The following is a 57,029-nucleotide window of genomic DNA, read 5'->3' on the forward strand; positions in this document are numbered from 1 at the left end:
GACGGCTCATGAAGGTATGCGTTTCTTCTCCCCATTGGTCGGAGATTTCACGAAGGATAATATAACGTCCCTGAACCTCCACCGTCATCATGTTCCACTTGTCTGTTTTGTATATTTCATGTTTTTTGATCATTATCATTACCACCCTGGCGATTTTTGGCTTTTGGGTCAATGATAACGCACCGGAGAAGGGAAAAGCAAATTAAATCATGAAATCAGGGAAAAGATGGATTGCTTTACAAGTATAGAAAGAGTATAATGTAAGCATACGCCATATATGGCGGTATTTTTAGGAGGTTGTTCATTTGAAAGGTACAGTAAAATGGTTTAACGCAGAAAAAGGTTATGGTTTCCTTCAAGTTGAAGGCGGCGAAGATGTATTCGTTCACTTCTCAGCGATTCAAGGCGACGGATTCAAGACTTTGGACGAAGGCCAAGCGGTAGAATTCGATGTTACTGACGGTAACCGTGGTCCACAGGCAGCGAACGTAGTTAAATTATAAAATACGGCCAAGGCAGAGCTTCTGTCAGCCGCAATATATATATTTGATCTAGCACGCACTGGCATAAGTAGCATCAGGCAGCTTGAGCAGCACAGTTCCTTCGGGGGCTGTGTTTTTTTATTGGTTAGGAAATTATGATTTACGTCCGATGTGGATAAGTTACGCATCAAGTTAATAGGAATGACTTCGCTGATTTCAGCGAACAGCAGGATATGGTCGAAAAACCGACCATATTCGGTGCGGAAGAGGCGAGTGGGCGGGATATGGTCGGAAAACCGACCACAATGGGGATGCCGGAGCATTTTGTTATGCTGCGGCGTGCCTGGTGGTGCTATATCCTTCCCCGCCCATAATCAGTCAGAGCGGGGTCTTGTTCCTTAGCGGGCGGTCCGTGCCGCCCCCGAGGTCCATCAGATGCTTGGACAGGAAGCCGATGAAGGCCAGAACCGAGAAGCCGGTAGCAACCAGATAGAATACAATCCGGCCGGCATCCTGGTAGATCAGTCCGCCGAAGGTGCCGCTGAGCAGACCTGCGCCGCTGGACCATACGACGGTGAAGAGTGCCATTCCGGTTGCCCGCAGGTGATCAGGGATGATCCGTGTGATGTAGCGGACCGCAGTTACATAATAAATGCCGAACGAAATGCTATGCATGGCCTGAATGGCAACCACGGTACCCGGCTCCCGGGCCAGCGACATGAACAGAAAGCGCAGCGTGAACATCAGGCTGGCAAAAGCAAGCAGCGGCAGCTCCTTGAACTTGTCGCCATATCTGCTGAGCAGGAAGAAGATGGGGATCTCACTGAGCGCTGAAGCCAGCAGCGCCCAGCCGACAACTTCATCTCCTGCATTCATGCCCTTGAGGCTGATCGTCAGGAAGGCCTCGTTCATCCGGTAGCCGATGGCGAGCAGGAATACAGAACCGAAGAACCACAGCACTTCCTTTTGCAGGAGAATCTCGCGGAGTCCGGCGCCCTTCAGCGTTCTGTCCGTAGACTCCTTGTCTACAGAGAGCGGAGCCGCCTCGGTTCGCTTCACATCCTTCAGCCCAATCGTAATCAGCAGCGCGGTTACGACAATCACAATACAAATCGCTACGCTGTACTGAGGTCCCAGCGTTCTGAGTACATAGCCGATTGTAAGGGCGAAGAAGGAGTATCCGAGCGAGCCGAATACACGGATGGCAATGAAATTCCGCCCGTGACGCTGGGCAATTTTAATTGCCATCGTATCTGCCAGTGGAAAGACAGGGTAATAGAAGAAATAGAAAAAGGATAAAATAAGCATGACACTCGAGAAATCGGTGGCTCTGGCCAGAATAATGGCGGTGATCAGCTGACCTCCAAGCAGGAGAGCCATAATCTTACGGACGGTACCCAGCCGGTCGCTCATCATACTCCAGAACAGATTAGAGAGAATCGAGATCAACGGGCCTACCGAGTAGAGCAGACCCATTTGCGGACTGCTGAAGCCTAAGTGGGCATAAAATAACGGGAAATAAGAAACAACCAGCACACTGGTGCCGTACAGCGTAAACATAAAGGATCGCAGCCAGTTTTGATCACTGTATTGGCCGCCGCTCCGCCTCGCATTCATGATTGTGCACTCCTTCGGGATATAGAAAAGTATAGTATAGCATAAAGCGGAGAGGCCGGGGGATTCGTATAATATCGATTTTCTGAATCTTTCAAGAGTTTGCGAAAGTGATTTTGTTGTTTGTACAAATCCGCTCTGCATATTATAATAATCATGATTTGGATAAGGAGACAACAATGTGGAGGCACTGTCATTGAATGAATTTGAGCAAGGCCGTAACCGTAGTCCGCGCGGTCCTATTGGACTCATGAAGAGGGTCTATAAGTACGTGCTGCCGGAAGTGCGATCATGTCTCGATTCCTGGCGCAAGGATGCAGAAGGAATTCCCGATCCCGAGCTCCGTAAGCAAGCGCTTGCCAGCATTGAAACGAAGCAGTTTCATTGCGAAGGCGGCGGAATCTATGCCGCCGGCAATTTGTCGATGAGACATATACTGATTCCGCTAATTGTTGCTTATCAGACGATCAGTGATTATTTGGACAACCTGTGTGACCGCAGTACTTCGCTTGATCCGGCCGATTTCCGGTTGCTGCATAAGTCCATGCTGGATGCTGTTACCCCCGGCGCGGAGCCTGTGAACTATTACGCGCTGCGCACGGAACAGAATGACGGCGGATACCTGCACAGACTGGTCCGCAAATGCCAGGAGATGACCTCCCGGCTACCCGGCTACGGTGCTGCTGCTGAAGAGGTCTATAATCTGGCTGTATTGTACACTGATCTTCAGGTCTATAAGCACATTCACCCGGAGCTTAGAGAAGCTGCCCTCAAGGAATGGTGGGAGAAGGAGGGGGAACGCGCGCCTCATCTCCAGTGGAATGAATTTGCTGCCGCAACCGGTTCAACCCTGGGCGTATTCATGCTTTTTCTGGCGTCCTGTGATCCTAAGCTAAGCACAGTGGCATCATCATCCATTCGTGCTGCTTATTTTCCGCATGTGTGCGGTCTGCATATCATGCTGGATTATCTGATTGACCAGGATGAAGACCGGGCCGGCGGTGATCTCAATTTCTGCAATTATTATGAGAATACGGATATGATGCTGAACCGGATCGCTTCCATTGTGGAGTGGGCCCGTAAGGATGTCCGGAGTCTTCCTGAGAACTCCATGCACCGTATGATCATCGAAGGACTGCTGGCCCTGTATTTATCCGATCCCAAGGTTAGTGAGCAACGCGAGGTCCGCTCGGTATCCCGGAGGCTGATGAAGAATAGTCCGCTGACCAGACTCTTCTTCTTCGTCAACAGCCGCTGGATACGCAAACACATGTATTAGATGCTGCCGGATCTTCTCCGGGTAAGGGGAGAAACTGGCACAAATTTAAGGAGGAACTAACAGAATGTCAAACGTAAAAAAAATCGCAGTATTAACCAGTGGAGGAGACTCCCAGGGGATGAACGCCGCAGTGCGTGCGGTTGTCCGCAGCGCGATCTACTTCGGAATTGAAGTATTCGGCATTCAGCGCGGGTATCAGGGCCTGCTGAACCGCGACATTTTCCCGATGGATCTGCGCAGTGTCGGAGATATCATCCAGCGCGGAGGTACGGTTCTGCAGTCTGCACGCTGTCTGGAGTTCATGAAGCCGGAAGGCCAGCAGAAAGGTGCTGACATTCTGAATGAGCTCGGCATCGACGGTCTGGTTGTTATCGGCGGAGACGGCTCTTACCATGGCGCCAACAAGCTCAGCAAGCTTGGAATCAAGACGATGGCTCTGCCGGGTACCATTGATAATGATATATCGTTCACAGACTACACTATCGGATTCGATACTGCCGTTGGCGTGGTAGTGGATGCGATCAATAAATTGCGCGACACCATGTCATCCCATGAGCGTTCCTCCATCGTAGAGGTTATGGGGCGTCACTGCGGAGATATCGCTCTGCATGCAGGCCTTGCTTCCGGGGCGGAGACGATTCTGGTGCCGGAAATGCCTTATGACCTGAATGAGGTAGCTGACCGGATGAAGGATAATTTCGCACGCGGCAAACGTCACAGTATCGTCATTGTAGCTGAAGGCGTCGGCAAGGGTGAGGATGTTGCTCAGGCACTCAAAGACCGCCATGCTTCCCTGGATGCCCGTGTTACGGTACTGGGACACATTCAGCGCGGAGGTACTCCAACACCAGGAGACCGTAACCTCGCCAGCCGTCTGGCTGATTTCGCGGTCCGTAAGCTGATCGAAGGCGAATCGGACAAGGCATGCGGAATTATTAAAGGGGAATTGACCCTGACCGATATCGATAAGGTAGTGAATACGAAGAAGGATTTCAATATTGAGCTGTATGAGCTGGCTTCCCGTTTGTCCCAGTAAGAGCAGCAGAATTTATAGGATCTTCAAATTTCACCGGAGCAGCAAGCCTTCCATCACCGGAAGGGGCTGCTCTTTTTTGACTTGACAGTATACCCCCACCCGTATATATTAATACCCATAGGGGTATACAATTAGGAGGGAATAAGCATGAGTAGAACTATAGTCATTATCGGCGGTGTTGCCGGAGGGGCATCCGCTGCGGCACGCCTAAGAAGACTGAACGAAGAAGACAACATTATCATGATTGAGCGGGGAGAGCATGTTTCTTTTGCCAATTGCGGGCTGCCTTATTATATTGGGGAGAGTATTGATTCCCGGGACAAGCTGTTTCTGCAAACACCGGCTGGAATTAGGGCACGCTTCAATATTGATGTGAGAATCTTTACCGAGGCGACAGAGATTGACCGTGAACATAAGCAGGTACACTGCCGCAATGTTACAACAGGCGAGAGACTGCAGATTCCATATGATATCTTAGTACTCTCACCGGGAGCGAAGCCGATAGTTCCTCCGATTCCGGGTATTTCAGAGGCTGAGAACCTGTTTACCTTAAGGAACATTCCTGATACAGATCGTATCAAGGCCTATGTGGACAGCCGTCACCCCCGGCATGCCACTGTAATTGGTGCAGGTTTTATTGGTCTTGAGATGGCGGAGAACCTGCGGGAGCGGGGGCTTGATGTCACTGTGATTGACCGGGGGCAGCAGATTCTGAACCCGCTTGATCTCGAGATGGTTCGTCCGCTGGAAGAGCATATGCGTTTGCACGGGGTGGAACTGCGGATGAATGAGGGTGTAGAGGCTATTGAACAGCAAGGCAGCCTGCTCCGTCTCTCCTCCGGCGGGGAGCTTAGAACAGATATGGTTATCTTGGCGATTGGGGTCAGTCCTGAGAATGACCTGGCACGGAGCTGCGGGCTGGAGCTGGGCATCCGGGGATCGGTTAAGGTCAATGCCTCGCTACAGACCAGTGATCCGGCCATCTATGCCGTAGGGGATGTCATTGAAGTGAAGGACCGCGTTCAAGGGTTCGATACCATGGTCTCCCTGGCCTGGGGAGCGAACCGGCAGGGGCGTCTGGCCGCCGATCATATCAACGGCCGGGAAGCCTCTTACACTGGGGCATTAGGTACTGCGATTATCAAAATTTTCGATATGACTGCTGCGCTGACCGGGAACAACGAGAAGACGCTGAAGTCGCTTGGGGTACCTTATGAAGCTGTGCATATCCATCCGAATTCTCATGCCGGTTACTACCCCGGTGCTGCACCAATAGCGCTTAAGCTGCTGTTCAACCCGCAGACAGGAGAGATTTATGGAGCACAAGCGGCCGGAAGTGCCGGAGTGGACAAAAGAATAGATGTCATTGCCACCGCGATCCGCAGCAGGCTTAAGGCAGATGAGCTGGCCGATCTGGAGCTGGCGTATGCGCCGCCGTATTCCTCGGCCAAAGATCCGGTCAATATGGCGGGCTATGTTGCCTCCAATCTGATGGAGGGACTCGTCCGTAATCTGCAATGGCATGAAGTGGACGAATTCACACGTAGTGGCGGCCTCATCATTGATGTCAGAGACGAAGCAGAGCGTTTAGCCGGGTTCATTCCGGGTTCCATCAACATTCCGCTGGCTGGGCTGAGAGACCGGCTCACAGAGATTCCTGGAGAGCGGGAGATCGCCGTGTCCTGCCAGGTAGGGCTGCGCGGCTACATTGCTGCCCGCATGTTAATCCAATACGGATATGCAGTACGAAATGTTGACGGAGGGTACAAAACATACGCAGCGATGGCAAGGGGGGATAACACTGATGATTCCGGCAAAAGAGAGACGCCGGCTTTAAAAGTGAATGCCCCGTCTCCCGCCAGTATAGTCCATAGCCACGAACAGCTCAGCCCTAAGCCGCAGCTCCTGCTGGATGCTTGCGGATTACAGTGCCCCGGCCCTATACTCAAAGTATATGAGACTATAAGCTTAATGGAGGAAGGCCAGCGGGTTGAGATCACTGCAACGGATTTCGGTTTTGCCGCTGATATCAGGCAGTGGTGCAGCAAGACAGGGAACACACTGGAAGCTGTGGATGTATCCGGGGGCAAGGTTCAGGCGCTGGTACGGAAGGGAGTAGACCCGGCAGACAGAACCGTAGTTCCGGCGGAACAGTCAGCGGTCTCTGAAGGTACAACGATGATTGTTTTCAGCGGTGATCTGGATAAAACTATCGCTTCCTTCATTATTGCAACAGGCGCCGCAGCAATGGGCAAGCAGGTAACCATGTTCTTTACCTTCTGGGGGCTTAATGTTCTGCGCCGGGGGCAGTCTCCGCAGGTGAAGAAGAATGCTCTAGACCGGATGTTTGGCATGATGATGCCGAAGGGAACGCGGAAGCTTCCCTTATCCCGCATGAACATGGGCGGGCTTGGGTCGAAGCTGATCCGCTATACTATGGGCCGCAAGAATGTGGAATCCCTGGAGAATCTGATGCAAGGCGCACTGAATGCCGGGGTTAAGCTGATGGCCTGCACGATGAGCATGGACATCATGGGCATCAAGCAGGAGGAATTAATTGAAGGTGTAGACTTCGGCGGTGTTGCCAGCTATCTTGGAGCTGCCGAGGATTCCGGCGTGAACTTATTCATCTAGAGGGGGCCAAGGGACAGTGGAGTATGATAAAGCTATTAGCAACCGGTTGAAGCGTATCGAAGGTCAGGTGAGGGGAGTACTCGGGATGCTGGAGGAAGGCAAAGATTGCCGCGAGATTGTGACTCAGCTGACAGCGATCCGAACAGCCGTAGACCGCTCTATTGGTGCAGTGATCGGAGACAATCTGGAGCACTGTATTCAGGAAGAGCTTGCGAAGGGGAACTCCCCTGATCAAGTGATTAAGGAAGCAGTAGATTTGCTTGTAAAGAGCCGTTAATGAAGAACAGCCACAGACGAAGGGTGAAATCTCCCGGATGTCTGTGGCTGTTTTTGTTATAAGACAAGAACTTTTTTGTGGAGCTCCGTGCTATTTCATGCCTTCTCCGGGGCGAATCTGCGCTGCACCCTGACGAGCCGGCCCAGGAGCAGAATTGCGCCGATTCCAAGGCCGGTAATGAGTCCGATCCAGTAGCCGTAAGCCCCAAGCTCAGTATAAGTGGCGAGCAGGTAGCCGACGGGCAGGCCGATCACCCAATAGGCTATGAAGCAGATGACGAACGCAGGATTAACATCCTTATATCCCCGCAGCACACCTTGAGTCGGGGTTGCGATGGCATCGGAGATCTGGAAGAAGATCGCGTAGATCAGGAAATGCTGGATCAGCGAGATCACTTCTTGGTCATCCGAATACAGTCCGGCGACATGATTCCCGGCGAAGAGCAGCACCAGCGCTGTGAGCAGGGAGAGGACAGCCGCCGTACCAATGCCCATAATGCCATACTGGCGCGCATCCCTCAGCCGGCCGGAGCCGCTCTCGAAGCCGACGAGAATCGTCAGACTCATGCAGATGCTCAGCGGAATCATATAAAGGGTGGAAGCGAAGTTAATGGCGGCCTGATGGGCAGCGATTGTAATGGTATCGAAGCGGCTCATCAGCAGGGTTACAGCCGAGAACACCGCCGTCTCGAAAAAGATCGAAAAGCCGATAGGCACACCAATCTTCAGCAGCTCCTTGAGACTTACCAGGGACACCGCGTGAAATTTACGGAAAATCTGCAGATTGCGGAAAGGCTCAGCCCGGTAGACGAAGATTAGGGCAATCAGAAAAATGACCCAATACGTGATCGCAGAGGCTACGCCTGCGCCTACTCCGCCAAGGCGGGGGAAGCCGAAGTTACCGAAGATCAGCAGATAGTTAAGCCCCACATTGACCGGCAGGGCAATCAGGGTGATGAACATGGAGACACGGGTCTGACCCAGGGCATCAATACAGCTGCGGACAACGGTATAGCCGAACAGCGGGATAATGCCGAAGGAAATAGCACCGAGGAAGCGGAAGGCAATATCTCGTACCGCAGGCTCTAGATTCATGAAATTCAGGATCGGTGTGAGAGCGAGGCTGCCAAGAATCAGCACGAGCACGGATACGATCAGGGAGAGCCAAATGCCCTGCATCACCTGGTTAGCCACATCCTTACCCCGCTTGCTGCCGAGGAGATGAGACACAATGGGTGTAATCCCCATAAGAATACCGCTAAGGCCTGTCTGGATCGGAATCCACAGGCTTGTGCCGATGGCTACGCCGGCCAGATCATTCGTGCCGAATTTGCCGGACATATTGGTGTCGAAGAAGGTAATGGCCGACAATGCAATCTGAGTAATCAGAATCGGAAGCAATATATGCAGGAATTGCCCGGCCTTTTGTTTAATGGAAGTTGTCTGTTTCATAATGATCAATGCCCCGTTATCTTTATTTTGAATACTTATTTTCCCAGTGTAAATATTCCCAGTAAAAAGCCCGGCAGCTGCCGGGCTCTGGATATCATGCGGCTATGGATACGTCCGGATAATTGCAGAAAGCTTATTGGTCATACTTCACATCGGCGGTGTAGCGGTTGTTGGCATTCCATAGCAGGAATTCGTCAATATTCTGATCCTTCAAGGCACGGATCTGATCTTCGACCTGCTTCTTGCCGTATTTGACATAATGCCCGCTGCCCAGCCAGCTGGCGGTGAAATCCTGAATCCATGGGCGGATGACCGGCTTGTAGCTGCCTAGCGGATTGAGCTTCTTGTGTGTATCGACCATTGAGCCCTTAATGGTAGCATAAGGGTCTTTGTCCGGGTCCTTCACATCGAACCAGCCGGTGGAGTAATGGCTCGGATAGACCATCGGGCTGATAACATCGACATTCTTGGAGATCTTCACGAAGTCCTGTCCGATGCCTTCTGCGGCAGGTACCGAGGCGGCATATCCGAAGATATCTACAGAGATCCGAACTCCCAGCGGAGCGAGCTCAGCTTTGGCATACTTGACAAAGTCGGCGATGATTTCCACGCGCGGTCTGTCACTCTTCGTGTATTTCAGAGTGTCCGCACGCTTCTCGAAGCCTTCAGGGAAGCGTACATAGTCAAACTGGATTTCCTTGAACCCGAGCTTAACGGCCTCCTTGGCAATATCTACGTTATACTTCCACACAGTTTCATTATAAGGATTGACGAAGCTGTCTCCGCCTTTGTTGGCCCAGACAGAGCCGTCTTTGTTCACGAAGGATAATTCCTTGTTCTTTTTGGCGAGCACAGAATCCTTGAATACTACGATACGCGCAATCGGGTAGACATCATGCTCCTTCAGGCGGGTCATCAGCTTGTTGATATCACCTATGAACGGTTGTGGATGTCCCATTTGCTGAAGTTCAGCATTGTCCGTTTTGTAGGTGATGTATCCGGCATCATCTTTAATATCGATAACCATGGAGTTGAGCTCAGTCTTGTCCAGCAGGGCAAGCAGGGTCTCCATCCGTGCACCCCCGGCACTGTAGGCAGTCACGTATATCCCTTTAACCTTGGGAGCATCCGGCTGCGGATCGGCAAGAAGTGCTGTCTCCGGCGATGCGCTTGGTGAAGGTGCAGGAGAGGCAGTGCCGCCTCCGTTCGGTGATGCTGCTGCGTCCGGATTGGTGGTGTGTTCTGCGACGATGGGGGGATTCATGGCGCTCTGCAGGGCTGCTGCCACATCGGCTTCATGTCCTTGATTCGGAACACCTACGCCTCCCAGGGCCATCATCAGTAAAGCCCAGGTGATATTCATTTCTTATTCGCTCCCTTTATGTACATTCCTTATAAAGTATAAGGTAACGGATGCACCCAAAAAGAACAGACTTGTAACAATACCCGTAATTTTTTGAGGTCATATTTCCGCTCTTGTTGTTTATAAACGGGATGTACAGATTTTGAACCGCTGATTATAAAAGTAAATGCCGCCCCGGACTGGCACGAAGGCCAATGACCAGGGCGGCAACTATTACAACTTGCTCTTTAGGGCAGCTTGCTTAATGAAGATACGCAGAATTCTGATGCTCGCAAATGCTGTAATGGATGATATCCATGGCATCTGCCGGTTCCAGAATACTCAGACCGTCACGCAGTACGATTACAGAATTGAGTTCGTCCTGCTTCAGGAACGGTATCATATCCGGATACCACCTCATGACGATTGCTGACAGTTTTACCGTTTCCATTTCCACAAAAATCACCCTTTCCTTTTTCGAATCGAACTGAATCAGAATTCAGGGTCCACCCGGAAAAACGAAGTGCCTGGAAAAAAGAGGGTAAATCACAATCTTCATGAAATTGTTAAGGTCCTGCGTAGCTATAATATAACATAATTTGAACGGATAAGCATTTTCTTATGAATTACCGTTTGCGGAAAGAGCCCATCACACCGACAGTCTCAACGATATTTACAAAAGCCTGCGGGTCGCTTGTTTTAATAATACGTTTCAGTTCTGCAAGCTCATACCGTGTGGTCACTGTCATTAGCATGTCCCGTTCTACATGAGAATAAGCACCTTCTGTCTTAAATTTTGTAACGCCGCGCTGAAGGCCCAGCAATTGCTGCAGCAGCTCGTCAGTCCGGTTGGTGATAATGTACACGGTAACTTTGATGTGGCTGATATGAATCAGGTCGACCACCTTGCCGGTGACGTAAATGGAGACCATCGAAGCCAGCGCCAGATTCCAGTTGTCGTCAAAATAAGCCGCAGCAAGAATGACGAGACCATTGAGACCGACCAGCACACTGCCTACCGGGAAATCCCGGTACCGTGTTATAATGGAGCCCAGAATATCGAAGCCGCCTGAGGAGCCTCCTACACGGAAGGAGATGCCCGCACCGGCACCCACAAGCACCCCGCCGAAAACAGAGGCAAGCAGCATATCCGAGGATACTTGAAAGACCGGTACCACCGTCATCAGCCAGGTGGTAGCACCTACAGAGACCATGCTGAGAATAATAAACCGGCGGCCCAGCTGGAACCATCCTGTAGCAAGCAGCGGGATATTGAAGAGTAAATAGAGTAAGCTGATGTTAAAAGGAGTGAAATAACCGGCCAGCATGGCGAGGCCGGATACGCCTCCGCTGAGCAGTCTGTGGGGGATCAGGAACAGATTAAAGCCGCTTGCGATCATCGCTGAACCGAAGAGGACGGCAAGAAAGCTCCCGAATAATCTTAGTTTAACCAAGCAAATTCACCTCTGAGTGTAGTGTGAGTGTCATGTAAGTAATGAAAGTAAGGAATACACTGGTATTCCTGATTGGGTTTGTGATATAATGTATAGGATATTCTTGAGTAGGACGTTACAATGGTATTTTTGCATTGCTTAGAATGCGAAGCTACAATTGTCAGGTGTATGTAGTGGCCTGATCATAGGACAGTTGTTTGTCCCAATACGCGCTAAACCATGCAGAAAATCCGGCATGATTGGACAGCCTATAAATGTGTTTACCGCTACTTAAGAATACAGACAAGCATGTGGAATGTCCACTGTATAGAAGGAGCATGAATAATTTGAAAACATTCGCAGAATTCGGCTTGGAGCCAAAAGTACTTCAAGCAATCACAGAGCTAGGATTTGAGGAAGCAACACCAATCCAGGAGCAGGCTATCCCGCTTGCTATGGCCGGATCGGATCTTATCGGACAGGCACAGACGGGTACAGGTAAGACCGCAGCCTTCGGGATTCCCCTCATCTCCAAGATCGCAAGAGAAGAAGAGAAGATTCTGGCACTGGTAATGACGCCAACACGTGAGCTGGCCATCCAGGTCGCTGAAGAAATCGGTAAGTTGACCCGCTTCAAAGGACTTCGTTCACTGGCTATCTACGGCGGGCAGGATATCGGCCGCCAGATCCGCGGACTGAAGAGAAAACCACAGATTATTATTGGTACACCAGGACGCCTCCTGGACCATATCAACCGCAAGACCATCCGCCTGGATGATGTTCAGACGATCGTACTGGATGAAGCCGATGAAATGCTAGATATGGGCTTCATGGAGGATATCCAGACCATCCTCAAGCTCGTTCCTGAAGAACGTCAGACCATGCTCTTCTCGGCTACTATGCCTCCTAACATTCAACGCCTTGCCCAGCAGTTCTTGAAGAACCCGCAGCATGTATCCGTAATTCCTAAACAGATTAGCGCACCGCTTATCGACCAGGCTTATGTTGAAGTGCCTGAACGCCAGAAATTCGAAGCGCTTAGCCGCTTGATTGACATGGAATCGCCAGATCTGGCAATTGTATTCGGCCGCACGAAGCGCCGGGTAGACGAGCTTGCAGAAGGCTTGCAGAAGCGCGGATATTCCGCTGACGGCCTGCATGGCGACTTGTCGCAGAACCAGCGGGATGCTGTAATGCGCAAATTCCGCGACGGCAGCATTGATGTACTGGTTGCTACAGACGTAGCTGCACGCGGCCTGGACGTATCCGGCGTAACGCATGTAATCAACTTCGACCTTCCGCAGGACCCGGAGAGCTATGTACACCGTATCGGCCGTACAGGCCGCGCCGGCAAAGAAGGAACAGCCTGGTCCTTCGTAACTCCGCGCGAAATGGATCACCTGCACCTGATCGAACGCGTGACCCGTCACCGCATTACCCGCAAACCGCTTCCTACGATGGCCGAGGCTATTGAAGGCAAACAACGCATTACAGCAGAACGTCTGCTTGCAATGGTTGAGGTTGGCGAACTGAACGAATACAAAGGCATTGCCATTCAATTGCTGGAGCAATATGATTCTGTACAGTTGCTGTCCGCAGCTATGAAGCTTCTTACCGGCGATAACAAGGATGCGCAAATTGAGTTGACTCCTGAAGATCCGATCCGTGCCAAGCGCCGCGGCGGCAAGAACGACATCCGCAGCGGGCGTAAGCCTAACGGCGGCTATGGCGGCAACCGTTCCGGTTCCGGTTCTAGCTCTGGTGGCGGCTATCGCGGCAACCGAGACAATGCAAGCGGCGGCGGCTATCGCGGAAATCGTGACAATGCCAGCAGCGGCGGAAGCACCCGTGGCGGCTACAGCAGCGGCTATGGCGGCAACAGCGGAAGCGGCAGCAGCTACGGCGGCGGCTACAAAGGCAACCGTGATGGAGCGAGCCGTAACACAGACGGAAGACCTTCCTCGCGTCCGAGCAGCACAAGCACCCGCCCGGCCAAGCAGGATTTTGACGCTTAAGCTATAACAGAACACCTTGAAGAAGACGAGCAACCGTTACCGGTTCCCGTCTTCTTTTTTTTGCTGTGGATTCACTTAGATGAAGGTACGGCTGATGATGACCAGCAGGATGAAGAGCACGAGAATTGTTCCGGTGGAAGTCCAGGGATTGCAGCAGCCAGGTGCGGACATGAGGTCAACCTCCTTTGAGCATGGGGGATTTGTTGTGGTTACAATGTAATATATGGACGTATTGCGGAGCTTGCTTAGACACTTACCTAGAACTTGTAAACTTGGGCGCTGGAAAAGTCCTGTACAAACAGGTATAGTTAAGATACGCAGTATGCACAAGATAGACAGGAGGAAGGGAATTGGAGTTTAAAGGAGCAATGGGCGGTATATACCGCATCACGGAATGGATCTCACGCATCGCCTTCAGCAATATTTTATGGGCATTGTGTTCGATACCGTTTCTGTTCGCAGGAATTATGAAGATCCTCATGCTGGGTTCAGGAGCAGGCGGACCGAATGAGCAGATTATGCTGAACTGGGTACTTGGTGTATTCGCGCCATTCACTGTATTTCCGGCTACGTCGGCGTTATTTACAGTGGTGCGCAAATGGGTAATGGGCAATACCGATGTAAGTACATTCCGCACTTTTTTTCAGGGATACAAAGAGAATTATCTGAAAAGCATGCTGGGAGGGCTTATCTACACCCTGCTGTTTGTCGTGATGTACGTTGATGTGACCGTATACATGACGCAAATGCCGAATTTCAAGATTGTCGGTATCTTGATGCTGGTGCTGATGATTATTTTGTTCGTATCGATGTTTAACTTCTTCTCCATCGTGGTTCACTACCAGATGACGTTCAAGGAAGTGGTAACCAATTCGATTCTGCTCACGATCGCCCGGCCGATCCGTGTGTTCTCGACGTTGATTGGTTCAGGCGTTCTTCTTTATATAGGTCTGCGGTATCCGGTGCTCTATGTGCTGTGTATTCCTACGCTGATTGCTATGCTCGCCTTCTTTAATTTCTTCGCTACATACAATAAGCTGCAACTACAAGTGGAGAAGAAGAAGCTGGCTGAAGAACAGGCTGCGCTGGAAGCAGCTGAGAATGAAGGTCTGCCGGCCGATGATGATGACGATGATGACGAAGACGAGGATGAAGACGACAGAGATAAGGACACCGGTAAGGATTTTAAGCGGACTTAACATTTCCGTGATCATCCGGGCAGTAATGTCAACGGAAAATGATCCCGGCGTTAAATAAAGCGCATACAGGTTTACTTTTTCGTCAAAACGCACTATAATGTTTATAAATCCTGCGATGTACGTTATGGTTGCTCGTTGTTTTGAACCAATGATAATGTCTTGGGAGATCTACATGAAGCGCGGCTGAACAGCCCTGTCTATATGACCTGGGGAATTCAAAAACGACTTCTGCGGTCACCCACCTGCTCTAGCAGGTTCAGAAGACACTGCAGCCGGACGGCATAGGCGGGTTTTCTAATGGAATTGACAAGGCATCCTGTTACCTGCTCACTAGCGGGTAGAGGGTGCCTTTTTCAAGGTTAAAGTGAGCAATGCCCTTTTGTTCCGCGGACAAGAGTGTTACACTTAGGGTAGTGAACTTGGGATTTGAAGAGGGGGAAGAATTTTGTCGTTGAAAAGAACCTTGGTCGGTTTATTTCGCAGTCATGACGGAACAAGCGACCGTGCCAAAGATCCGGCATTGAAAACGCGTTATTACAATCTTTCAAGAGACAAGGCGTGGGATGAAGTATCCGCAACGCTGAAGAAAATTCCTGGTTATAAGGTCTTGCATGAAGTGCAGTCTGTAGGGGAGATTACCCTGGAGAAAAGAACGGCGTTAGGCCGCTCGCTGGATATTACCGTATCTGTGTTAAGCACCACGCCCGTACGCTGTGCCGTAGATATATATTCAGCATCCAGAGGGTCGCTTGGCGATCTGGGTGCCAATTACCGTGTCATTCAGCGTTTGTACCAGTCTCTGGATAAGAAGCTGGGCAAATATAAGGTGGATTAAGGACAGCATTCGGGCATGTATTGCCGGGATTGTATGCGGTTTCCGGGAGTGGGACAGTCTGTTCCGGGCACGGCTATTCCTTATTGATCATCATACGCAAAAAGCGGAGAAGGATGACCTTCTGCCGCTTTTTTTCAAAAATGTACATTTATAGTCTTGGATGCTGTATAACATATCAGTGCTGTCCGTTTAAGCCTAGAGCAGAGCTTTAACTGCGGAAATCGCCGCTTCGTAGTCCGGGTGCTCAGCCATTTCACCGAGATACTCGACATAAGCCAAAGTGTCGTTCTTGTCTACAACGAAGATGGAGCGCATGTCGAGGCGGAATTCTTTGATCAGGACGCCATAGGCTTGTCCGAAGGAAGTCTCTTTGTGGTCGGACAGGGTGATTACACTGTCGATGCCTGCGGCGCCGCACCAGCGGGCCTGGGCGAAAGGAAGATCTGTGCTGATGGTGAGAATGACTACATCATCGCCAAGACCGGCAGCCTCACTGTTGAAGCGGCGGGTCTGCGCATCGCACACACCGGTATCCAGGGAAGGTACAACGCTGATCAGCTTGATTTTTCCAGCGTATTCTGTAAGTGTAACATCTTCCAGGAGATTCTTGCTTACCGTGAATTGCGGCGCGGAATCTCCGGCTTTCAGCTGCGGGCCTACCAGAGTAATGGGGTTGCCCTTAAAAGTGGCTACGCCTGTTCTTTCTTGCGTCATGTCCTTGTTTCCTCCTTGAATTGCATTATTGGCATGTACCTGCCAGAATAAATTATAATCTTTTTAGAAGCTGGATGTCGAGCTGGACAACATACATAAAAGGATGGATGTTATGATTTTTATAAGGTATGAGAAGTGGAGAAGCTATCTCCGGTATTATCCTGTAACCTGTGCGCTGATTCTGGCCAATGTGGTTATGTTCATCGTGCTGTCCCTGAATGGCGGCTCCACCAACCTGTATACACTTGTGGAGTACGGGGCTACGGTCAATGTGGGTGCGGAAACGGATGAGTTGTGGCGCTGCGTGACGGCGATGTTCCTTCACAACGGCTTCGCTCATTTGTTCTTCAACACCTTCTCGCTGCTTGTGTTCGCCCCGCCGCTGGAGCGGTTGATGGGCTGGTGGCGTTATGCACTGCTGTATCTGGGCGGCGGCTTCATTGCTAATCTGCTGTGGGTTCTTATAAGCAGCCGAGGGAATGTGGAGATTGGAATTGTCTCTGTAGGGGCCTCGGGGGCGATCTACGCCGTCTATGGCGCATTCCTCTATATTGCGGTGTTCCAAAGGGCAATGATGGATGAGGGCTCGCGCAAGACGCTTTACGGACTTCTGGTGATGGGGATTATCGTATCCTTTGCCGCTCAAAATATCAACTATATAGCTCATATCGGCGGCCTGATCGCCGGATTCTTCATCTATGGGCTAATCATCCGTGTATTCAAACGAAAACGTCGATAAGGAAGGGTGTAATCGTGGAGCTTAGACAGCTGCAGTATTTTCTGAAGGTTGCCCAGAAGGAACATGTCACCAGAGCGGCGGAGGAGCTGCATGTCGCACAATCTGCGGTAAGCCGCCAGATTCATCAGCTGGAGCAGGAGCTGGGAGTGGATCTGTTCATGCAGAAGGGGAGGAATCTGCAGCTTACGCCTGTCGGGCAGCTCTTTTGCAAAAGAGTGGAGTCGGTCCTGAATGAACTCGACCGGTCGGTGGCGGAGGTGCATGAATTCCTTGACCCGGAGCGCGGCGAGATCCGCATCGGCTTCCCGCATAGCCTCGGGACCCATCTGATTCCTTCCATTGTGGCGGAGTTCCGCAGCCATTATCCCCATGTGAAATTCCGCTTCAAGCAGGGAGCCTATCCATCCTTAATCAAGGATGTTATCTCTGGAGAGGTGGATCTGGCATTCATCTCGCCGTTCCCGGAGAATGTAGGGCATGTGGCCGGAGATATCGTAATGACCGAGGAGCTGTTCGCCATTCTGCCGCAGAATCATCCGCTTGCAAGCAGGGAAGTGATCCGGCTGGAACAGCTGCGGGACGAGAAGTTCGTATTGTTCAGCCAAGGCTACTCGTTGCGGCCGATTGTGTGGCAGGCCTGCCTTGCGGCAGGGTTCAAGCCGCAGATTGCTTTTGAAGGCGGGGAGACCGATACAATCCGCGGTCTGGTAGCCGCCGGGATGGGGGTAAGCTTGCTGCCGGAGATGGCGCTCTACCAGACCAACCCGATGCAGCCTGCACAGGTCCGGGTGGTGGAGCCTACGATTACCAGAACCGTCGGGCTGATTCACCGGGCAGAAGGCAAGCTGCCGCTGGTCGCCCAGTCCTTCCGTAACTTTCTGCTTACCTATTTCAAAGACAGGCACACAGACAATACCCCGGTCGGCTCATAGCCTACCGGGGTATTGTCTGTGTAGTAATATAGATCTTAATCGCGGTTACCGAGGAACATCAGGATCAGGCGGATCAGCTCGATCAGAGATACCAGCGCTGCTGCCACATAGGTGAGCGCTGCGGCATTCAGGACCTTGGCTACGCCGCGCTCTTCATCATTACGGATGAAGCCCTGCTGTACCATAATCCGGCGCGCGCGGCTGCTGGCGTTAAATTCAACGGGCAGCGTGACGAGCTGGAAGGCTACTGCGGCAGAGAAGAAGATAATGCCGAGCCCGATAAGGTTGAACGAGCTGAAGATGAAGCCTGCAAGCAGCATGAAGGGAGCGACCCCGGAGGCGAAGTTCACGACCGGGAACATCCGGTGGCGCAGCGCCAGCATCGGATAATGCTCCTTGTGCTGAATCGCATGGCCGATCTCGTGACAAGCGACGGAGACCGCTGCGATGGAGCTTTCATAATATACAGGCTCCGACAGCCGTACAACGCGGTTAATCGGGTCGTAGTGGTCTGTAAGGGTTCCCTGAACCGGTTCAATGGGAACATCGTAGAGTCCGTTGGCATCCAGCATACGCCGGGCAGCTTCATAACCCGTTAAGCCATTCATGTTCGGCACCTTGGCCCATTTCTTGAAATTGCCCTTGACCCTGAACTGGGCCCATACAGAAAAGATAAAAGCGACAGCTAACAACAGATACATTAGTGGCATCATATGTGCTCATTCCTCCATTATAAATTACAAGCTGTTACATTGGCGGCCCTTGCGTCAGCAGAAGCCGGATCGCTTCCATACAGGCGACGCCCTGAGGAATCAGTGCTGCCAGTGCCCGGTTGGCCTGGCCAGGCTTCAAACCGCTTATCACGGGCTCCAGGGCCTTCACTTCCCGTTCTAGCTGCTGCATCTGAAGCTCAAGCTGGACCAGCTTGCCGGAGACCTCAGCCTCAGGTGTGGCTGCATTCCACTTGCCCATCAGGGATTTGATTTCTTCCAATGTATATTTCTCTTGCTTAAGCTGATTAATACGTTGAAGAACGACTAAGGTTTCATGACTGTAGAGCCGGTAATTCTTCATGCTCCTGGATTCCGGTGTAATCAGTCCAAGCTTCGTATAATAATCAATGGTACGTTCACTGATGCCGGCAGCCTTGGCCAGCTCTCCGATCCGGTAAAGGGTCATATCTCCAAGTTATCTCACCTCGCTATTTCCTGCGTAAAATAATCATATCAAATTGGAAACCGTACAGTCAAACGTGACGCTTACTTTAAAGTATATGCTGACTTTTCATAAAGATGCTGGGGAGGCAATCGAAGCGAGAATATTCCTTAGAGGAGAAGAATCCATGTAAAACATGACATGGCGTGTCATATACTTAAGCGCCCAGCTCAGCTGGTAATCATCAGGATCGCGGTGAGCGGGTGATACGGTATGGTGTGATCAAGGGATAATAAAAGGCATGTTTACTAATAGACATTAATAAAAATACAGTATGAAACTTAGGAAAAAGCTCTGTTGACTGTATGCGTTTGCATGATTGGTACGTAAGGAAGCGTGCTAATTGTGCCGGGTTACCGGTAATCGTGCTCGGGAATAGTCCTTAAGTGAAGAAAAGCGCAGCTTCCAAAATTAAATTAAAGCATTCAAAAAAATAGTCTTGTCAATTTACCTGACTTCTGATTATAATGACATTAAGAGTTTCACGCTTTGTTAGAAAATATAACATTGGGGAGTGGGGTACACTATGAAAAAAAAGATGTTGATGATGTTCCTGGGTATGATTACACTAATGATCTATCCGGTCAGCGCCTTCGCGGCTGAGGGTCCGGCAGCACCGGATCTGCAGATTGGACTCGACACTGCATTTACGTTCCTGGCATTTATCCTTGTATTCTTCATGCAATCAGGATTCGCATTACTTGAGGCGGGTTCGGTCCGGATGAAGAATGCCGGCCACGTGGCCGGTAAGACGGTACTGACACTGGCGATTGCCAGCTTGTGCTTCTGGGCACTGGGCTTTGGCCTTGGCTTCGGTAACGGCAACAGCTTCTTCGGAACTACAGGCTTCTTCTACGGTGGAGATTCCACAGCCTCCGCATTTGAATCCCTGGCCTTTTCCGATGTTACACTAAATACGAAATTCCTGTTCCAAATGGCATTTGCGGCAGTCTCCCTGGCGATTGTATCCGGCGGTATGGCTGAACGTGCTAAGCTTAGCGTATATATTATCTTCGGAATTCTCTTCTCGGTTGTGATTTATCCGGTTGTAGCTCACTGGGTATGGGGCGGCGGCTGGCTGGCAGAGCTGAGCATGCAGGATTATGCAGGCTCTACAGTAGTCCATCTTACAGGTGCAACAGCGGCTGTAGTGGCGACCATTCTCCTCAAGCCCCGTCTTGGCAAATTCAACAAAGAAGGCAAGCCGGTTATTATTCCGGGTCATAACCAGGTCTTCACTGTACTTGGTGTTATCATTCTCTGGTTCGGCTGGTTCGGCTTCAACCCCGGCAGCGCGTTGTCCCCTATGGGCGGATTCTTCGGACACGTAGCGCTGACTACGAACATTGCAGCGGCAGCAGGCGGTCTGGCAGCACTGGCAGCTTCCTGGCTGTACTTCGGCAAATCCGATATTCCGGCCATGCTTAACGGCGTACTGGCAGCTCTGGTTGCCATCACCGGTGCCTGTGCCTTTGTAGAGCCTTGGGCAGCCATCATTATCGGTCTCATTGCCGGTGCCTTTACTTTCATGACCTCGCAGTGGCTGGAACGTGCAGGATTGGATGATCCGATCTATGCTTTCTCTGTACATGGTATCGCCGGTATGTGGGGGGCGTTGTCTACAGGCCTCTTCGCAGCACCTGATCTGATTGAACAAGGCGCACTTGTAGGTAAAGCAGGTCTGTTCTACGGCGGCGGCTTCCATCAGCTCGGCGTGCAGGCACTGGGTGTAGTCGGAACCTTCGTGTTCGTAGCTGTGATGTCCTTCGTCATCCTGTATGTAATGAAGATGGTTATGGGTATCCGTGTAACGGAAGAAGAAGAATTGATGGGTCTGGATATCAGTGAGCATGGTACGTACGGTTATCCTGAGCAAATGAAGCTGATTAGTGAATCAGAATCCAAAACCCTCAAACACTAATATTTATACTCAGGCAGGGAGGCGGACCGAGTGGCTTCGATGGAGGCAGCAGATTGGAACGAAGAAGAAAGTTACTTGTCCATCGTAACAGCCGGTTCGCCGGAGGAGCTTAAGGCGAGGCGTACCGCTTGTCAACAAGTGCTGCTGGAGCAGCTGGGCGTGATTCCCGTTCAGGTATGGATGCACCGGGTCAATGCGATGCATGACCAGCTTGCCGGGACGGCGGTACGCATATGTGAGGCGCAGATGAAGGAGGCGGGCTACGGCCTGCCTCCCTGCGCCTATTCCTTTATTGTATTCGGCAGTGCGGGCCGGCAGGAGGCTACGCTGTGGAGCGATCAGGATAACGGCTTAATTGTAGAGGAAGCGCTGGAGGGTGAGCGGAAAAGGTATTTCGAAGCTTTTGGCAGCATGCTGTCGGATGTGCTTGAGGCGATTGGCTATGAGAAATGCGAGGGCAGGGTCATGTGCTCTGAGCCGCTCTGGCGGAAGTCACTGGCAGACTGGAAGCGCCAGCTGTCTGACTGGATGGAGCAGCTCGAATGGGAGCCTGTCCGGTACCTGATTATAGCTTCGGATATGCGCCATGTAGCGGGAAGTGAGGCACTGTCTGCGCAGTGGCGGGAAGCCTTGCATGCCGGATTCACAGATAACAGCAAATTGACGATGGCGGTACTGCGCAATACGGTGCGCCATAAAGCAACGCTGAATCTGCTGGGGCAGGTGCTCACGGAGCGGTTCGGTGATAATGCTGGCGGCTTCGATGTCAAATATGGTCTCTACATTCCGCTTGTCAATATTGTCAGGCATTTGTCGCTGCTGCACGGAATCGAAGCATCTTCGACACTGAAGCGGCTTGATGAGCTGGCTAAGCTGGAGCAGTATCAGCATCTGGAAGAGATCAGGCGCGCTTGTCTGACGGCGCTCAGGATGCGGGTGAACACGCCGTTTACAGTGACGGACGGCCTGCTCGTGAGCAGCGATTATTATGCCGAGAATGATCTGAAGAATAAGCAGCTCCGGGCGGAGCTGCGGGAAAGCCTGCTGCTGATCAGACGCCTGCATAAGGCGCTGCAGCGGCAGCTCCGGTCAGCGGAAAGGAGACAGCTATGAAGGAGCCGAGCAAGGGCGGAGGATTCTGGAATAATCTGCGGCAAGGCGGAATGCCCTCCGCCATCGCTTCCATGAGAGGCGGAGAATCGGCGCAGCAGACAGCCCAGCAAATGGCCTTTATCCGTTCTCTGATGCGTGAGAAACGGCGTCCCGAGGTGCTGCATACTCCGCTGTCTGAACTGGAGACGGTGATATTCGATCTGGAGACTACGGGCTTCTCCCACCAGGGCGGGGATGAGATTATGTCCATCGGGGCGATCCGGGTGGTCGGGGAAGAGATCAAGGCAGAGGAATGCTTCTATACACTGGTGAACTGCGGGGCAACGATTCCGGACAATATTACGAGACTGACCGGAATCTCAGCAGAGATGACCTCCTCTGCTCCGCCGCTGATGGACGGCTTGCATAACTTCATGTCCTTCGTCGGGCAGCGGGTACTGGTGGCGCACGGAAGTGCCCATGATAAGGCGTTCCTGAATGCCGCCCTATGGAAGACCTCCAAGGTCCAGTTAACCCACCGGGTGCTGGATACGATGATGCTGGCCCGCTGGCTGGAGCCGCACCGCAGCAATTATACGCTGGATGAGCTGCTGGCGATTCATGAGATTCCCATCGAGGGCCGCCATCATGCGCTGGAGGATGCCAAGATGACGGCGAAGCTGTGGGTAGCTTACATCCGCCAGATCTTACAAAAGAATCAGGTAGATACGTTAGGCGACTTATACGCCTATCTAAGCAGGACATGAGAGTTATTGGTAAGACTGGCCGGATTGCAGTGCAAAGCGGGGACTGATTAAGGTATATCTGGAAGGCGGCGGGTCAGGCGCTACGTTGCGTATCGGCCTTAGGCCAATACACATGCCACCCGCTGCGGCAGCGCCAGCAGCTGTTCGCAGGTCTCCTGCGGCAGCCGGGCAGCAGAAGCTTCCCCAGCCTCTGCTGTACGGAAGAGTCCGGTCTGAACAGCCGGGGGCTTCCCTGGCCGCTGTCAGCTTTACCCCTCTCTCTTCATGGGATTTCGTCTTTGACGGAATCCTCTTTTTTTATGATAACGTTTGAAACTGGAGCAAGTGGGGGTACAATAGAGAAAAATCCTCCATGTAAAGGATCTGAACTCTATGAAAGCAGTCCATAAACGGAATGTAACGATTCTGGCCTTGATTGTTTTTCTGGCCGTTCTTGCCATAGAACATAAATTGAAATCGGAGCCTAAGGCGGTTGCGGTCCTGCAGCGGACGGCGGAACCGGAGATTGGTGCATCTGCCGGACTCAAAGCGCCTCCTTTTACAGTGCAGGAAGGGGATAAGCAATATGGCGTCGATGGGGCAAGGGAGAAGCCGGTGATTCTTAACTTCTGGGCCTCCTGGTGCGATCCTTGCCGGCAGGAGGCTCCTGAACTGAATAAGCTGGCTATGAAATACAGCAAGGTGCTGGATGTATACGGCATTAACGTAACTAGCCAGGATTACAAGCCTAATGCGGAACGCTTCGTCAAGAAGTATATGCTGACCTTTCCGGTAATGTATGATCTAAAGGGCCAGATCTTCGACAAGTATAACGGGGCGGTGTTCCCGACCAATGTATTGATTGATAAGAACGGGGTCATCAGCGAGATTATTCTGGGGGTCCTGAGCGCAGAGGAACTGGAGAAAAAGATTATTGCGCTGACTGGCTCTTAGCACCGGCGATCAGCCGCATAGTGAAAAGCCCTCCTGCGCGGAGAAAGTTCCGCAGAGGAGGGCTTTTTGGAGTGCATAGAGCGAAGCCAAGGAGGTCAGTGATTCACCAGACCTCTCGGTTCATTGCTGGTCTGGATGCCCTGCTCCAGTGAGATCTGTCCCAGAAGGGCATATCGCATGGAATCGACCAGAGCCTCCCAGCTCGCTTCGATCACGTTGCTGGATACGCCTACTGTGCTCCAGGTGTCGCTATAATCCTTGGATTCAATCAGCACACGTACCTTCGCGGCAGTCTGATCCTGTTCATCCAGCACACGGACCTTATAGTCGGAGAGGTGCATATCTTTAAGCTGAGGGAAGTAGGTCTGCAGCGCCTTACGCAGCGCATTATCCAGCGCGTTGACCGGTCCGTTGCCTTCGGCGGCTGTGTACAGGCTCTCGCCGCCGACCTTCAGCTTGACGAAGGCCTCGGAGACGACAGGGCGGCCGGCGGTCTTCTCAACCAGCATCTTGAACGACTCGAAGGTGAACAGCTCATTCATCTCGCCGGTCGCTTCCCGGAGCAGCAATTCAAGCGAAGCATCTGCGCCTTCGAACTGATATCCCTGGTGTTCAAGATTCTTGATCTTGTCAATCACCTTGCGTGCCTGCTCGCTGCTTGGATCAAGGCTGAGTCCCATCTCCTGCGCCTTGGACAGCACATTGCTCTGTCCGGCAAGCTCAGAGACCAGAACACGCTGCTTATTGCCGACCAGCTCAGGGACGATATGCTCGTACGTGCGTGAATCGCGCAAAATGGCAGATACGTGGATGCCGCCCTTGTGGGCGAATGCGGCTGTGCCGACATAAGGCTGATTCACCGGCATATTCACATTGGCAACCTCGCTGATGAACCGGGCCGTATTGGTTAACTGCGGCAGGGAATCGCCAGGGATGCAGTGATAGCCCATCTTAAGCTGAAGTGTGGGAATGATGGAACACAGATTGGCATTGCCGCAGCGCTCGCCATAGCCGTTAATAGTCCCCTGAACCTGCCGGGCACCGGCACCGATTGCGCTCAGGGTGTTGGCAACCGCAAGCTCACAATCGTTGTGTGTATGAATACCGAGCGATGCTTCCGGGAGCAGCACGCCGATGCTTGTCACAATATCATGAATCTCCTGCGGCAGGGTGCCGCCGTTCGTATCGCACATCACCAGCCAGTCTGCTCCGGCCTCGCGGGCACGGGTGAGAACAGCAGCGGCGTATTCAGGGTTGTTCTTGAAGCCGTCGAAGAAATGCTCTGCATCGAAGATGACCTCAAGCCCCTTGCGCTTCAAATAAGAGATGGAGTCGAAGATCATGGCCAGATTCTCTTCCAGGGTGGTCTGCAGGGCAGTATGAACATGGAAATCCCACGATTTTCCTACCAGGGTAGCCGCCGGAACGCCTGCGGTAATCATCCGCTGCAGTCCCTCGTCCTGCTCGGTTACAGTGTTTTTGCGCCGGGTGCTGCCGAACGCGGTAATCTTGGCATTCAGATGAAGCTCCTGGACTCTTTTGAAAAATTCGATGTCCTTGTTGTTGCTTCCCGGATTGCCGCCTTCGATATAATGGACACCCAGATCGTCGAGTTTCCTGGCAATCTTCAGCTTGTCATCCGCCGACAGACTGATCCCCTCGCCTTGTGTTCCGTCGCGCAGGGTAGTATCGAAGATGGAGATAGACTTAGACATGAGTGTCCTCCTAAAAGTGTTATTAGCCTTCGCATAGGAAATTAATTTTTATATTATAGCATTTTTACGCGGGAAAGTAACAAAGAACTTTTCACCGCGCTGTCACAAGCGGCTCTCTTGGCAAGTTGACCTCCCGCCGGGGTAGAGGTATGCTGACAATAACAATGGAACCCCGAAAGATAAGAAGGTGGATGCCATGCAGAGTGTGGATCAATATTATCCGGCAAGCGGCAGGGTTATTCTACATGTGGACATGAATGCCTTCTACTGCTCTGTGCATGAGGCGGAAGATCCGGAGCAATATAAAGGCAAGGCGACAGCGGTGGCGGGCAGCGTGGAGGCTAGAAGGGGAATTATCGTCACCTGCTCCTACGCCGCGCGCAGGCTGGGCATCTCCACGGGAATGCAGGTGCAGAAGGCGCTGCGGATTTGTCCGTCTTTAATGCTTATTAATCCGGATTTTCATCTATACCGCAAGTACTCCAATGCATTCATGCAGATTGCCTACAGCTATACTCCGCTGCTCGAAGCCGTCTCTATAGACGAATGCTATCTCGATATCACCGGCTCCCGCCAATTCGGAACGCCGCCGGAGATTGCCGAGGCGCTGCAGCGGCGGATTATGGAGGAGCTGGGTCTGCCTTGCTCCATCGGGATTGCCCCCAACAAGCTGCTGGCGAAGATTGCTTCTGATCTGAAGAAGCCCAGCGGCATCTCCGTGCTGCGGCTGCGCGATGTACCGTCCGTGCTGTGGGACAAGCCGTGCAATGAGATGTTCGGCATTGGCGGCAAGACGGCCGAGAAGCTGCGCAAGCTGGGCATCTACAGCATCGGACAGCTGGCAGCCGCGGACGAGGCGATGCTGGTCGGCCATTTCGGTGTCATGGGCGCCTGGCTGAAGCGGGCGGGGAACGGGATTGATCACGGAATCGTCAATCCTGAGCGGGAGCAGAGCAAGTCCATCGGCCATACAACCACGCTGCCGCATGATGTGGTAGGGCTGGCTGAGGCGCGCCCGATTCTGCTGAACCTGAGCGATCAGGTTGCGCGGAGGCTGAGGAAGCAGGGGCTGGTTGCAGCGGGGGTACAGCTGACGATCCGCACGCCGGATATGAAGACGATCACCCGCTCCCGCCAGCTTGAGGCTCCCACCGAGAGCGCCGAGGACATTTATAAGGTAGCATGCGACCAGTTCGCGCGCCACTGGAAGGGCGACAAGCCGGTGCGGCTGCTGGGGGTAACGCTCCAAGGGCTGATGCCCAAAGAGGAGTCGGCTATTCAGCTGGACCTGTTCGACTACGAGCGGCAGCCGAAGAAGGAGTCGCTTAATAAGGCGATGGACATGCTGCGTAACAAGTTCGGCGAGAATGCGGTGCTGACCGCAGGGATGCTGAGCGACAGCCACTCGGCGCGGCTGCGTAACCATAAGGAGCGGGGCACCTCGCTGCAGAAGGACAATCTGGGCGGCGCAGACAAGGAGATAGAGTGAATTAAGGCCCGGGATCAGCTGCTTGGAGCATCCCTGAGAATGAGGCAATAATGTCAACACATTGAAAATTCATTGAAATTGTATCCTATTTATATTAATATGAGAAAAATAACAGGCTGCGACTGCAGGCTGTATAGTTAAGCGGGAGGCAGAGAAAAAAATGGCTAAGTACACTTGGGTCGAGAAGGACACATGCATCGCTTGTGGTGCTTGTGGCGCGACGGCCCCTGATATTTTTGATTATGATGACGAAGGTTTGGCAGAAGTGATCTATGAGAACGACGGCAACCACGGTAATGTTGTGATTCCGGACGACTTGTTCGATGACCTGCAGGATTCAGCTGACGGATGCCCTACAGATTCCATTAAGATTGCAGATGCACCTTTCAACAAAGAGGGCTAAGCTTCTGCCGTCTCCATAAAAGACATCTCAGGACCGCGATAAATGCGGCTTGAGGTGTCTTTTTTTGCATTCCCTGCCGATATACAATAGAAGGTACATACGAATACATAACCATACCACCAATAGTGGAGGCCAACATGAAGAATGCTCAGCATCTAAAAGCCTATGTACAGATGCATCCGGATAATAAGATGGCATGGTACTTGCTTGGTAAGGAATACTATAAGAACGGGCAGTATGGAAAAGCGAATTACTGCTATAATCAGGCCGGGGAAGTGTATGAGGCATTTGAACGCAGCAAGGTGCCCGCGGAAATGCTGCAGCAGTACGAGGAAGGGCTGCTGGAATCGGCCCGGGAACGGCAGACCGCGAGGCTCAGGAAGCGCCGGGTGCTGCTGGCTCTAATGCTGCTGCTGCTCATGCTTATTCCGGCTGCCGTCGCACCGGGGATTCTGCCGGACAGTAAGGGTGCAGCTGCCCCGGTCGAAGCGGTCTCAGCCGTGCTGCCGGAGACAGCCGCAGAGACGCAGGGAAGTCCGCAAGAACCGGCAAGTCTGGATTTCACGGCGGTAGCGGCGGATGCTGCTGCGGGGGGCGGGGGCCTGGCAGCCATCCTGAAGTCGGCGAAGACGCCTTCCGCCACCGCACTGCTCGGTATGAAGCGCTCGGGCAAATGGCTGCTGTGGAAGAAAGGGCTGCCGCTGGAGGCTACTCTTGCCAAGAGCGGAGAAGGGCGTATAGTCTATCAGTCCTATAATCCGGCAGCGTGCGCATGCCAGCCGCCGGATTCGGCGGAGCTTAAGCAGCAGGGGCTGGGCTGGCAGAAGCAGCAGGAGGAGCTGGCTGTGCTCTGGAGTGCGCTGCGTGCGTACAAGAGCAGCAAGGGAGCATATCCCGAAGCGGTGCAGGAATTAGTGAAGCCGTTCCCGGCGAACGTGCTGGGCGGCATCACCCCGCTGATGAAGGAAGCCTTCGCACCTCTGCGCAGAGCCGCACGGGGAGAGGCGCCGCTGTTCTCAGCATCACCGCAGCCGTCCGGCGGACAAGATGCAGGTATTCCGGGGCAAGAGCAGACGGGCGGCGGAGGTCCGGCGGAGGGGCCGGGGGAGAAGCTTTTTTTCAAAGAACCGCTTGCTATTATTGTAGATAAGCAAAACCACCGTCTGGCGGTCACCAGCGGCAATGTGATTTTACGGAATTATGCCGTAGGACTCGGCGGAGATAAGACCCCTGAAGGGGAGTTCTTCATTAAGGATAAGGTCGTGAACCCGAACGGGCGCGATAACGGGGAGTTCGGCAGCCGCGGTATGCAGCTCTCGGACAGTAATTATGCGATTCACGGGACGAATGAGCCGGATAGCATCGGCAAGGATGAGTCGCTGGGGTGTATCCGGATGAGCCGGAAGGATGTGGAGGAACTGTTCGCCATGGTGCCGATGGGCACGAAGGTTCAAATCAGTCAAGGGGTTTTGCCTGAGGAGCTTGTCGTACCGGAGGAACGTTTCCCTTCGGATTCGCCCCGTAATCAGACCAACCCCCATAAAGTGTACCATTGGCTGAACTAATTCCCGACAAAGACAAATAAAACGGCGATAAGCGCAATCAGCAGTACCAGGCTGGCGCTGATCCACAGAATGGCTTTGCGGTTGACTTCTTCTTTTTTTTGCTGGAGTGTGGGAGGTTTGCGTTTCGTTGACATTTGGTCACCCTTCTTTCTCTCTTATTCTGTGATAACCCTTACATGTGAGGATTGGCGGTGGTGCATGGAACTTGTACCCGCTCCTCTATTCTAGTCTGGATGAAAAGACAAGTCTAGCTGCAATCTCTTACGGTAGGGACTGGCTGGCCGAAGTCTTGGTCTATACAGAGGAATACCGGCTGGAGTATCATAAGGAAGGTTTTATGCTGGAGCGTGAAGAACACAAAAGCAGGAGTGATGCTGCCATGGCAAGCAGGTCCAAAAGCAAAATTCCGGTACTGCTCTACCGCTACACAGGTCCGCCGAGGAATATAGGGTTCACCTTTTCCCGGTATGATTTGAACATGGACGCGGGCGGGAATGCACCGGGAGAGATGCTGTTTATTTATGAAGGCGATTTCGAATATCTTAAGCCTGCGGTCAGCAGGGTCTTCCCTCTATCCGATCCGTTCACCGGGGAAGAGATGACATCGCTGGACCCGTGCTGGGAGAACCCGATTCCGAAGAGCCAGTGGGAGTCTATCTTAACTGAGCTTGAGCAGCAGCCGGTTACAGACTCAGGACTGCAGGATTTCCTGAACCAGTTCATAAGCTGGGCAAGGAATCATCTGCGTACTGCGGACGGAATTGAAATTACGGGGAATCAGTGAGAATTGGCGGCGGCGTGAAGCAAGTGCGGCAGGGCGGGGACAATCGCTGCGGCAAAAAACTTTTCTTTTCCCCCGGAAACGGATAAAATTAAGAAGAAACCTATAGATACGGGAGTCGTTATGTCAATTGTGGTTCCCTTAAAGGAGCGAGAACGGTGCTGTATCGACATTTTGGTAAACCGATTTTCTTTAAAATGGACCCGGAGACGGCGCATCATCTCGTCATCGGCGGACTGAATAAAGCAGATCTGGTTCCCGGCGGGAGCGCGGCTATGCGCCTCATGTACGGGGTTCCTGAGACAGCTGACCTTGCGGTGGATCTGTTCGGGGTACATTTCCCGACCCCAGTGGGCTTAGCGGCAGGACTGGATAAGAATGCAGAAGCGGTAGGAGGATTCTCTTCGATCGGCTTCGGATTTATGGAGGTAGGCACGGTAACTCCGGTAGGCCAGCCCGGCAATGACAGTCCCCGGCTGTTCCGGCTGCTGCCCGACAAGGCGCTCATTAACCGGATGGGCTTCAATAATGAAGGCGCGGAGGCCATGGCTGAACGCCTCAAGAGGCTGAAGAAGCGCAGAATTCCGGTGGCGGTCAATATCGGACGCAACAAGGCCACCCCGAATGAATTGGCACATGAGGATTACCGCAAGTGTATCCGTACGCTGTATCCGTACGGTGATTTTTTTGTGGTCAATATCAGCTCGCCGAATACCCCGGATCTCCGGAGTCTTCAGCATGGCAGCGAGCTCTCGAACCTGCTTAGCGAGGTTAAGGAAGAGATGGAGCTGCAGCGGGCGAAGACGGGCGCCGCGAAGGGGCTGCTGGTCAAGATTGCTCCCGATGTCAGTGACGCTGAGCTGGAATATATGGTACATACCATCACGGAAGCCGGAATGGACGGTATCATTGCCACCAATACGACCCTCTCCCGTGAAGGGCTGCAGAGCGACAAAGCCTGTGAGACGGGCGGGCTGAGCGGCCAGCCGCTGCGCGAACGTTCTACAGAGATTATCCGCAGAATCTATAGCCAGACGGGCGGCAAGCTGCCGATTATCGGGTCGGGAGGGATTTTTACAGCCCAGGATGCTTACGATAAGATACGGGCAGGCGCCAGTCTGGTCGAAATTTATACAGCACTCATCTATGAAGGGCCGGAGGTTAACCGCAGAGTGCATGCCGGACTACGGCAGCTGCTGCGGCGGGACGGCTTCGAGAGGCTCCTTGATGCGGTAGGCGCTGATCATCACTGAAGGATGAATGGACAGGAGGACAAGGCGATGGACGTCAGGGACTGGGGAACTTTTCTGCTTCCTTATGAACAAACGGTGGAGGAATTGAAGGTTAAATTCAAGACGATGCGCTCTGAACTCAAGAAAAGGGAAGAATATACGCCGATTGAATTCGTTACCGGCCGTGTGAAGCGGCTGTCTAGCATACTTGAGAAGGCCAAACGGTTAAATGTAAAAATGGAGGATCTGGAAACGGGCATCGAGGATATCGCCGGCATTCGCATTATGTGCCAGTTCGTCGAGGATATCCGCAGAGTGGCGGAATACATCCGTGCCCGCAAGGATCTTGAAGTGTTATATGAGAAGGACTACATTACCAACTATAAGGAAAGCGGCTACCGCAGCTTCCATATGATCATCCGGTATCCGGTACAGACTGCGCTTGGTCAAAAGATTGTGCTGGCTGAAATCCAAATCCGTACACTGGCGATGAACTTCTGGGCAACCATTGAGCATTCGCTGAATTATAAATACCGGGAGAGCCTGCCCGATGAAATGCGGGTGCGCCTGAAGACGGCAGCAGAAGCGGCTTCCATTCTGGACAGCGAGATGTCGAGTATCCGGGAAGAGATTCTGGAAGCGCAGAAGACCTTCGAGGAGAACTCGAACATGACGACCCAACTGCTGAAGGCTATTCATCAGCTGTATTTCTATCATCTTGTGAATGAAGCGATTGAAAGCCAGGAACGGTTCAATGCGATCTGGCAGGCTCAGGATATGGATGCGATGAAGGAACTGCTGGACCATGTGCGCGAGCTGCTCTCGAATGCCAAGAAGGGCAGCGAGCCGGATGGCTTATGAGCCGTTGTATCTGGCCTACCTCATCTACTTCAACCGGGACAGGGATTATTTCGAATGTCATGAGGTGCTTGAGGAATTATGGCTGGAAAAGCAGCGTGATCCGTTATACAAAGCTCTGCTGCAGGTGGCAGTCGGGCTGTACCATTTCCGTAATGCCAATGTGCGCGGGGGCTTGATTCTGCTGAAGCAGTCTCATGAAGTACTGGGCAGATATCCGGCGGTGACGCTTGGTATTGATCTGGAGAAGCTGGTCCGGGAAGCGGGAGCGTATGTTGCCCGTCTGGAAGCTTACGAAGATCAGCCCTTTGATTATTATGATCTCACCATCTGCATCGTAGATCCCGTGCTGAAGGAAGAGGTCAGGCTGGCGGCAGAGTCCATTCAGCCTGTGGTGCCCCAGCGGCGCGGGCCGCAGCAGCCGGACAGACCGAGGAACAGGCCGGATGGCGCTTGACCATAGTAAGGCTACAACAGGAGCACCCGCAGGGGTGTTCCTGATTATTTGAGCGGGAGGAAGGCATCATGACGGCACAACTGCCCGGAGCTTTCGCGCAGCGTATGAAAGAGCTGCTGGGACCGGAATATGAGCAATTTACAGATACCTATCAGCAGTCACCCTACGGGGGAATCCGTGTCAATACACTGAAAATAACGGTGGACGGGCTGCGGGGGCGTTCCCCCTTCACCCTGGAGCCGATTGCCTGGTGCCCTTCGGGCTTCTATACCGGAGAGGGAGCCAGACCCGGCAAACATCCCTATTATCATGCCGGGCTGTACTACATTCAGGAGCCGAGTGCCATGGCCCCGGTTGAACTGCTGGACGTTCAGCCGGGGGACCGTGTGCTCGATCTGTGCGCAGCCCCGGGCGGTAAATCTACCCAGATTGCCGCCAAGCTGCAAGGAGAAGGCCTGCTGGTCTCGAATGACCTGCATCCTGAACGGACGAAGGCACTGGCCAAGAATCTGGAACTGTACGGGGTACGGAACGGTATTGTCCTGAATGAGCGCCCGGAGCGGATTGCGGCGGCCTTTCCCCGCTTCTTCGACCGGATTCTGATCGACGCGCCGTGTTCGGGTGAAGGCATGTTCCGCAAGGACGAGGATATGGTCAGACAGTGGGAGCCGGGAACCCCGGACAAATATGCGGAGATGCAGCGGGAGATTCTGCAGGCCGCAGCTTCAGCGCTAAAGCCCGGCGGTACTATGGTGTACTCCACCTGCACGTTCGCTCTGGAGGAGAACGAGGAGATGATTGCCGGATTCCTGTCCGGGCATCCGCAGTTCTCGCTGGTTCCCGTAGGCGGAACCGGCCCGTTCGCTGCCGGACTCGGCCCATTGCCGGGTGCGGCGCGGCTGTGGCCGCATAAGGTCAAGGGGGAAGGGCATTTCATGGCTGTATTGCGCCATGACGGAAGTGGCGGACCTGCGAGAGAGGCATTTGAGGCCGGGGCAGCAGAGAATGGAGCTACGGTGGCAGACACTTTAGAGAAGGTAAAAGCACGAAATGATAAGAGAGAGAGAAGTCTGTCTGCCGCGCCCCGGAGCAAGGCTGCGAAAACAGACTTTCACAGTAAGGCAGTTCCCGGCAGGGCAGATCAAGGCCGGGGCGGCAAGGGAGGACGCGGATCTGGACACGGCTCCGGCTCTGGTAGAGCCGGAACGGGTCCAGGTCCGCAGTCACAGCGAACTGGCGGTGAAGCGCTAGGCTTCGCGGTCTATGCGGACTTTATTCAAGAGCTGCTGGGGACACAGCCGCCCGGACATGCCATATGGTTCGGCGATCATCTATATCTCTCCCCGTTGCCGCGTGAAGCGCTGGACGGTCTGAAGACGGTTCGGCCGGGCTGGTATGTAGGGCAGATCAAGAGCGGCAGATTTATTCCCGGTCATCCGCTCGCTACAGCACTGCGTCCTGAGGAATGCAGCCGCTCGGTATCGCTATCCAGCACCAGCGGGGAAGCGGTGTCCTATCTGAAGGGGGAGACCCTGTCGATCCCCGCAGAGCGTCTGTCCGTTAAGGAAGGACATGCTTACAAAGGCTATACCCTCGTCTGCATCGACGGCTTCAGCGCAGGCTGGGGCAAATGGCAGGACGGGCTGCTGAAGAACGAATATCCCGCAGGCTGGAGGTGGACTTAGAGTATGGCTACAGGAGAAAATGCAAATAAGAAGCAACGGATTGACAAGGTGCTGTCCCACATGGGGATCGGCTCGCGCAGCGATATCCGCAAGCAGGCCAAGCAGGGCCTGATCACAGTAAATGGAGCTGTCGTCAAAGACAGCGGGTTCCATGTAGACCCGCAGCAGGACCGCATAGAGGTTGGCGGGGAGCCGGTCCTCTACCGGGAATTCATCTATCTGATGATGAATAAACCCCCGGGAGTGTTATCCGCCACCGAGGATAAACGGGACCGCACGGTTCTGGACCTGCTGAAGCAGGAGCATGCGCTGTTCGAGCCTTTCCCGGTCGGGCGGCTGGATAAGGATACCGTGGGTCTGCTGCTGCTTACCAATGACGGCAAGCTGGCACATGAACTGCTGTCCCCGCGTAAGCATGTCCCCAAGACCTACGAGGCCACCGTCGAGGGTGAGGTCGATGCGGCGGATGTGGCTGCTTTTGCCGAGGGTGTTACGCTTGAGGATGGTTATGTGACCCTGCCCGCGCAGCTTAGCATTCTGAGCAGAGAACGGGGCAGCCGCGTGCTGTCGTATATCTCACTCACCATTACGGAAGGCAAATTCCATCAGGTGAAGCGGATGTTCATAGCTGTCGGGAAGAAGGTAGTGTTCCTGAAGCGGGTGTCGATGGGCGAATTGAAGCTGGACGAGACTCTGCCCGAGGGAGCTTGCCGGGAGCTCACGGCCCGTGAGCTGGAGCTGCTGAAGCGTTAGATGATACACCTCTGACAGCCTGATAGCCTAACTGCCTGACTGCCGGTAACGGACTCAACTGCGCTTATTTCGGCAAAAAGGCTGATTTTCACCTGTTCACGGACTCCACGGCCTTTATTGGCAGCTATTTGGCGTAATTTCAACCACTGGTGAGGAGATAAGTACACTCGGGTCCGTTAGACGCTTAAAATAACCGTTTGTGCCGAATTAGCATCTTTGGAGTCCGTTAAACGGAAACTTAGTTTATAGGGATTAGGTACGCCGGGAGCAGCTTGATCTCAATGAGCTTCCAATGAATGGTGAAGCAGGAAAATGCCTGGCGGTATACTATACAGAGATAGGATGATGGGGTATGAAATACAAACTGATTGCACTGGATGTAGACGGAACACTGCTGAATGATGATCATCAGCTCAGCGAAGAGAACAAAGCGGCGGTTGCTGAGGTCACGCGTCAGGGCGGGCAGATTGTACTATGCACAGGGCGCAGTCCGCAGAATTCGATTCCTTTTATGGAGGAGATGGGCTTGTCGGGGTATGTGCTGGGCCATAACGGAGCGGCTACGGTGAGTGTCAAGGACCGTAAGGTACTGCACCAGTACGGGCTGGACGCCAGAGGGCTGGACCCGTATATCGCCTATTGCCGCGAGCGTGATATCCATTTTGATGTGAATACGGCATTTGAGATGTATGTGGATAATGTGGAGAACCTGACGAAGGAAGCCCACTTTATGTATGAGCATTTCCGGATTATGCCTGCATCCCTTCCAGCCTGGGAGGAGTTCCGCGAACCGATTGTCAAATTCACTGTGTTCACACAGTCCGATATTCTGGATGAAGCGCAGCGGGAGTGGGCTACTTGGGGAGAGCAATACAATATTCTGCGCAGCGGAGAGTTCTTCGTTGATCTCATGCACCCGGAATCCTCCAAAGGCAATGCCCTGAAGCACCTGGCAGCTGAGCTTGGCATTCCGCAAGAGCAGGTGCTGTCGATCGGCAACTATTATAATGATATCTCCATGCTGACGTATGCCGGTCTGGGCGTGGCGATGGATAACTCTCCGGTAGAGGTCAAAGCAGCCGCAGATGTGATCACCGGTACCAATAATGCCAACGGTGTGCGCGATGCGCTGGTGAAATATTGTTTGTAAAAACACTAACTATTTATGGAGCATATGATTGATTTGGCTCTTACTGATCCACTGCGTTCGTAGCGAAAAAACAGGATAAGTGTATTCTGTGCAACTAGAAACAGTGAAGCGGAAGTCCTCCCTCTTCTAATTGTAGTCTGTACAACTAAATTTTTACCCCTTGCACCCTAATCAGGGCGCGGTAAACCCTCTGTAAGCAATATTTGTTGAATAGTGATGAAAAAGCAGCCTGCCCCCTTAAAGGGGGCGGGCTGCTTGAGGTCCGTGTGCTGTGCTGCTTATAGCGGAATTAGACGAACAACGAACGGGAAATGATTACGAGCAATATGAAGAGTACCAAGATCGCACCGGTCGAAGTGAAGCCTACACCTGCACCCATGTCTGATTCCTCCCTTGATTCATGTCTGTTCCCACTTGCCGCCTTAAGTCCGGCGGACTGCCATGGGATAATGACATCATATGCGTAGGGAGGCTTCATGAACTGGTCAACTGCCTAAACCTCGTCAAGATGGGCTTTTAGAATCCGCAGACCCTTGGGCAAATGATTCTTGAGCTGGCCGGAGCTGGCTTTGCCCCAGCCTACAGGCAAGCCGTCTACGGTTACCAGCGTCCAGCCATGCAGGCTTGGCGGAACCGGCAGACTCTCGCCGCGCAGCCAGGCCTGAATCTCCGTGCCGTCCGCAGGCATATCATAGCTGCGCGCCGCCTGATCTGGCCGGAGTGCCATAGCCAGAGCGTGGGCGGGCTCGATCCGGTTTTTCTTAAGATGGGCAATATGCAGTCCGGCACGCGGCACCTTGAGCCCGTCCAGTATCCCGGTGTGCAGCCGCCCACTGAATGCCTCAGGCAGCAGATACAGGGATTCGCCGAAGAGAAGCGGGACGCCGCGATCGGCGAATCCGGGAAGCTCTGCCAACGCCCAGCTCATGAACTGTTGATAGGCCTCCCTAAGCGTAGCACTTGTCTTCGGACCGTCACTGCCGCGTTCACCGCGCTTGCCCCGGCTCTTGCGCGGAGCGGAATCCGCCGGGTCTGCTGAAGCCGCCTTGTGCAGCAGGGCCACGAAATGCCCTTCGCCCCGCTCCAGATGCGGCCACAGCCGCTTCGTAACGATCAGCTCCATATCGGGATAGGTCTGCACGAAGCGCTCCATCGTCTCCTCATTCTCCTGGCGGTTGAAGGTACAGGTCGAATAGACCATATGGCCGCCGGGCTTCAGCATCAGATACGCATCCTGCAGAATATCCCACTGTCTGGCTACACAGATCTCCACATGCTTCGGAGACCATTCATCTATCGCCGCAGGGTCTTTGCGGAACATTCCTTCACCGGAGCAAGGCGCGTCCAGCATGATGCGGTCGAACACCTCAGGGAATCTTTTGGAGAGATCACCAGGAGCTGCGGAAGTAACCAGTGTGTTGCTTATGCCGAGCCGCTCGACGTTTTCGGCCAGGATTTTGGCCCGCTCCGGGTGAATTTCATTGGAGATGAGCAGCCCTTCCCCTTGCATCAGTGCGGCGATATGGGTGGTTTTGCCGCCGGGAGCAGCCGCGAGGTCGAGAACGATCTCTCCGGGAAGCGGCTTCAGCAGCTCGGCTGCGGACATTGCGGAGGGCTCCTGAATATAATATAGTCCGGCGGTATGATACGGATGTCTCCCCGGGCGAGCGGGGTCTTGGTAATAGAAGCCTGACGGACACCATGTTACCTGTGACAGACCGAATTGTGAGATTGCCTGCTCCGCTGCGGTGCGGCCGGAAGGTACACTGCTTTTTAAAGTATTGAACCGCAGACCTTGGGTCCGCGCAGCAAGATAGCTCTTCAGAAAAGCGTCTGCCGAATCCCCCAGCATCTCTCTAATATTGGCGGTGTAAGCGGCAGGCAGTCGTTCTTCATTCATAAATCACTCTCCTCTAGTCCAAGTTCAAGATAAGTAAAGCTGTCATCTTAGTTGCTGTTTCGGGTGGATACCGATAAAATTAGGTATGGAACCTTAGCGTACCTGTACCTGTACCTATAACTGTAGCAGTACCCGAAATTGTAATTGTACATATACACAACTATATCATAATTGCCGGCCTTCACCGTAAATAGGGCAATTGTAAAGGGAGATGTACCTATATGAACTTGCTGCAAGCGCTATTCTTCCCGCCGGAGCAGCCCGGTGGTGTATCTTCTATGATCCCTTATCTCCAGGAACGCTTCCGGTCCAGCCGCTGGGAGATGGATTTGTTCTGGCTGCCTAAGCGCATCCGGGGCAAGGGGCGCGAAGACATCGTCTTCGAGACCTTCGACTGGACACTGTACGGCGAAAGTCCTGTTGTGCAAAAATATATTCAGACCTACCGGGATTACATCTGGTGGACTAAGCTGCGGATGAGTAAAAATTATGACCTGATCCATGCCCATCACCCGATTGCCGGGCTGGCCATGAAGAGAATTTATCCTGACGTTCCCTTGATTCAGACGCTGCACTCCAGCTATGAGCGTGAATTAATTCTGAATGGGGTGATCCGGGAGGGGGGGCTTGAGCATCAGTTCCTGGTCGCGATTTACCGGGAGCTGGAGCATGTGAGTGACCGGCTGATGACGGTTTCGCGTGCTTTTGCCGATTATGTGACACCTTATATTGACCAGCCGGACAGCATTGGAGTCATTCCCAACGGATTCGATGAGAAGAGATTCAAGCCTGTCCCGCATGAGAATGACATTCCGCAGCTGGTCACAGTTACCCGTCTCGTACCGGCCAAAGGCATAGATATTCTGTTCAAGGCTTGTGCCGAGCTGAAGAAGCGGGGACATGAATATGTGCTGCATATTATCGGGGACGGACCGAGCCGGGCGGAGCTGGAGCAGCTTGCGCAGGCGCTGGGCATATATAATGAGACTATTTTTTACGGCTATACGCTGCATCCTGAGGAATTCATGCCGTTCTTCGATATCTTCGTATTGCCTTCGCGGGCGGAGGCGTTCGGTTCGGTATTTGCCGAGGCTGCGCTGAGCTGTCTGGCGCTGGTCGGGACGAATGTGGGCGGTATTCCCGAGCAGATTGAGGACGGGGTGAACGGGCTGCTGGTGAATCCGGATGATGAGCTGGGACTGGCAGATGCTCTGGAAAAAGTAATCACGGACCCCGGCTACCGCTATGAGCTGTCGCGTTCGGCCTGGGATAAAGCAAAGAGCCTCTACTCCCTGACCCGTGTGGCCAATGAGCTGAAGAAAACCTATCTGCAGTTCCAGCCGGGAATGAAGGGGTGAGGCTATGATTCCTTTTCGTTTCCTGCATGCTGCGGATCTGCATCTGGACAGCCGGTTCGCCGGTCTGTCCCATCTCCCCCAGGATATCCGCTCCTATCTCCGGGAGTCTACCTTCGCCGCCCTCGGGCGGCTTGTTGGCGTAGCCACCCTGCAAAAGGTAGATTTCGTGGTCATTAGCGGCGACGTCTACGATGTCGCGGATGCTTCACTTCAGGGGCAGCTCCGGTTCCGGGAGGCCCTGGAGGAACTTGGACGCCACGGGATTCAGGTATTCCTGATCCACGGTAACCATGATCCGCTGGACGGCCCGCGCCTTAGTTCAGCACCGCCTGCCCATGTTACGGTATTCGGCGGGAGTGAGCCGGAGCGCGTGACCGCCCGCCGCAGGGAAGACGGACGGGAGGTAGCTGTGGTTAGCGGCATCTCCTACCCGACCTCCAAAGTGACAGAGAATACAGCTCTGCGCTTCAGCCGCCAGCCGGGCAGCAGCCTGTTCCACATCGCCCTGCTGCATGGCAATGTGGACGGGGATCTCCAGCATGAGACGTACTCCCCGTGCACCCGGAAGGATCTGATCGGCAGGGGCTATGACTATTGGGCGCTCGGGCATATTCATAAGCGGAGTATTCTGCATGAGCATCCGCCTATCGTCTATCCGGGCAATATTCAAGGAAGAAGCATTAAGGAGACCGGGCCCAAGGGCTGCTATACGGTTGATGTCAGTGCAGAGGGGGGAGTCCGGCTGGATTTCCATGAACTGGACAGTGTGCGCTGGCAGGTCCGCGAGCTCTCTATAGATGGGCTCACTGACGAGGCCGAGTGGACCCTCGCTGTAGAGAATGCAGTGGAGGATATCCGCAGCGAGACCCCGCAGATGATGTCTGTGGTCAGGTTCCGCCTGACCGGACGGGGCGATATACATAAGGTGCTGGCTGAGAAGGGGGCGGCCGATGATCTGCTCACCGAGCTGCAGCGGCGGGAAACGGTGCGCGCGGTGCGCAAGGAATATGCGGGCTTGGTCTGGACGGAAGGCTTCTCCATCGAAACGGGACTTGCGGTTGACCGTGAGCACTTGCTTCTGGAGGACAGCTTCCTGGGTGAAATGCTGCGGCTTGCCGGGCGCAGTAGCGGGAATGCCGCAGAATTGGACGAGCTGGTCGCTACTGCGCTGAGACCGATGATGGAGAATCAGGAGCTGCGCAGGCTGCTATTATCCGTAGGCGCCGAAGAGAAGCAGGAATGGCTGAGAGGTGCAGCAGAGCTGGGAATCACATTGCTGAGCGGACTGGAAGAGTCCGGCGGGACGCCGCAGAATGCTGCGGAAGAAGGCAAGGCGTATTCTGCTGGGGATGCAGGAGATGGCGATGGACAGCAAGGCCGGGAGGTAGAGGAATGAAGATCGATTCATTGCGGATAGACGGCTACGGAAGGCTGGCTCAGCGGGAGATCGGACTGAATGAAGGGGTCACGGTTCTGTTCGGACGCAACGAGGCGGGGAAAAGCACGACCCTGCAGTTCATCCGTGCTATGCTGTACGGCATCCCCGGCCGGGGGAATCCGGCTGAACGGTACGAGCCGCTGCAAGGGGGGACGCACGGCGGGGTGCTGGAAGCAAGGGATGAGTCCGGCGCATTATGGACTATCCGCCGGTATGCATCCGGCGGCGCGGGGCCGGGCAGGGCAGAGAAGCTGCATATTGCACTCAGCCATCCGGATGGCCGTACGGAGGAGCTGAATCAAGCGGAGCTGGAGCGGCGTCTGCTTGGCGGCATCTCCCGGAGTATGTTCCGCCAGCTGTTCGCTGTCTCGCTTGACGAGCTGCAGGAGCTGGGTGCCTTGCAGTCCGGGGAAATGAGCAGCTACCTGTTCCATGCCGGGATGGGCGGCGGCGGAGAGATTATGCGGGCAGAGAAGCGTCTGGTTCAGGAGGCCGAGAAGCTCTACAAGCCGCGCGGTAAGGTCCAGGAGGCGGCCAGGATTCTGCAGTCTATCGGGAAGCTGGAGCAGGAGGTAGCGGAGAGCCGCTCCTATCTGCCGAGATATAACGGGAACACCCTGGCTCTGGAAGCTGCGGAGCAGCAGCTGGAGCAGATGAAGCTGGACCGCGAGCTCGCTGGAGCAAGGCTGATGAAGCTGCGCAAGGCGCAGGACATCCGGGAGCTGTGGCTGAAATGGAGCGAAGGCCGGCTGGAGCTGGAGGAGCTTCCCGTGATCGCGTCGTTCCCGGATAACGGGGCGGAGCGCTGGAGGTCGCTGGAAGCCGATCTGCGCAGCTTGCAGGGGGCGGCGTTCCGGCTGGAGCGGCTGACGGCGGAGCTTACCGCAGAGCTTGAGGCGAATCCGCCCGACCCTCTGCTTGCGGAGCAGGGGCCTGAGCTTGAAGCGCTGGACCGCAGCCGCAGCAGCTATGAGGACAAGCGGGCGGAGCAGCAGCGGATTGCCGCGGAGCTGACGGCTCTGCGGGAGCAGCTGGAGCGCCTGCTGCGCAGTATCGGTGCAGGCTGGGATTCGGCAGCGCTCGCGGACTTCACCCCGTCCGCCGCGGACCGGGAGGCCACGCGGCGTTATGCCGCCTCCTTTGCCGGGTATGACCGGCAAATGGAGACCCGGGGCGCGGAGCTGCTGAGCCTCCGCGCCCGCAAGGCCGCCGCCGCTGCTGCGCTGCAGGCGGCCGAGCGCCTGCTGGCGCAGGAGCACGCCAGCGGCGCAGCGGACTTCGCGGGCCTGGCTGCGCGCAGCCCGCGTGAACTGGTGCAGCTCTGGGACGAGCTGCAGCAGGCCGCCGAGCGCTGGCGCGAAGCGCAGCTCGGCCCGGAAGGCGGCGCGTCAGCCCCGCGCCGCAGTGACGCCGCCGGGGGCAGCCGCCCCGGCGCGAACGGGCGCCGGGCGGCACGCTACCGGCGCTTCCTGCAGGCGGGCGCAGCGCTTACGCTGCTGCTGCCGCCTGCGCTGTGGCTGACCGGCGCACCGCCGGTCAGCGTATGGTCCGCGCTCGGCCTGCTGGCCGCAGCGGACCTGTGGCTCTGGGCCGCCCTACGCGCAGCGGGAGCGGCGGTTGCCCCGCCGGAGCCGGGCGGCGGGGAGGCGGGCAAGGCCGCAGCGGAGATGCTGCGGCTGCGCGGGCAGCTGCTCTCCGGCGCGGAGCGGGAGAGCGGCAAGGCGTCCAGCCCTGACGCAGGCGGGCTGGAGGCCGGGATGCGCGAGCTGCGCCGGCTGATGGAGGCCTGGGGCACCTGGCGCCAGCGCGTAGACCGGCAGGCAGCTGAGGCCGAGGCCTGCCGGACGGAGTTTGAGCAGCTAAGCGGACAGGAACAGGTGCTGACCGGTGAACTGGAGGAAGCGGAGGCCCGCTTCACAGAGCTGGCGGCGCGCTACGAAGATTGGCTGCGTCAGCGGAGACTCCCCGAAGGGCTGTCCCCGGACAGCCTGCCGGATATTTTCGCCCTGGCAGAGCAGGGCCATGAGCTGCTGCGCCAGGAGGCCAAATGGTCTGCGCGGCTAAGCGGACTGGCGGCGGAATGTGCACTATATGAGCAGGAAGGGATGAAGCTGCTTGCAGCTGCGGAGACCGGACGGGTAAACTCCATTTCCTTTGTAGCTGAGCAGCAATCGATACCGGCTGTTCCGCTTACTGATCAGCACCGGCTACCCGCCACCGAGTCTACTAAGCAGCAATCACTACCCGCTACTCCGCTTACTGATCATCACCAGCTACCCGCTACCGAGCCCACTGATCAGCACCGGCTACCCGCCACCAATCCTACCGCCCAGCATCCACCCGCAACTCCAGCTGCTCCCCGCCACCCCACACCAGCCGCCCTATTAACCTGGCTGGAGCTGCGGAAGCGGGAGTGGGATCAGCTGAAGGCTGAGCTGCTGCGCACAGAGAGTGTGGAGGCGCGGCTAGCTGAACTCCGGGAGGAGCTGGCAGCGAATCACAGGGAGCAGGCGGAATTGAACCTGCGCTGCTCGAAGCTGCTGGAGGAAGGCGGTGCTGAGGACGGCGAGCAGTTCCTGCGCCGTTCCTCTGCGTGGCTGAGGCGGATAGAGGTTACGCGGTCCGTGCGTCAAGCGGAGCTGGCAATGTTCAGCGGATGGGATGACGAAGGCCGGGCAGAGCTGCTGAGTCTGCTGGAGCATCTGGACGCCGGGCGGCTTGCGCAGGAGCGTCAGGCCACGGAAGAAGCGGCGGCCGAGCTTGAAGAGGAACGCAGCGCACTGCTTGAGCAGCGCGGTAAGCTGCTGCAGGAACGGGAAGCATTGACGAAGCGCGGCAAGGAAGATACTGCACTCCAGCAACTGGAGGAACAGCGGGCGGCACTGCGTAATCTGGCCGGGCGATATGCGGTAACGGCGCTGGCGGCCGAGCTGATGGGCAGGACACGCCGGATCTATGAGCAGGAGAAGCAGCCTCAGGTGCTGCAGCTGGCCTCCGTGTATTTCTCGAAGCTCACGCACGGGGAATACCGCCGGATTGTGATGACGCTGGGGCATAAGGAGCTGAAGGCTGAACATAAGGATGCCGGACTGCTGGACAGCGGGCTGCTCAGCCGGGGAACCGCGGAGCAGCTGTATCTGGCGATCCGGCTGGCACTGGCAGAAACGATGAGCAGCAAGGTGAATCTGCCGCTGTTCTTCGATGATCTGTTCGTTAACTTCGATGAATACCGGCTTCATGCGGCTCTGGCTCTGCTTGGCGAGCTGTCTTCTTCCCGGCAGATCGTCATGATGACCTGCCACCGTCATGTCGCCGAAGCTGTGGCGGGCAGCATTCCTGCCGCAGCAGTTATTTCCGTGTAGTGCGGATCGCAGGCTTGATGCTGACAATCGTAATCCCCTGCTTCTTGCCGCCCGCTCCTCCTGCGGGCGGCTTGCCCTGCCCTGGCGGCGGGGACATGGGGGAGCGCACCAGCATGACCACCCATATCAGACACAGCGCGCCGAAGATCGGGTAGAAGATGCCCAGCAGCGAGCTGAAGCCGAACTGGCTGAACACATAGCAGATTAGCATCAGCAGCGGGGCGACAAGCGCGGGGGCGACCGGGAGCCGCTGCTGGAGCTGTACGCTTACCCCGTAGATACCGGCGACGAAGGTGCTGAAGATTTCCATGAAGATCAGCAGCAAGAAGACCATCTGCACCACCGGACCCAGCCGGATGGCGATGCTTCCCATCGGAATCTCAAACTGCAGGATGCCCGGCATCTGCGAGCTCATGGCAAAATGGGCCGCCAGCAGCATGAACCCGATGCCCGCTCCGCCCAGAATCCCGCCGCGCACCAGCGCACGTTCGTCATTCGTATGACGGGCCAGCGGAACCAGCACCGCCTGGGCCATGCCAAGGTTGAACGAGGTATAGAGCAGCGGAGAGATCCATGCGTTGATACTGCTGTAATCGGTGGGCAGGAAGAGGAAGCGTTCGGCTCCCGGAACGCCCAGCGTATTACAGACAAGGATCAGCGACAAAGTAAGCATCAGGGGCACCACCAGGCTGTTGATCTGCAGAATGCCGGAAATACCGCGCTTCAGCAGCAAGTAAGATCCGAGGATAGTCAGAAGCAGCCCCGCCTGATAGGGAAGGCCGAGATGCTCCTTGAAGATCGCCCCGGCGCCTGCCAGCATGATGCTGTTCACCCCGATCAGAATAATCATGGTAAACAGGCTGATGATGGTCCCGGCCTTGGCTCCGAACAGGTGGCGGTTGAAATCCTCATACGAGTCCGCAGAGATTTTCCGGGCGATGATCATCATTTTGGTGCCCAGCCAGATAAAGAGAGCGGCAGAGAATAGAATCGTCAGCAGCGCCCAGTGGCCGTATCTGGTGAAAAAACGGAGGATTTCCTGGCCGGTAGCGAATCCGGCGCCGACAATGGTGCCGATATAAGTGAAAGCGATCTGTAATGTGCGGATATGTGACTTCATGCTTAGCCTCCTTATGAATGCTGCGAAGTTTACAATTGCGGGGCCTGCAAGGATATAGCCTTGTGTAGTCCGCATAGTACAGGTTATGATGAGGAACAGAGGGACATGACTTCCGCCTGGACGAACAGGTGCGATTTCGGTGGAACGTCTATTAAGTGTAATGGAGGTTTAGAATTATGGAATTATTGAAACAGCGGATTTTGGAGGAAGGCGTAGTCGTCTCGGATCAGGTGCTGAAGCTGGACGGACTGCTCAACCACCAGGTCGATCCGATGCTGACGATGGAAATGGGACGGGAATTTGCCCGCAGATTTGCTGAGGCTGGAGTTACTCGCGTAGTGACTGTGGAATCCTCGGGGATTGCCGTGGCATTTGCCACCGCTTATGAGATGAAGGTGCCGCTGGTGTTTGCCCGGCGCAAAAAAACGCTGCTGGCTGATCCCGACGCTCTGTGTGAACGAGTTCCATCTTTTACCAAAGGGATTGTTACGGACATTATGCTGTCCCGCCAGTTCATCTCGGAGGATGACAAAATCCTCTTCATCGATGATATTATCGCCAATGGCGACGCGGCGCGCGGCCTGATTAAGATTATCCAGCGTTCAGGTGCCGAGCTGGTGGGCCTTGGCGTAGTGGTCGAAAAAAGCTTCCAGGCCGGTGCCCGCACGATCCGGGAACAGGGAATCCGTCTGGAGTCTCTTGTTGATATCACCTCTCTTAATGACGGGACCATTGTTTTTGGATAAGGCTGAAGTGACAATAACAGGAACACAGCCTATTTTTGAAACATCTGCTTTTCACCCTATAAGTTTTCCTTTATAATAAAAATTAGACATGAGAGAGGAGGCGTCACAATGGGGAATGAACCGGTGACAGAGCAATTTTTTATTGATAAACTAACCGAGGCTAAGGATCACTTCGAACGTGCGCTGGATTGCAAACACACGGAGTTCGACGATTTGTATCCCTATATGATCGAACATCCTCAGTTTTTCTGGTACAAACGTTATGTTGCTTGGTCAGAGCTTTTGACAATCACAAGTTTGTGTGAAGAGCTGTCGTATAGCTGGAGACAGACATTCACAGAGCATCAGGTCGAATATCTGGAACAACGTGTGATGTCCGCTAAAGTTCTTGACTTCTGGTTTGAGAAGAATGAAGCGCTGATATAGGAACTTCATAAGACATACAGATTGCTTTTGAAAGATAACTAGACCCGGATGATTCTCATTTGGGTCTTTTTCATGACCGGATTCAGAGTTAAATTGGACAAGCTAAGCACAGAGAGGGGAGTAAGAATACTATGATAAGTGATGAACAACTGGATGCCTACCGGATTTCCGGTGAGCGGATAAGAGTTGTACGCGACGGGCTGGCGAGCAATGATATCCGGGGAATCGTGCTGGCCTGGGACGAGACCCAGGTGATGATCCGGCGTCCGAACAAGCATGTGGTGAAGCTGGACCGGAGATACCTGTATCAGCCGGTGAGCGAGCCGAGACCGGAAGCTTATACCCCGGAATGAGCGGAGAATGGAGGTCAAGATGAGTCATCATCATAAAATAGCGATAGTCACCGGCGGTGCAGGCGGAATCGGACGCTGCCTCACCGAGGAATTACTGAAGGCCGGAGCAGTGGTTGCCTGCATCGATACGGATCTTGCTGCCGGACGCTGGCTGGAGGCCAAGTATGGAAGAGAGCGTCTGTTCTTTTATCAGGGAGACATTGCGGAACAGCCGGTGCTGGATGATTTCATCTCACAGGTAATCAGCCGCTACGGACAGGTGGATTACCTGATTAACAATGCCTGTATCAGCCGTAAAGGGCTGCAATCAGAATGCAGCTATGAGGATTTCGAGTATGTGCAGCGGATCGGAGTGACGGCGCCTTATTACCTGACGCTGCGGCTTAAGCCGCATTTTGCCCAAGGAGCCTCTATTGTGAATATCTCCTCCAGCCGGGAGCGGATGTCTCAGCCGGATACCGAGAGCTATACAGCGGCCAAAGGAGGGATCGGCGCATTGACCCACGCCCTTAGTGTAAGTCTTAGCGGTAAAGTGCGGGTTAATGCAATCAGCCCGGGTTGGATTGATACCACCGCTTATCACGGTACAGAGGAATCGGCAGAGCTGGTTCATACAGAGCCGGATCGGCTGCAGCATCCTGCGGGAAGGGTAGGAACTCCGGCAGATATCGCAGGCATGGTGCTGTTCTTGTGCAGTGAGGCTGCGGGATTCATAACGGGCGAGAATATTACAATCGATGGCGGAATGAGCAAGCAGATGATCTACCATGGAGACGAAGGCTGGACCTATCAGCCTGGAGGACAACGATGAAGCTGCCTATAATTAAAAATGCCGGGGAACTAGCCGCGCTGGTGCGGGAGATCGGTTACCTGCCCATGTTTCGCTGCGAGATCGCAGGCTTCTCTCTGGAGGAATGCACTCCTGCGGGCTACTGGTTCGTGAAGGGTATAGAAGGGCCGTGGGAGTGGCGCGAGGAGATTGCGGCCGGGGGCGAGATCGCTTATGCGAAGCTCTTTAACAAGAAGGCCGGGTTCATCAGCAGAGAATGGTACCCGGACTTCGCCAATTACCGCCGGGACGGTTATGATTTCGATGCCAGATATGATGACGGACTGGCCTCCATGGCCAGCAAACGAATCATGGATGTGCTGCTGGAGCATGAGGCGGGGCTGCTCTCCAGTGATCTTAAAGGGCTGTCCGGCTTCGCGGCCAAAGGTGCGAAAGGCTTCGACACAGCCATGACGCTGCTCCAGATGCAGACCTACATTACAGCCAGCAAATTCGAGTATAAGCAGGACAAGCATGGCCGTCCTTACGGCTGGGGAATTGGGCGTTATGCCGTGAGTGAGCATATATTTGGAGCAGACTATGTGACTTCGCGTTACAATGATCAGCCAGTGTCATCCAGGGAGCGGATTATGGAGCATACGGCCAAGCTGTTCCCGGAGGCAGGATCGAAGCAGCTGGAGAAGGTTCTAAAGTAAGGACGGGCGTCGAACTGGTGAACGGCAGGAAGGGACCGGGTTGCCGTTTGGGCCAAATGTAATCGAAAAACCGATTACAATGGCTCGCGTGGAGGCACCTGGGCCAGATGTAATCGAAAAACCGATTACAATGGCTCGTGCGGAGGTACCAGGCCCAAATGTAATCGAAAAACCGATTACAATGGGTCGTGTGGAGGTACCTGGACCAAATGTAATCGAAAAACCGATTACAATGGCTCGTGCGGAGGTACCAGGGCCAAATGTAATCGAAAAACCGATTACAATGGGTCGTGTGGAGGTACCTGGACCAAATGTAATCGAAAAACCGATTACAATGGCTCGCGTGGAGGCACCTGGGCCAGATGTAATCGAAAAACCGAGTATAGGTCCCCAGTATTCCAGACTATAAAGTCTGGAATAGCCGCTCACCACCAACGTATCATATATTGATCTGCACCCACACCAAGAGCCTCGTCCAGAATAGGACGAGGCTCTTATGTCAGCAGTACAATCCATTACAAGGTGCGGCTTAGATGGACATCGCCAACTGTTCGACTTGTTCTTCCCGGGGAAGGACGGAGGCAAGCTCGGCACCCAGTCCGAGGTAGGCACGCATACGCTGCATCATTTCATTACGGAAGCCGGGCCATAGAATATGGATCTCGCCAACATAGCCCCGGCAGTTATACTCGGCGGTAACTCCGCGCTGATCCTGGCGCACAGTGCTGATCTTGAGCTGGCTCACGGTAAGCTCGCGGGTAACCTCCTGCAGCATCAGGGATGTCTTCTTGGTAGCGCTGGATACCAGCTCCATGTAGAGCTGGGGAGTCTTGAACAGACCGCTCTTGCCGATGGCACGGCAGTCCCGTTCAAATACTTTATGAATAAACGTTAGCAGCAGATAGCTTCTGACCAGGGACAATTCATCTTTGGTTATATTCTCAGGGATGGTTGGTGTAGTTAGGGGGTGTCTCTTGGTAATCGCCATTATAAATCACCTCATTTATAGTATGCGAACCTTTGTTCTCATTATACACCGAATCCGCAAATAAAAGCAATATTTTACTTGCAATTTATGGATAGCAATTTACAATAAAATAAACTTGACTCCATAATTCAGGCATGGTAAGATCTATCTTGTGACTGCGAAAGCAAGTCAACTGAATATGCGGTCATGGCGGAATTGGCAGACGCGCTGGCTTCAGGTGCCAGTGGTAGCAATATCGTGGAGGTTCGAGTCCTCTTGACCGCATCATAGGTAACATCAACACAGGTTCTTGTGTCACTTATTTAAGTGATATAAGAACCTGTTTTTGCGTTCAGCAATTCATTTATTTCATTTTAATATGACAGAATGTAGTCATGTTAGGCATGCTATTGTTTTCTAGTCATTTGAAAAGGAGGGACTTGATCAAGTGGAAGAAATGAAGAAGAGCCTGAGCTTCAATGAGATTGTTGAGCGTTCCCTCGTTATAAGAGAATGCTATCACAGACTGGAGCAGCAGCATCACGGGACACAGTGGAGTGTGGAAGAGGATGCGCTTGCTTTTTTGACAGATGCCGGGTTAGTGGGCCGGTTGACGATGTCTGAGCAGAAGCGTTGGCCTAAAGGCGGCGACACCCGGTCTGAGCTGCAACATAAGCTTAGCGAGTGTATCTGGTGGCTAATTATTCTGGCGGAGCGGATGGAGGTTGATATCAGTGAATCCATGGAGGTCTTCCTGTCCTCATTCGAAGATCAGAATCCTTCATCAGTATAAGCCGATACCCCTCTTGAATATAAATTCTCCGCTAACTTGATGAATTCTTCTGGGGGTAGATCCTTATCTCTTTGGAGCCAAAGACGAAATAAAGAAAGGGTCGTCGTCAGATAGAACTCAATGAAGTACAGCGATAAGGCATGGTTTTGCGGAATGTTCAGGTATTGCTCCATGGGGATGTCTTTTTTGTCCAGACAAGAGAGCGCATCCTGAACCGAATGCATAGACAGCTCTTTATCGGCAAGTTCTGTTTTGATGTCAAGGAGCAAGTTACTTTCAACAGCGTCCAGCAATTCGTAAATGTCAGTAAAATATTGATAAGAGGTACTGCGGTTATACCCTGACCGGTTGGAGATTTCCTGAATATGCTGGTGCATAAGATATCATCCGACAGATATTAAAAAATTGATGATTGATCAAGGAATCCTAAAGCTTTATGATCAAATCATACAACATGTTGTTGGATGATCATACGGAAATATGAATCGGCGGGGTGGTAAGATGTCAGCAAAGCAAGAAAGAATTTTAATTTTCGGTGCAGGTGTGATCGGAAGCATCTATGCAATGAAGCTTATGGAAGCCGGGTTTGACGTTAGCCTGTTTGCACGTTCGGACAGACTCAGATCTTTACAAGAAAAAGGTCTGCAATACCATGACAAAGGTACAGTCAGATCGATTCCGGTGAAGGTTATAGATACACTCGAAAATGATGATGTATACGATTATATTTTCGTTACCGTCCGTTATGACCGGGCCGAATCCGCGTTGTTAGCACTAAAGGATAATCAAAGCCCGAATATCGTTACGATGACCAATAGTTCGATTGGATTTTCTTCGTGGCGGGGGATTGTGGGGGATAGACTTTTACCTGCTTTTCCCGGCTTCGGCGGACAGATTAAAGATGGGGTCCTGTACGCCCGGTTCATGCCCAAGTTTCTAGTGGCCACCTCATTTGGCGAAGTGAACGGCGCAGTGACGCAGCGCGTCTTAAAGCTCGCACAAGTATTTCAAGCCGCCAAGCTTCCTTACGTTATCAAAAAGGAGATGCAGGCGTTTCTAATCACCCATTCCGTATCCGACATTGCTCTGCTGGGCAGTTTGTACGGCGGAAACGCAGACCCGGCCCGAACCCGAAAGACGGCACGTCAAATAACAGTTACTCTCAAAGCGTACCTCAGGAAAATAAAACAAGCGGGTGTTGCCGTTGATCCGCCACTTTTCACAATAGTCCCAAAGCTCCCAAGCTTCATACTGGATGTTCTCTTCATTGCTTGGCTACGCACGAAAATGGTTAAAGATATGCTGCTGCCGGATTATGCGAATGCTGCGAACCAGGAGGTTATGCAGCTGGAGAAGGATCTAACGAAATTTTTATCTATGCAGAATGGCTGATGAATCGATTGTTCCGGTATTGTAACCTGTCTGTTTATTCTTTGCTTCCAGCGGATGGTAAGGTTGAAGGACTGAAGCAGGCGGGAGGCTTACCATGATCACAAGATTAGGGATGATACTGAAAATATCCATATTGGCGGTCTGCCTGGCTGGATGCAGTCAGGCGGCAGAACCGGCAGGTGCGCAGCATGTTCCGGTCACTCCAGCGCCACCATCAGAACATGCTAAGCAAGAGGAGAATCTGATTCCGCTCAATACCTCCGAACCTTTTATCGGGCGAATGGAGCTGGATCAGGCGACGGAGGAATTCATCTATGGAACCTGGAAGGTGGACAAGCTGCTGGGATTCGCGAATTCCTATAATGACGCATCTGAATATCCGACAGGGCAGGACATCATTGGAGATGAGATTGTGATTCATCAGGATTACTTCTCCTCCAAGGGACTAGAGGGCTATGAAGCGTACCAATACGAGTTAACCAATCCCCGCTACAGCATAACCCAGAGACATTATAACAGGGATTCCTTTTACAGAGTGAACAAACTGGATCTGCCCATTATCGGAATCAACGATGAAATGACAGTCATTGACATAGCGGAAGCTTCGCCGGGGCTGGGTATACCGCTAGGGTTCCTGGATGTGAATCATAGCAAACTGATCCTTTGGATCGAAGCTGCCACGTTTGAGTTGATAAGAGTGGACGAATCGGGTAATAAGTAGTCTAAGTACTGGAGTTTATAATGACAGGAGTGAGCGCATATGAGCTGGGATGTATTTATCATGAAAGAGAAATATGATTTTGAAGCGACGGAGGAGGAGCAGCCCCCAGTGACTCCCCTGGGACAACGTGATGAAATCATTGAGAAGCTGACCCGTCGTATACCGAATCTGGATTACCGGGATAAGGCTTGGGGCTTCCTTGAGGGCGAGGGGTATTCGATCGAGTTCAACACAGGCGAAGAGGAGCTCGTGAATTCCATCATGCTGCATGTCCGGGGCGGGGGAACGGTGATGGAGACGATCCGGCTGGTCTGTGAGACACTGGAGGCTTATGCGCTGGATACATCGGATTCCGGCTATATCGACTTTGAGCAGCCTGAAGCAGCGGAGCAATCCTGGGAGCAATTTCAGCGGTATCGTGACCAGGTGATTAACCAGGTGATTAACAAGGATAACTGAAGAATATAGACATGAACAGAGGCGCAGGATGGATTACATCTGTAGCCTCTGTTTTGTTTTGAAGTGTTTGGAAATAACATGCAGAAGGGTATTGACGCCTAATGAAGTAGCATGTTAATATTTTCACGTGACAAACTAACATGTCAGTATACATAAATAGCATGTTAGCATGTTAACTCATTTATCCTACTTCAGGAGGTTATTTTGTGGATGTGGCTAATGTTGTAATCGGTTTCATTATGGTCTTATCGTTTTTTGGATTGGTGTGGTATTGCGTCAAGGGGTATAACCTTATGGTCGGCTTCTTCGTCATGTCAGTGCTGTGGACCTCGATTGCCCTGATCGGAAATAGCATTCATCCTACCTCCGTGATGGAGGGCAAGACGTTCATTGACGTCCTGACGAACGTGTTCCAGACGGGGCCTGAGAATTACGGGAAGGCGATACTGGTTAATATTTTCTTCGGCGCCTTCTTCGGAAGAGTCCTGATCGACACCGGGATTGCCGCTACTCTGATTCGTAAGGTTGTAGAGCTTGGAGGAGACAAACCAAGAATTACCATGTCTCTGCTGTGTATCGTTACCGCTGTAATCTTCACATCCATGACCGGTATCGGCCCGGTAATCTCCATTGCCGTCATCGTGCTGCCGATCATGCTGTCGCTAGGAATTCCTTCCCCGATTGCCTTGTTCTCCTTCATGGGCTCAATCATGGCGGGGATCTTCGGGAATATCGTGAACTTTAAGCAATATCAGGCGATATTTGCAACAGCCAATGAAAGCTATGCCAGCTATGACTATAATACATATTTCAAATTCGGCATGATCGCTATGGCTGTATCGCTGATTGTAGTATTGGTAGTATCCAACCTGATGATGAACCGGAAGCTCTCCCGGGCCTGGGCGGCAACACCGGATAGCGGAGCTACTGTAGATGCACCTGCTATCTCCTGGATCTCGATCATTCTGCCGGTAGTGGGTGTGGTGGTGCTCAAGGTTCCGATCATTTTTGGATTTATCTTCGCCGCCCTGTTCGCCCTGTTGACCTGCGGTAAGCTGAAGGGTGGTTTTGCAAGCGTTTGCAGAATGCTGTCGAAGCAGTTCGCGGACGGAGCCATTGATGTAGCGCCGATGATCGGCTTCCTGCTTACGCTGTCGATGTTCAATAATGCGGCCACGTATGCTTCCCCTTATTTCAAAACCCTGCTGGACGGCGCAATGCCCCAGACCGCGCTGCTCTTGTGTATTGTCTTCGCCATTCTGACACCGCTCGGCTTCTTCCGCGGCCCGATGAACCTGGTCGGCTCCGGTTCGGCCATCCTGGCTGTCGTGGTGGCAACCGCTGCCTGGCCGGTACAATTCCTCTATCCGCTGTTCGCCATTACTACAGTAGCACCGCAGCATTTGGACGTTACACAGTCCTGGGTGGCCTGGGGCTTCGGCTATACGAAGGTTCCGGCTAAGGAATACATGAAGATGTCGATTCCTACGGGCTGGATCATCGGGATTATTCTCTGCGCGGTTGTGTTCTTCATGTATGGCAATTTGGTGTAGCGTGTAGCACTGCTTAGCATTAATCAATAAGTAGTACTCAAGTCAATAACGAGAAGCTATAAGGAACGAAGGGGAAATTTGGAACTGTAGGAGCGGTAGCGTCCGCCTTTGTCTGCGGATTTCCACCGCGAACAGCTGTACAAATCAAGAAATTTGCAGACAACAGCGGCCGGAAGTCCAAATGTTCACCGCAGTGACGGTTAGGCTTCAAATTTCACTTGGGTCTACTATTAATGAAGAGAAACGGAGAAATCATATGAGTACAATGGTTAGAATGGGGATCGATGTGGGGGGAACCCATACCAAAGCAGTTGCGATTGACAACGCGACACATGAGATTATCGGCAAATCGTCCGTGAAGACGACGCATGACCATGCCACAGGCGTAGCCGCAGGTGTGGTAAAATGCTTCCAGAATTGCCTGGAGGAGAACAATATCCGTCCGGAGGATGTAGTGTTCGTGGCCCACAGTACCACGCAGGCAACGAATGCGCTGATCGAGGGAGATATTGCACAGGTGGGCATTATTGGCCTGGCGAAGGGCGGTCTGGAGGGCTGGCTCGCCAAGCGTCAGACCCGGCTTCAGAATATCGACCTGGGCAACGGCAAGGAGATCAAGATCTACAATAGCTTCCTTAATGTTAAAAAAATGTCCGAAGCCTCTGTGCTGACGGTCATCGATGAGTTGAAGCAGCAGGGGGCACAGGTGATTGTGCCTTCGATGGCTTTTGGCGTAGATAACGGGCGGCCCGAGGAACTGGTCTATATAGAAGCTGAGAAAAAAGGCATGCCGACCACCATGGCCTCCGACATCACAAAATTGTACGGGCTGACCCGCAGAACGCGGACGGCGGCGATTAATGCAAGCATTCTGCCGAAGATGCTGGATACCGCCAATTCCACAGAGAAGTCTGTGCGGGAGGCCGGGGTCCATGTTCCGCTGATGATTATGAGAGGCGACGGCGGCGTCATGGAGATCAGTGAGATGAAGAAACGGCCTGTGCTGACGATGCTGTCGGGACCGGCGGCCTCGGTCATGGGATCACTGATGTATCTGAGAGCGTCGAACGGGGTGTACTTCGAGGTCGGCGGCACGACTACCAATATCGGTGTGATCAAAAACGGCCGCCCGGCCATCGACTATTCCATCGTCGGCGGTCATCCGACCTATGTCAACTCCCTGGATGTACGGGTGCTCGGCGTGGCCGGCGGGTCCATGATCCGGGCGAACAAGAGCGGAGTGGTCGATGTCGGACCCAGATCGGCGCATATCGGCGGTCTGGATTATTCGGTATTCACCGATCCGGATCAGATCAAGGGAGCGCAGGTCGAATTCTTTTCTCCGAAGCCGGGTGATCCTGCTGATTATGTGGCCATCCGGCTGGAGAACGGGGAGCGGGTGACGATCACGAACTCCTGCGCGGCGAATGTGCTGGGACTGGTGAAGCCGGAGCATTTCTCCTACGGGAATGTGGAAGCGGCCAGAAGGGCGATACAGGCACTGGCAGATTATTGCGGAACGACGGTAGAGGATATCGCCAAGCAGATTATGGAGAAGGCCTATGCCAAGATCGAGCCGATCATTCTGGCGCTGGCTGAGAAATACAAGCTGGAGAAGGATCAGATCTCCCTCGTCGGCGTGGGCGGCGGAGCGGCTTCGCTGATTGTCTATTTTTCCGAGAAAATGGGCCTGAAATACAGCATCCCTGAGAATGCCGAAGTCATCTCTTCGATCGGAGTTGCCTTGTCGATGGTCCGGGACGTGGTGGAGCGGATTATTCCGTCCCCGTCCAAGGAAGTGATTGCCGCCCTGAAGATGGAAGCCTTGAACAAGGCCATCCAGAGCGGAGCGACCCCGGAGAGCATCGAAATTCATATCGATATAGATCCGCAGACCTCCAAGGTGACCGCGATCGCTACAGGTTCTACCGAGGTGAAGACGACCGAGCTGCTGAAGGAATGTGATGAGGCGGAGCTGCGGGAGCTGGCTGCCCAGGATATGCGCATCCCTGTAGAGCGGACGGAGCTGCTGCAGAAGACTAGATATGTTAGTATTTTCGGCGAGAAAATGGATAAAGCCGGTGAAGCCGGCGCGGTTCGCATCCTGGACACCAAGGGCTTCATCAAGGTGCAGAGAGGCCGGGCCATGGCGCTGAAGACAACAGCCGGGGACTATCTCAGCGCGGTTAAGCAGTTGTGGGAGGCAATGGCCGTCTACCAGACTGAGCTGATTGCAAGACCTGACTTCTACCTGTGTATCGGCGCACGGGTGATGGACTTTACCGCCTCAGACTTCGAGCAGCTGGAGCTGCTGATGGACATTGAGATATCCACGTTCGAGCCGGACACGGAGGTTATTGTTGTGGCGGCCAATATCAAGCAGAGCTAAGAGCCGCGCGGAAGAACGTGTAGACAGGAGGACGTATGCAAGTACAGACGAAGCTGGGAGAGCTGTTGAATCCATTGCTGGAGGTTGACGATGAGGCTTGGGGAATGTATGCCTTCAGGAGAGACATCCTGAACCGGCGTATTCCGCCGGAGACGAAGCGGGAAATGCTGAAGCAGGCCAGAGCCTGCGGCACCGAATATGCACAGCGGATGATGCTTGAATATGGGACCTGTGATGTCCGGGTGCTTGCTGAACGTATGAACCTGAAGCTGGAATTCAAGGATGCGCTCATGACCGGCAAGCGTGTGCTGTTCGCTTCCTATACCCCTCCCAACCGGATCGAAATCATGGAAGAACCCTTGCACAGAGCGGCAGAACAGGTGCGGGAGGCAGGTCCTGGTCTAGTTGAACTTTTTCCTCAAGCTGGTATAATGAATACTATCCTTGGCCACGAAATTTATCATTTTGTAGAAGACCGGTTTGCACAGGAAATATACACCCGGACCGAGCGTATTCTGCTGTGGAAGCTGCTGGGCCTGAAGAATTATTCTACAATACGCACCTTAAGT

At 53.5% G+C, this 57,029-nt stretch carries 56 protein-coding genes, 1 tRNA gene and 1 other RNA gene (2 of these 58 only partly in view); 41 read left to right on the forward strand and 17 right to left on the reverse strand.

Annotated elements, in window-relative coordinates; genetic code table 11:
• Positions 1-133: the 5' portion of a hypothetical protein gene (locus tag NST69_RS09575; RefSeq protein ID WP_036702226.1), read on the reverse strand. 101 nt of this gene lie to the left of the window's left edge; the window shows 133 of its 234 coding nt (coding positions 1-133); its start codon is at positions 131-133; its stop codon lies beyond the left edge, outside the window.
• Between the two features lie 172 nt (positions 134-305).
• Between NST69_RS09575 and NST69_RS09580 the strand changes: the two genes are divergently transcribed.
• The gene (locus tag NST69_RS09580) at positions 306-503 is read left to right on the forward strand and encodes a cold shock domain-containing protein (RefSeq protein ID WP_036725228.1); all 198 of its coding nucleotides are present in this window, start codon (positions 306-308) and stop codon (positions 501-503) included.
• A gap of 357 nt (positions 504-860) precedes the next feature.
• On the opposite strand, the gene NST69_RS09585 is transcribed toward NST69_RS09580, so the two are convergent.
• Positions 861-2,099 (reverse strand): MFS transporter, encoded by a 1,239-nt coding sequence (locus NST69_RS09585; RefSeq protein WP_340954183.1) that lies wholly within the window; start codon positions 2,097-2,099, stop codon positions 861-863.
• A 193-nt stretch (positions 2,100-2,292) separates the two neighbouring features.
• Here NST69_RS09585 and NST69_RS09590 point away from each other — a divergent pair, with 193 nt between their 5' ends.
• From NST69_RS09590 to NST69_RS09605, 4 genes are all read left to right on the forward strand, one after another.
• Positions 2,293-3,375, forward strand: a complete 1,083-nt coding sequence (locus tag NST69_RS09590) for a tetraprenyl-beta-curcumene synthase family protein (RefSeq protein WP_036725225.1) — start codon at positions 2,293-2,295, stop codon at positions 3,373-3,375.
• Positions 3,376-3,439: 64 nt separating this feature from the next.
• Positions 3,440-4,411 (forward strand): 6-phosphofructokinase, encoded by a 972-nt coding sequence (pfkA, locus tag NST69_RS09595; RefSeq protein WP_036725223.1) that lies wholly within the window; start codon positions 3,440-3,442, stop codon positions 4,409-4,411.
• A 147-nt stretch (positions 4,412-4,558) separates the two neighbouring features.
• Entirely contained in the window at positions 4,559-7,045 is a 2,487-nt protein-coding gene (locus tag NST69_RS09600) for a CoA-disulfide reductase (RefSeq protein ID WP_340954179.1), read from the forward strand.
• Between the two features lie 16 nt (positions 7,046-7,061).
• Positions 7,062-7,322 carry a metal-sensitive transcriptional regulator gene (locus NST69_RS09605; RefSeq protein ID WP_036725219.1) on the forward strand — a complete coding sequence of 87 codons (261 nt, stop codon included), beginning with the start codon at positions 7,062-7,064 and terminating at the stop codon, positions 7,320-7,322.
• Between the two features lie 95 nt (positions 7,323-7,417).
• Here NST69_RS09605 and NST69_RS09610 read toward each other — a convergent pair whose 3' ends face one another.
• The 4 genes from NST69_RS09610 to NST69_RS09625 form a co-directional block, all read right to left on the reverse strand.
• Entirely contained in the window at positions 7,418-8,773 is a 1,356-nt protein-coding gene (locus NST69_RS09610; protein ID WP_340954176.1) for an MATE family efflux transporter, read from the reverse strand.
• 133 nt (positions 8,774-8,906) lie between these two features.
• The gene (locus NST69_RS09615; protein WP_339255364.1) at positions 8,907-10,136 is read right to left on the reverse strand and encodes a putative glycoside hydrolase; all 1,230 of its coding nucleotides are present in this window, start codon (positions 10,134-10,136) and stop codon (positions 8,907-8,909) included.
• Positions 10,137-10,377: 241 nt separating this feature from the next.
• Positions 10,378-10,566, reverse strand: coding sequence for a hypothetical protein (locus tag NST69_RS09620; protein ID WP_171718441.1), 189 nt, complete (start codon positions 10,564-10,566; stop codon positions 10,378-10,380).
• A gap of 175 nt (positions 10,567-10,741) precedes the next feature.
• Complete coding sequence (locus NST69_RS09625) at positions 10,742-11,569, reverse strand: YitT family protein (RefSeq protein WP_036725214.1); 828 nt, start codon at positions 11,567-11,569, stop codon at positions 10,742-10,744.
• Between the two features lie 326 nt (positions 11,570-11,895).
• Here NST69_RS09625 and NST69_RS09630 point away from each other — a divergent pair, with 326 nt between their 5' ends.
• Positions 11,896-13,563 carry a DEAD/DEAH box helicase gene (locus NST69_RS09630; RefSeq protein ID WP_036725212.1) on the forward strand — a complete coding sequence of 556 codons (1,668 nt, stop codon included), beginning with the start codon at positions 11,896-11,898 and terminating at the stop codon, positions 13,561-13,563.
• Positions 13,564-13,638: 75 nt separating this feature from the next.
• On the opposite strand, the gene NST69_RS09635 is transcribed toward NST69_RS09630, so the two are convergent.
• Positions 13,639-13,734: a hypothetical protein gene (locus NST69_RS09635; protein ID WP_036702210.1), complete on the reverse strand. Its 96-nt coding sequence runs from the start codon at positions 13,732-13,734 to the stop codon at positions 13,639-13,641.
• A 179-nt stretch (positions 13,735-13,913) separates the two neighbouring features.
• Between NST69_RS09635 and NST69_RS09640 the strand changes: the two genes are divergently transcribed.
• The 3 genes from NST69_RS09640 to NST69_RS09650 all read left to right on the forward strand — a co-directional run bounded on the left by NST69_RS09640 (position 13,914) and on the right by NST69_RS09650 (position 15,597).
• Complete coding sequence (locus tag NST69_RS09640) at positions 13,914-14,762, forward strand: DUF624 domain-containing protein (protein WP_339255366.1); 849 nt, start codon at positions 13,914-13,916, stop codon at positions 14,760-14,762.
• A gap of 104 nt (positions 14,763-14,866) precedes the next feature.
• A non-coding RNA gene (ssrS, locus tag NST69_RS09645) (6S RNA) lies at positions 14,867-15,058 on the forward strand.
• Between the two features lie 149 nt (positions 15,059-15,207).
• The gene (locus NST69_RS09650; RefSeq protein ID WP_036725209.1) at positions 15,208-15,597 is read left to right on the forward strand and encodes a DUF1499 domain-containing protein; all 390 of its coding nucleotides are present in this window, start codon (positions 15,208-15,210) and stop codon (positions 15,595-15,597) included.
• A 195-nt stretch (positions 15,598-15,792) separates the two neighbouring features.
• Here NST69_RS09650 and tpx read toward each other — a convergent pair whose 3' ends face one another.
• Positions 15,793-16,311, reverse strand: coding sequence for a thiol peroxidase (gene tpx / locus NST69_RS09655; RefSeq protein WP_076078429.1), 519 nt, complete (start codon positions 16,309-16,311; stop codon positions 15,793-15,795).
• A 112-nt stretch (positions 16,312-16,423) separates the two neighbouring features.
• Between tpx and NST69_RS09660 the strand changes: the two genes are divergently transcribed.
• Together NST69_RS09660 and NST69_RS09665 are read left to right on the forward strand one after the other, a co-directional pair.
• Positions 16,424-17,050 (forward strand): rhomboid family intramembrane serine protease, encoded by a 627-nt coding sequence (locus NST69_RS09660; RefSeq protein WP_340954173.1) that lies wholly within the window; start codon positions 16,424-16,426, stop codon positions 17,048-17,050.
• Positions 17,051-17,064: 14 nt separating this feature from the next.
• Positions 17,065-17,982 carry a LysR family transcriptional regulator gene (locus tag NST69_RS09665; RefSeq protein WP_209874261.1) on the forward strand — a complete coding sequence of 306 codons (918 nt, stop codon included), beginning with the start codon at positions 17,065-17,067 and terminating at the stop codon, positions 17,980-17,982.
• A gap of 35 nt (positions 17,983-18,017) precedes the next feature.
• Here NST69_RS09665 and NST69_RS09670 read toward each other — a convergent pair whose 3' ends face one another.
• Positions 18,018-18,692: a zinc metallopeptidase gene (locus tag NST69_RS09670; protein ID WP_036725481.1), complete on the reverse strand. Its 675-nt coding sequence runs from the start codon at positions 18,690-18,692 to the stop codon at positions 18,018-18,020.
• A 37-nt stretch (positions 18,693-18,729) separates the two neighbouring features.
• Positions 18,730-19,161, reverse strand: a complete 432-nt coding sequence (locus NST69_RS09675; RefSeq protein WP_036725200.1) for a MerR family transcriptional regulator — start codon at positions 19,159-19,161, stop codon at positions 18,730-18,732.
• A 562-nt stretch (positions 19,162-19,723) separates the two neighbouring features.
• Between NST69_RS09675 and NST69_RS09680 the strand changes: the two genes are divergently transcribed.
• The 4 genes from NST69_RS09680 to NST69_RS09695 all read left to right on the forward strand — a co-directional run bounded on the left by NST69_RS09680 (position 19,724) and on the right by NST69_RS09695 (position 23,910).
• Positions 19,724-21,118, forward strand: a complete 1,395-nt coding sequence (locus NST69_RS09680; RefSeq protein ID WP_036725199.1) for an ammonium transporter — start codon at positions 19,724-19,726, stop codon at positions 21,116-21,118.
• 39 nt (positions 21,119-21,157) lie between these two features.
• A complete protein-coding gene (locus tag NST69_RS09685) occupies positions 21,158-22,231 on the forward strand; it encodes a DUF294 nucleotidyltransferase-like domain-containing protein (protein WP_245368266.1) in 1,074 nt (357 codons plus the stop codon).
• Positions 22,228-22,977 carry an exonuclease domain-containing protein gene (locus NST69_RS09690; RefSeq protein ID WP_209874255.1) on the forward strand — a complete coding sequence of 250 codons (750 nt, stop codon included), beginning with the start codon at positions 22,228-22,230 and terminating at the stop codon, positions 22,975-22,977. The genes NST69_RS09685 and NST69_RS09690 overlap by 4 nt, the downstream gene beginning before the upstream one ends.
• A 372-nt stretch (positions 22,978-23,349) precedes the next feature.
• Positions 23,350-23,910, forward strand: a complete 561-nt coding sequence (locus NST69_RS09695) for a TlpA disulfide reductase family protein (RefSeq protein WP_340954169.1) — start codon at positions 23,350-23,352, stop codon at positions 23,908-23,910.
• Positions 23,911-24,005: 95 nt separating this feature from the next.
• On the opposite strand, the gene cimA is transcribed toward NST69_RS09695, so the two are convergent.
• A complete protein-coding gene (cimA, locus tag NST69_RS09700) occupies positions 24,006-25,625 on the reverse strand; it encodes a citramalate synthase (protein WP_340954166.1) in 1,620 nt (539 codons plus the stop codon).
• Between the two features lie 196 nt (positions 25,626-25,821).
• Here cimA and NST69_RS09705 point away from each other — a divergent pair, with 196 nt between their 5' ends.
• The 3 genes from NST69_RS09705 (at position 25,822) to NST69_RS09715 (ending at position 29,082) form a co-directional block, all read left to right on the forward strand.
• Entirely contained in the window at positions 25,822-27,114 is a 1,293-nt protein-coding gene (locus NST69_RS09705; RefSeq protein WP_340954164.1) for a DNA polymerase IV, read from the forward strand.
• A 160-nt stretch (positions 27,115-27,274) separates the two neighbouring features.
• Positions 27,275-27,517, forward strand: coding sequence for a ferredoxin (locus NST69_RS09710; protein ID WP_036702186.1), 243 nt, complete (start codon positions 27,275-27,277; stop codon positions 27,515-27,517).
• A 137-nt stretch (positions 27,518-27,654) separates the two neighbouring features.
• Complete coding sequence (locus NST69_RS09715; protein WP_340954161.1) at positions 27,655-29,082, forward strand: L,D-transpeptidase family protein; 1,428 nt, start codon at positions 27,655-27,657, stop codon at positions 29,080-29,082.
• Here NST69_RS09715 and NST69_RS09720 read toward each other — a convergent pair.
• The gene (locus tag NST69_RS09720; RefSeq protein WP_200869536.1) at positions 29,079-29,216 is read right to left on the reverse strand and encodes a hypothetical protein; all 138 of its coding nucleotides are present in this window, start codon (positions 29,214-29,216) and stop codon (positions 29,079-29,081) included. The genes NST69_RS09715 and NST69_RS09720 overlap by 4 nt on opposite strands.
• Positions 29,217-29,371: 155 nt before the next feature.
• Here NST69_RS09720 and NST69_RS09725 point away from each other — a divergent pair, with 155 nt between their 5' ends.
• The 7 genes from NST69_RS09725 to NST69_RS09755 all read left to right on the forward strand — a co-directional run bounded on the left by NST69_RS09725 (position 29,372) and on the right by NST69_RS09755 (position 35,998).
• Positions 29,372-29,866: a hypothetical protein gene (locus NST69_RS09725; RefSeq protein WP_342549100.1), complete on the forward strand. Its 495-nt coding sequence runs from the start codon at positions 29,372-29,374 to the stop codon at positions 29,864-29,866.
• 155 nt (positions 29,867-30,021) lie between these two features.
• Positions 30,022-31,116 carry a quinone-dependent dihydroorotate dehydrogenase gene (locus NST69_RS09730; RefSeq protein WP_036725185.1) on the forward strand — a complete coding sequence of 365 codons (1,095 nt, stop codon included), beginning with the start codon at positions 30,022-30,024 and terminating at the stop codon, positions 31,114-31,116.
• Between the two features lie 27 nt (positions 31,117-31,143).
• The gene (locus tag NST69_RS09735; protein ID WP_036725183.1) at positions 31,144-31,956 is read left to right on the forward strand and encodes a GTP pyrophosphokinase family protein; all 813 of its coding nucleotides are present in this window, start codon (positions 31,144-31,146) and stop codon (positions 31,954-31,956) included.
• Entirely contained in the window at positions 31,946-32,410 is a 465-nt protein-coding gene (locus NST69_RS09740) for a DUF309 domain-containing protein (RefSeq protein WP_036725180.1), read from the forward strand. Before NST69_RS09735 ends, NST69_RS09740 begins: the two co-directional genes overlap by 11 nt.
• Before the next feature lie 68 nt (positions 32,411-32,478).
• A complete protein-coding gene (locus NST69_RS09745) occupies positions 32,479-34,095 on the forward strand; it encodes an RsmB/NOP family class I SAM-dependent RNA methyltransferase (RefSeq protein WP_342549101.1) in 1,617 nt (538 codons plus the stop codon).
• Between the two features lie 3 nt (positions 34,096-34,098).
• A complete protein-coding gene (locus tag NST69_RS09750; RefSeq protein WP_036725177.1) occupies positions 34,099-34,848 on the forward strand; it encodes a pseudouridine synthase in 750 nt (249 codons plus the stop codon).
• A 352-nt stretch (positions 34,849-35,200) separates the two neighbouring features.
• Positions 35,201-35,998 (forward strand): Cof-type HAD-IIB family hydrolase, encoded by a 798-nt coding sequence (locus NST69_RS09755; protein WP_036725175.1) that lies wholly within the window; start codon positions 35,201-35,203, stop codon positions 35,996-35,998.
• Between the two features lie 289 nt (positions 35,999-36,287).
• Here NST69_RS09755 and NST69_RS09760 read toward each other — a convergent pair whose 3' ends face one another.
• Both NST69_RS09760 and NST69_RS09765 read right to left on the reverse strand, forming a co-directional pair.
• Positions 36,288-36,377 (reverse strand): sporulation protein YjcZ, encoded by a 90-nt coding sequence (locus tag NST69_RS09760; RefSeq protein WP_143803672.1) that lies wholly within the window; start codon positions 36,375-36,377, stop codon positions 36,288-36,290.
• Between the two features lie 114 nt (positions 36,378-36,491).
• Complete coding sequence (locus NST69_RS09765; RefSeq protein WP_342549102.1) at positions 36,492-37,898, reverse strand: RsmB/NOP family class I SAM-dependent RNA methyltransferase; 1,407 nt, start codon at positions 37,896-37,898, stop codon at positions 36,492-36,494.
• Between the two features lie 221 nt (positions 37,899-38,119).
• Here NST69_RS09765 and NST69_RS09770 point away from each other — a divergent pair, with 221 nt between their 5' ends.
• Genes NST69_RS09770 through NST69_RS09780 form a run of 3 tightly spaced genes read left to right on the forward strand, consistent with a single transcriptional unit; the run spans position 38,120 to position 44,056 of the window.
• A complete protein-coding gene (locus NST69_RS09770) occupies positions 38,120-39,256 on the forward strand; it encodes a glycosyltransferase family 4 protein (RefSeq protein ID WP_342549103.1) in 1,137 nt (378 codons plus the stop codon).
• Positions 39,257-39,260: 4 nt separating this feature from the next.
• Positions 39,261-40,652, forward strand: coding sequence for a DNA repair exonuclease (locus NST69_RS09775; RefSeq protein ID WP_340954136.1), 1,392 nt, complete (start codon positions 39,261-39,263; stop codon positions 40,650-40,652).
• Complete coding sequence (locus NST69_RS09780) at positions 40,649-44,056, forward strand: AAA family ATPase (RefSeq protein ID WP_342549104.1); 3,408 nt, start codon at positions 40,649-40,651, stop codon at positions 44,054-44,056. Before NST69_RS09775 ends, NST69_RS09780 begins: the two co-directional genes overlap by 4 nt.
• Here NST69_RS09780 and NST69_RS09785 read toward each other — a convergent pair.
• Positions 44,043-45,176 (reverse strand): hypothetical protein, encoded by a 1,134-nt coding sequence (locus NST69_RS09785; protein WP_342549105.1) that lies wholly within the window; start codon positions 45,174-45,176, stop codon positions 44,043-44,045. The genes NST69_RS09780 and NST69_RS09785 overlap by 14 nt on opposite strands.
• 176 nt (positions 45,177-45,352) lie before the next feature.
• Between NST69_RS09785 and NST69_RS09790 the strand changes: the two genes are divergently transcribed.
• From NST69_RS09790 to NST69_RS09810, 5 genes are all read left to right on the forward strand, one after another.
• Complete coding sequence (locus NST69_RS09790; RefSeq protein ID WP_036725092.1) at positions 45,353-45,922, forward strand: xanthine phosphoribosyltransferase; 570 nt, start codon at positions 45,353-45,355, stop codon at positions 45,920-45,922.
• 108 nt (positions 45,923-46,030) lie between these two features.
• Complete coding sequence (locus NST69_RS09795; RefSeq protein WP_036725087.1) at positions 46,031-46,348, forward strand: hypothetical protein; 318 nt, start codon at positions 46,031-46,033, stop codon at positions 46,346-46,348.
• A 131-nt stretch (positions 46,349-46,479) separates the two neighbouring features.
• Positions 46,480-46,701: a hypothetical protein gene (locus tag NST69_RS09800; protein WP_036725081.1), complete on the forward strand. Its 222-nt coding sequence runs from the start codon at positions 46,480-46,482 to the stop codon at positions 46,699-46,701.
• A 19-nt stretch (positions 46,702-46,720) separates the two neighbouring features.
• The gene (locus NST69_RS09805) at positions 46,721-47,512 is read left to right on the forward strand and encodes an SDR family oxidoreductase (RefSeq protein WP_342549106.1); all 792 of its coding nucleotides are present in this window, start codon (positions 46,721-46,723) and stop codon (positions 47,510-47,512) included.
• Entirely contained in the window at positions 47,509-48,186 is a 678-nt protein-coding gene (locus NST69_RS09810) for a hypothetical protein (RefSeq protein ID WP_342549107.1), read from the forward strand. The genes NST69_RS09805 and NST69_RS09810 overlap by 4 nt, the downstream gene beginning before the upstream one ends.
• Before the next feature lie 529 nt (positions 48,187-48,715).
• Here NST69_RS09810 and NST69_RS09815 read toward each other — a convergent pair.
• Positions 48,716-49,174, reverse strand: coding sequence for a hypothetical protein (locus NST69_RS09815; protein ID WP_051477998.1), 459 nt, complete (start codon positions 49,172-49,174; stop codon positions 48,716-48,718).
• Between the two features lie 180 nt (positions 49,175-49,354).
• On the opposite strand from NST69_RS09815, the gene NST69_RS09820 reads away from it, so the two are divergent.
• A tRNA-Leu gene (locus NST69_RS09820) sits at positions 49,355-49,438 on the forward strand.
• Positions 49,439-49,610: 172 nt separating this feature from the next.
• Positions 49,611-49,946 carry a MazG-like protein gene (locus NST69_RS09825; protein ID WP_339257427.1) on the forward strand — a complete coding sequence of 112 codons (336 nt, stop codon included), beginning with the start codon at positions 49,611-49,613 and terminating at the stop codon, positions 49,944-49,946.
• On the opposite strand, the gene NST69_RS09830 is transcribed toward NST69_RS09825, so the two are convergent.
• Positions 49,925-50,323, reverse strand: a complete 399-nt coding sequence (locus NST69_RS09830; RefSeq protein ID WP_342549108.1) for a hypothetical protein — start codon at positions 50,321-50,323, stop codon at positions 49,925-49,927. The genes NST69_RS09825 and NST69_RS09830 overlap by 22 nt on opposite strands.
• 124 nt (positions 50,324-50,447) lie before the next feature.
• Here NST69_RS09830 and NST69_RS09835 point away from each other — a divergent pair, with 124 nt between their 5' ends.
• From NST69_RS09835 to NST69_RS09860, 6 genes are all read left to right on the forward strand, one after another.
• Positions 50,448-51,338 (forward strand): 2-dehydropantoate 2-reductase N-terminal domain-containing protein, encoded by an 891-nt coding sequence (locus tag NST69_RS09835; protein WP_342549109.1) that lies wholly within the window; start codon positions 50,448-50,450, stop codon positions 51,336-51,338.
• A 94-nt stretch (positions 51,339-51,432) separates the two neighbouring features.
• Positions 51,433-52,059 carry a hypothetical protein gene (locus tag NST69_RS09840; protein ID WP_235191872.1) on the forward strand — a complete coding sequence of 209 codons (627 nt, stop codon included), beginning with the start codon at positions 51,433-51,435 and terminating at the stop codon, positions 52,057-52,059.
• Positions 52,060-52,098: 39 nt separating this feature from the next.
• Complete coding sequence (locus tag NST69_RS09845) at positions 52,099-52,518, forward strand: hypothetical protein (protein WP_342549110.1); 420 nt, start codon at positions 52,099-52,101, stop codon at positions 52,516-52,518.
• Between the two features lie 206 nt (positions 52,519-52,724).
• Positions 52,725-54,071, forward strand: coding sequence for a citrate transporter (locus NST69_RS09850; RefSeq protein ID WP_339255414.1), 1,347 nt, complete (start codon positions 52,725-52,727; stop codon positions 54,069-54,071).
• Positions 54,072-54,327: 256 nt separating this feature from the next.
• Positions 54,328-56,460, forward strand: coding sequence for a hydantoinase/oxoprolinase family protein (locus NST69_RS09855; protein ID WP_342549111.1), 2,133 nt, complete (start codon positions 54,328-54,330; stop codon positions 56,458-56,460).
• Positions 56,461-56,495: 35 nt separating this feature from the next.
• Positions 56,496-57,029 carry the 5' portion of a hypothetical protein gene (locus NST69_RS09860; protein ID WP_342549112.1) on the forward strand. Its footprint extends 150 nt past the window's final position, so the window shows 534 of its 684 coding nt (coding positions 1-534); its start codon is at positions 56,496-56,498; the stop codon falls past the right edge of the window.

Origin of the sequence: Paenibacillus sp. FSL P2-0089 (assembly GCF_038595095.1) — a bacterium.
GTDB lineage: Bacteria > Bacillota > Bacilli > Paenibacillales > Paenibacillaceae > Paenibacillus_AQ > Paenibacillus_AQ silagei.

Coding starts and splice junctions, on each gene's coding strand:
- NST69_RS09585 (WP_340954183.1), bottom strand. CDS start 2,099: ATGAATGCGAGGCGGAGCGGCGGCCAATACAGTGATCAAAACTGGCTG.
- pfkA (WP_036725223.1), top strand. CDS start 3,440: ATGTCAAACGTAAAAAAAATCGCAGTATTAACCAGTGGAGGAGACTCC.
- NST69_RS09600 (WP_340954179.1), top strand. CDS start 4,559: ATGAGTAGAACTATAGTCATTATCGGCGGTGTTGCCGGAGGGGCATCC.
- NST69_RS09610 (WP_340954176.1), bottom strand. CDS start 8,773: ATGAAACAGACAACTTCCATTAAACAAAAGGCCGGGCAATTCCTGCAT.
- NST69_RS09615 (WP_339255364.1), bottom strand. CDS start 10,136: ATGAATATCACCTGGGCTTTACTGATGATGGCCCTGGGAGGCGTAGGT.
- NST69_RS09620 (WP_171718441.1), bottom strand. CDS start 10,566: ATGGAAACGGTAAAACTGTCAGCAATCGTCATGAGGTGGTATCCGGAT.
- NST69_RS09635 (WP_036702210.1), bottom strand. CDS start 13,734: ATGTCCGCACCTGGCTGCTGCAATCCCTGGACTTCCACCGGAACAATT.
- tpx (WP_076078429.1), bottom strand. CDS start 16,311: ATGACGCAAGAAAGAACAGGCGTAGCCACTTTTAAGGGCAACCCCATT.
- NST69_RS09660 (WP_340954173.1), top strand. CDS start 16,424: ATGATTTTTATAAGGTATGAGAAGTGGAGAAGCTATCTCCGGTATTAT.
- NST69_RS09670 (WP_036725481.1), bottom strand. CDS start 18,692: ATGCCACTAATGTATCTGTTGTTAGCTGTCGCTTTTATCTTTTCTGTA.
- NST69_RS09675 (WP_036725200.1), bottom strand. CDS start 19,161: ATGACCCTTTACCGGATCGGAGAGCTGGCCAAGGCTGCCGGCATCAGT.
- NST69_RS09680 (WP_036725199.1), top strand. CDS start 19,724: ATGAAAAAAAAGATGTTGATGATGTTCCTGGGTATGATTACACTAATG.
- NST69_RS09685 (WP_245368266.1), top strand. CDS start 21,158: ATGGAGGCAGCAGATTGGAACGAAGAAGAAAGTTACTTGTCCATCGTA.
- NST69_RS09690 (WP_209874255.1), top strand. CDS start 22,228: ATGAAGGAGCCGAGCAAGGGCGGAGGATTCTGGAATAATCTGCGGCAA.
- NST69_RS09695 (WP_340954169.1), top strand. CDS start 23,350: ATGAAAGCAGTCCATAAACGGAATGTAACGATTCTGGCCTTGATTGTT.
- cimA (WP_340954166.1), bottom strand. CDS start 25,625: ATGTCTAAGTCTATCTCCATCTTCGATACTACCCTGCGCGACGGAACA.
- NST69_RS09705 (WP_340954164.1), top strand. CDS start 25,822: ATGCAGAGTGTGGATCAATATTATCCGGCAAGCGGCAGGGTTATTCTA.
- NST69_RS09710 (WP_036702186.1), top strand. CDS start 27,275: ATGGCTAAGTACACTTGGGTCGAGAAGGACACATGCATCGCTTGTGGT.
- NST69_RS09715 (WP_340954161.1), top strand. CDS start 27,655: ATGAAGAATGCTCAGCATCTAAAAGCCTATGTACAGATGCATCCGGAT.
- NST69_RS09720 (WP_200869536.1), bottom strand. CDS start 29,216: ATGTCAACGAAACGCAAACCTCCCACACTCCAGCAAAAAAAAGAAGAA.
- NST69_RS09735 (WP_036725183.1), top strand. CDS start 31,144: ATGGACGTCAGGGACTGGGGAACTTTTCTGCTTCCTTATGAACAAACG.
- NST69_RS09740 (WP_036725180.1), top strand. CDS start 31,946: ATGGCTTATGAGCCGTTGTATCTGGCCTACCTCATCTACTTCAACCGG.
- NST69_RS09745 (WP_342549101.1), top strand. CDS start 32,479: ATGACGGCACAACTGCCCGGAGCTTTCGCGCAGCGTATGAAAGAGCTG.
- NST69_RS09750 (WP_036725177.1), top strand. CDS start 34,099: ATGGCTACAGGAGAAAATGCAAATAAGAAGCAACGGATTGACAAGGTG.
- NST69_RS09755 (WP_036725175.1), top strand. CDS start 35,201: ATGAAATACAAACTGATTGCACTGGATGTAGACGGAACACTGCTGAAT.
- NST69_RS09760 (WP_143803672.1), bottom strand. CDS start 36,377: ATGGGTGCAGGTGTAGGCTTCACTTCGACCGGTGCGATCTTGGTACTC.
- NST69_RS09765 (WP_342549102.1), bottom strand. CDS start 37,898: ATGAATGAAGAACGACTGCCTGCCGCTTACACCGCCAATATTAGAGAG.
- NST69_RS09770 (WP_342549103.1), top strand. CDS start 38,120: ATGAACTTGCTGCAAGCGCTATTCTTCCCGCCGGAGCAGCCCGGTGGT.
- NST69_RS09775 (WP_340954136.1), top strand. CDS start 39,261: ATGATTCCTTTTCGTTTCCTGCATGCTGCGGATCTGCATCTGGACAGC.
- NST69_RS09780 (WP_342549104.1), top strand. CDS start 40,649: ATGAAGATCGATTCATTGCGGATAGACGGCTACGGAAGGCTGGCTCAG.
- NST69_RS09785 (WP_342549105.1), bottom strand. CDS start 45,176: ATGAAGTCACATATCCGCACATTACAGATCGCTTTCACTTATATCGGC.
- NST69_RS09790 (WP_036725092.1), top strand. CDS start 45,353: ATGGAATTATTGAAACAGCGGATTTTGGAGGAAGGCGTAGTCGTCTCG.
- NST69_RS09795 (WP_036725087.1), top strand. CDS start 46,031: ATGGGGAATGAACCGGTGACAGAGCAATTTTTTATTGATAAACTAACC.
- NST69_RS09800 (WP_036725081.1), top strand. CDS start 46,480: ATGATAAGTGATGAACAACTGGATGCCTACCGGATTTCCGGTGAGCGG.
- NST69_RS09805 (WP_342549106.1), top strand. CDS start 46,721: ATGAGTCATCATCATAAAATAGCGATAGTCACCGGCGGTGCAGGCGGA.
- NST69_RS09810 (WP_342549107.1), top strand. CDS start 47,509: ATGAAGCTGCCTATAATTAAAAATGCCGGGGAACTAGCCGCGCTGGTG.
- NST69_RS09815 (WP_051477998.1), bottom strand. CDS start 49,174: ATGGCGATTACCAAGAGACACCCCCTAACTACACCAACCATCCCTGAG.
- NST69_RS09825 (WP_339257427.1), top strand. CDS start 49,611: ATGAAGAAGAGCCTGAGCTTCAATGAGATTGTTGAGCGTTCCCTCGTT.
- NST69_RS09830 (WP_342549108.1), bottom strand. CDS start 50,323: ATGCACCAGCATATTCAGGAAATCTCCAACCGGTCAGGGTATAACCGC.
- NST69_RS09835 (WP_342549109.1), top strand. CDS start 50,448: ATGTCAGCAAAGCAAGAAAGAATTTTAATTTTCGGTGCAGGTGTGATC.
- NST69_RS09840 (WP_235191872.1), top strand. CDS start 51,433: ATGATCACAAGATTAGGGATGATACTGAAAATATCCATATTGGCGGTC.
- NST69_RS09845 (WP_342549110.1), top strand. CDS start 52,099: ATGAGCTGGGATGTATTTATCATGAAAGAGAAATATGATTTTGAAGCG.
- NST69_RS09855 (WP_342549111.1), top strand. CDS start 54,328: ATGAGTACAATGGTTAGAATGGGGATCGATGTGGGGGGAACCCATACC.